Below are 57,671 nucleotides of genomic sequence, written 5' to 3'. Positions count from 1 at the left end.
ACAACATAGTAATCCCCTCCTGTTACAAATTGTAACAGGATTGTAACCGGTGTCAATCGTTTGCTTTTGTAACCGTTTACTTAAAGGCGGTATTTATGGAGATAAAAATAATCTATACTGACCATGTAGTTAAGTTAAAGGAGTGTTTCAGGATGGATAAAGGAATAAAAATTGCAACAATTGGCGGTGGATCAAGTTATACACCAGAATTGATAGAAGGATTTATTAAACGATATGCTGAATTACCGATTTCAGAATTATGGCTTGTGGATATTGAACAAGGAAGAGAGAAATTAGAAATTGTTGGGGAACTTGCTAAACGTATGGTAAAAAAAGCGGAACTTCCAATGAAAATTTATATGACTCTTGATCGTGAAGCGGCATTAAAGGGTGCGGACTTCGTTACGACCCAATTTCGTGTAGGTCTTTTGGAAGCGCGAGCGAAAGACGAGAGAATCCCTTTAACATATGACACGATTGGACAAGAAACGAATGGTCCAGGAGGGCTTTTTAAAGGATTACGCACGATTCCCGTTATCTTAGAAATAGTGAAAGACATGGAGCGTCTTTGCCCAGAAGCATGGCTGATCAACTTTACTAATCCAGCTGGCATGGTGACAGAAGCTGTCTTACGCCATAGCAATATGCGTAGAGTAGTAGGTTTGTGTAATGGACCAATTGGAATAGAACGTGGCATTGCAGAAACATTAAAAGTACCCAAAGAAGAATTATATGTTGAATTTACTGGACTAAATCATATGGTTTTTGCGAAAAAGATTTATCATAAAGGGATTGATGTGACTCAAAAAGTACTTACATTGATGACGCAAGATGCTGGTGATGCAGTTGGTCTGAAAAACATTGCTGATTTAGAATGGGAACCAGATTTTTTCCGAACACTTGGCATGATTCCCATCGGCTATTTAAGGTATTACTATCAGACAGCCACTATGTTGTCTGAGCAAAAACAATCAGCAGAAAAAGAAGGAACTCGTGCAGAAGTTGTGCAGAAAATCGAACATGAATTGTTTGAACTTTATAAAGATGAACATCTAGCAATCAAACCACCTCAATTATCAGAACGTGGGGGCGCTTATTATAGTGAAGCAGCATGTAATTTAATTAATTCCATCTATAATGACAAACGTGATATTCAAACGGTCAATACAAGAAATAATGGAGCCATCAGTGATATCGATTGTGATTCAGCGGTTGAAGTAAATTGTTTGATTACAAAACAAGGACCGATCCCTTTGACTACAGGTGAATTGCCTATTCCTATCAAAGGGCTGGTTCAACAAATTAAGTCTTTTGAACGTATAGCGGCCCAAGCAGCTGTTACGGGAGACTATAACACTGCTTTATTAGCGATGACGATCAATCCCTTAGTTCCAAGTGATAGGACAGCAAAGCAACTACTTGATGAAATGCTTTTGGCACACAAAGAATATCTGCCGAATTTTTTTAAAGGAGAATGACAATGAATATAAAATACTATGTTGAGGCAAATTACCAGGAAGTCAGTAAGATCTGTGCAAAACTCATTTTAGATGTCTTGAAAGAAAAGCCAAATGGGTTATATTGCTTTGCAGGTGGTGATACACCCGTAGGAACGCTTAACATCATTGCAGAAGCAGCAATCAATAAAGAAATAGATTTATCCCAGGCAAAGTTTATTGAACTAGATGAATGGGTTGGAATCGATCCGAAAAATGAAGGCAGTTGTCTATCCTATTTGAAAAGAAACTTATTCAATCGGGTTCCTATTGACCTAAAGCAACTTCACACATTTGATCCTTTAGCCGATGATTTAAATGAGGAATGCAAAAAAGCTGATAAATTTATCGAGGAGAATGGAGGATTAACACTGAGTTTGCTTGGGGTTGGAGTAAATGGTCACTTAGGTTTTAATGAGCCTGGTTCGTCCTTCGAAGATAAAGCTCATATAGTGAACTTAGACGAATCAACCCAAAGTGTTGGGAAAAAATATTTTTCAGACGTGAAAGTTGATCGTACGAAAGGAATTACGTTAGGGATAGGACAATTATTACAATCTGGAACAATGATCGTACAAGCTAGTGGAGCAAAAAAGAAATCTGCGATACAACAATTTCTAAGCGGTACGATTACAAAAGAGTGTCCAGTTACTTCTCTATGGTTGCACAAAGATCCTGTATTGGTGGTTGATAAGGAAGTCGTGAACTAAAAGGAGGAAAAAAGATGCAGGTCATTGAGAACAAGGTATTGCCTATATTGCTGAAAATAGGCAATAGTAAACACTTAGTTGCTATAAGAAATGGGATTTCCATGACGATTCCTTTTACTATTGTTGGAAGTATCTTCCTAATCATTGGTAACTTTCCAATACAGTCATGGATGGATTTTGTGTCAAATTGGGGGCCGCAGTTGAATGCACCAGTCAATGTTACGTTCGGAATCCTTGGACTGATATCTGCAATTGGCATAGGCTATCATTTAGGAAAAGAGTTTGGTGTTGATGCTATTTCTAATTCGATGCTCACAACTATCGGCTTTCTTCTAGCAACATTAAACGATGACTGGACGATAAATTTGGCTAATTTTGGTGCTAGTGGTATGTTTACCGCGATCATTGTTGGGGTATTTGTCACTCATGCTTTTAAATGGTTTGTCACTCATAATATTGTAATAAAAATGCCAGAAGGTGTGCCGCCCACTGTAGCAACTTCTTTTGCAACGTTAATCCCAGGAGCATTTATTCTGACCGTTATATGGATCGTCAGAACTTTATTAGGGGTTGATATCAATGAAATCATTACTATTGTTTTCCAACCTTTAGTGCAAGGGATGGGAACACTCCCAGGCATGCTGCTATACACACTTCTCGTTTGTATGCTATGGATATGTGGAATCCACGGAGACAATGTTTTGTCCGGAATTGCGACCCCTGTTTTCCTAAGTTATCTTGCTGATAATACGGCAGCTTTTCAAAGTGGTGTAGAAGTTCCTCATGTTTTTGCCGATGGATTTTGGATTGTCTTTATGTGTTTAGGCGGAACTGGAGCAACACTAGGTCTAGTGTTAAATATGCTCCATTCCAGAAGTAAGATGTATAAGTCGATTGGACGATTATCATTGCCGTCAGCTATTTTTTGTATCAATGAACCGGTTATTTTTGGTTTGCCTATTGTGATGAATCCTTTAATGCTTATTCCCTTTATAGCAACGCCTATGGTCCTATGTATCGGTACGTATATCCTAATGAATATTGGTATAGTAGGACCGATTGTTATTCAAGTTCCATGGACTATTCCTCCTATTATTGGTCCTTATTTAGCTACTAATGGTAGTATTGGAGCAGCTGTTTGGTCTGTTGTATCAATTGCTATCTCATATTTTATTTATATACCATTTTTCAAAATATTGGAAAAGCAGCAAGTAAAAAACGAAGCCGCAAAGACACAGGAAACGGAAACAACGATTCCTGTTAGTATAAGTGAGTAGATAGAAAAAGCTTATTTTCCATCATTTATTAAGATAAGTCTTTTAGGTATCAGAAAATAACTTTAAAAAAGTATATTGGAAAAATGACGATTGCTTTTAATGATTCTGATAGTTTCAATAATAAAACAACAAATAGCATCAGTATCTAAGCGAATCAGTAAATGATTCGCTTTTTTTAATGTTGTATTTTTTATCCATTTGTTTCTATCAACAAAACCTTCTCGGATACTATATTGGATGTTATGGTAATCCTTGAGATCACCTCTTCGGTCCATCGTTAAAAAAAAACGAAGTTTCAGTTGTACCGAGAAATGATGGCGATTTCATTTTGTGCAAGCTATAGTTTAGGTGGGGGTAGCAAATATGATTCATTTCAAATTGACGTATCTGTTTTCAGAACCAAATGTTGAGGCGTTTCTTGGTTTGACGAAGTGGAGGGATGAGGAATTTTTGGCTGAGATTGCCAAAATCAATCAAATCACTGAACAGCGGTTGAATCAACGAATCATGATTCATGAGGGAGAAGTTTTGATTCCTTCACTGATTCAACGAAAGTGGCCGGAAATTCTTTTCGATATCCAGAAGAATACGTTGTTTTTTTCGGAAGAAGAGCGGCGGTCCATGATTTATCTTCTGACTTTTTCAGCAGTGAAAGATTTATCCGTCTATCAGTTTCAAGAGCTTTTCTATGTCAGTAAGAATACGATTTTGAAGGATCTAAAGGGGATCAGAGAGGAACTTGCAGCTTTCAAGATTCAACTATTGTACTCTCGAAAATATGGCTTTTATCTAGAGGGAGAGGAATATCAGATTCGCGCTCTTGCCTTTCGAAAGGTCAGCACGTTATCCAATACGAAAAACGGGAACTTGCTCTTATTTGAGGGAATCTATGAGCAGGATAAAACGATCTATGTTCAAATCAGAGATCGTTTGTCCGCAACACTGACTGATTTCAATCTGGTGATCGTTCCGAGTCGCTTCGAAGAAATGCTTTATTTTCTTAATTATCTATCCTTTCGGATGGCAGAAACGGCTGTTTCTTTAGCGGAGACAGAAATACCGTTGCTCCAGTCGCTGCATGTCCATCAAGTCAGTCAGCAGTTTTTAGCAGAATTTCCTGACATCAAAGATCGGAAAACAGAAGAACTTTATGTAACGATCCTGTTGAAAACGATTCTGCAAGGAGATATCGAAGATACTTCATTAGAGTTTTTATTGGAATGTGCCAGTAAGATCATTCATGAAATGGAACGGCTGGCAGCTATCGAGTTTGTGGACTATCGCACCCTTTTGATGAACACATTCTATCATCTTGTCCCAGCGTATTTTCGAATCCGCTACGGTTTTCCACTGGAGAATGTACTGATTGAAGAAATCAAGCTGCAATACAATGAGTTGTTTGAACTGACGAGACGAGCACTGGGTTCTTTAGAAGACTTAGTCGGCACGATCCCTGATGAAGAAATCGGTTATTTTACGATTTTGTTTGGTGGAGAAATCAGTAAACAAAAGGCCAAACGTGATTACTTCCAACTGAATGCATTAGTCGTTTGTCCCAGTGGCATCAGTTCATCCTTGATTTTGGAATCAGAATTAAAGGAACTGTTTCCCCAGATCCATTTTTTGCCGGCTCGTTCGATCGAAGAGTACGAAAATGTTCGGTTTAATGAAGAGATTGATCTGATTTTTTCCAGTGCGCCGATCAAAACCAAACGACCCTGTTATGTGATCAATCCGATTATGACACCCATTGAGAAGGATGAACTGGTTAAAAACGTACAAGCGGCATTTTTCCCTTCAAAAACTGGATTGCATTCCATTGACGATGTGTTAGAAGTGATTTTGCCCTATGTTGATTTAAAAGCAGGAATCAGTAAGCAAAAGCTGAGAAAAATTTTGCAAAGAAAAATCAATCGAGAATTGAATAGAAGGGAAGACCAACGTCCGATGTTATCAGATTTATTAACAGCAGAAACCATCCAATTTACCGAGGTGCCGCTGACTTGGCAAGAAGCCATTCGAGCAGCTGCTGCGCCATTAAAAAAGACCAATAAAATTGAGGAGCAGTATATTACTGCCATGATCAATAAAGTGGTGGATCACGGTCCTTTTATCCATATTGGAAAAGGCATCGCTTTGCCTCATGCACGTCCAGAAGATGGGGTCAATGCCATCGGGATGTCGTTATTAAAAGTCAAAGAACCAGTGCTTTTGAATGATGATCCGCAACACCCCATTCACGTGTTTATATGTTTGGCGGCGGTTGACAATGAACTCCATCTAAAAGCGTTAGCGAGTTTAACTAAAATTTTGTCGAATAATGAAAAACTAACTGCGTTACTTTCCGCAACCAATGCGGATCAAATAATTGAAGTGATTAGAGAAGGAGAAGATGAAAAATGAAATTTGCAGCAGTGTGTGGGTCAGGATTAGGATCAAGTTTTATGGTGGAGATGAATATCAATTCTGTTTTAAATGAACTGGGTGTCTCAGGCGTGGAAGTGTCCCATTATGATTTAGGAAGTGCTGCACCCGATATGGCGGATGTTTTCTTCGTTGGCGGCGATTTAGCCGATAGTGCGCAGCATCTAGGTGAGATCGTAGTTTTAGACAGTATTATCGATCTCGATGAATTGAAGCAAAAGGTTCAAGCCGTTTGTCAGGAAAAAGGATTACTATAAAAAGGAGTAGACAGTCATGAACGAATTTTTAGATATTCTTGTTGATATCGCGAGTACCCCAGCGATCTTAGTTGCGCTGATCGCCGTTTTGGGGAATGTGCTGCAGAAAAAAGACATTGCCACGATCGTCAAAGGGGGGATCAAAACCTTTGTTGGGTTTCTCGTGGTCACTGCCGGGGCTGGGGTGATCGAAAGCTCTCTGGCGCCATTTGGGGAGATGTTCCAAGCAGCCTTTAACATGCAAGGGGTCGTACCAAATAACGAAGCGATCGTTGCGCTGGCTTTGACGACTTACGGCACCTATACCGCACTTATTATGTTAGCCGGAATGGCCTTCAATATTTTGATTGCCCGTATCACTCGCTTTAAATACATTTATTTGACTGGGCATGCCACGTTGTATATGGCGTGCATGATTGCGGTGATTTTGAGTGTTACTGGAATGAATACTTTTAATCTAGTTTTATTTGGGGGCTTAGCGTTAGGGATCTGTAACACGATTTTCCCAGCGATCGCACAACCGTTTACCCGAGAAATTACTAAAAATGATTCCGTCGCATTGGGGCATACGGGGAACTTCGGCTACGCATTGAGCGGGTTGATTGGGAAATACGTCGGCAATAAGGAAAAATCTACCGAAGACATCAATTTTCCGAAAGGCCTGTCTTTCTTGCGGGATTCTACTGTTAGTATCACGATTACGATGGCGGTTGTATACGTGATCGTAGCAATTTTTGCTGGGAGTGAATTTATTACGGAAAATCTTAGCAATGGCACGAACTCGATCATTTATTCGTTGCAGCAAGCAGGTTCGTTTGCCGCTGGTGTCTTTGTGATTTTAGCTGGTGTCCGTTTGATTTTGGCAGAAATCGTACCAGCTTTTAAAGGGATTTCTGAAAAGCTTGTTCCTAATGCGATTCCTGCATTGGATTGTCCAATCGTCTTTCCTTATGCGCCAAATGCTGTTCTGATTGGTTTTCTAACCAGCTTTGTCGGTGGGATCGTTAGTTTAATTATCATGGTCTTCACAGGAACAACCGTTATTATTCCAGGTGTCGTGCCCCATTTCTTCTGCGGCGCAACGGCAGGTGTTTACGGCAATGCAACGGGTGGTGTGCGAGGCGCCGTCATTGGGTCCTTTATTCATGGGATCATTATCAGCTTCATGCCGATCTTGTTGATGCCAGTCATGGGCGATCTTGGGTTCCAAGGATCAACTTTCTCTGATACCGACTATGGGGTTGCAGGGATCTTCCTAGGAAACCTAGCCAATATGGGCGGTCAAATCGCCATCTTCTCAGGGATAATTGCGGTAGTCGCGGTCTTGATCGGATTGACGATTTTCAAGAAAAACAGTCGGGCAAAATCTGTTTCTGAATAAATAGAGGATGGAGGGATAAATAGTGGCAATCAGTGAACAAAAATACCACGAGCTTGAAGAATTAGCGGCAAAGATTCGTTTAGATACCCTTTGCAGCATCAAGAAAATGGGACAAGGCCATCTGGGCGGCTCCTTTTCAATTGTTGAATTATTGGCCGTTTTGTACGGCAAACAGCTGCGAATCAATCCACAAGATCCACAGTGGGCGGATCGTGACCGACTCGTCTTGTCAAAAGGGCATGCTGGCGCCGCACTGTATAGTGCATTAGCAAATACGGGCTATTTTGATCGGTCGTGGTTATGGACGATCAATGAGGGCGGCACGAGACTGCCTTCCCATCCAGATCGCTGGAAAACGCCGGGGGTTGATGCCACCACAGGTTCACTGGGGCAGGGAACTTCCATGGCTGCTGGCATCGCGACAGGCCTGCGCTTGGCAGGCAAGGACAATTTTGTTTATTTGATCGTTGGAGATGGCGAACTAAATGAAGGACAGTGCTGGGAAGCCTTCCAATACATTGCCCACTTTAAACTGAATCACTGTATCGTCATTATTGATGACAACAAAAAACAGCTAGATGGGCCAACCAAAGACATTCTTGATCCTTTTGATATCCAGCAGAAGATGACTGCTTTTGGCTTTTATACAGAAAAAGTTCCAGGGGCAGACATGCAAGCCATTGATGAGGCAATCGAGCGCTGCAAAGCAATCGAAGACCAAGCGGTTTGCATTGTCTTGGACAGCGTGAAAGGACAAGGCGTTCCTTTCTTTGAAGAACTAGATGCCAATCACTCCGTGAAGTTTACCACGGATGAGATCAATCAAGCGGCAGAAGCGGCAATCAAAGAATTGACGATAAAAATCGAAGGAGGACGCTAAGGCATGTTTACATTAAGCAAAACCACTGCTGCTGGTAAAGAGCTGCGAACTTGTGTCGTTGACACATTGGTGGAACTCATGGATGAAAATAACCAGCTAGTTGCGTTAGATGCCGACCTTGGTTCTGCCAGCGGCTGGACCACGATTGCCAACAAACATCCCCAACGCTTTATCAACATGGGGATCGCGGAAGCCAATATGGTTGGTGTCGCGGCTGGCTTGAGTTTAACCGGTTATACACCTTTTATCCACACCTTTGGGCCATTTGCGACGCGTCGCGTATTCGATCAGCTGTTTATTTCTGGTGGCTATGGCGGCAATACGATCAATATTTACGGTTCTGATCCAGGGTTTGCAGTCGGGCACAACGGCGGCACCCATACGACATGGGAAGATGTGGCTTTGATGCGAATGATTCCCCAGTCGATCGTCTGCGATGCAGCGGATGAAGTCCAAATGGCGTGGATCATAAACACCTTTAGCCAATTATCAGGCATTCATTACGTAAGAGGCAATCGGAAAGCGGTTCCGATGATTTATGAAAAAGGCTCGACCTTTGAACTAGGAAAAGGCAATATTTTAAGACCAGGCGATGAACTGTTGTTGATTGCCAGCGGTCAATTGGTTTCTGAAACACTGCAAGTGGCAGAAGAATTAGCAGAAATAGGAATCAGCTGCGAAGTGATCGATATGTTTACCATCAAACCAATCGATAAAGAATTGATCCTCCGAGAAGTTCAGGGGAAACGGCAAGTCATCACCATCGAAAACCATTCTATTATCGGTGGATTAGGGAGTGCCGTCGCCGAAGTGCTTGCTGAAACAGGCAGTGCTGTCCCCTTAAAACGTATTGGTGTCAATGAACGGTTTGGTCAAGTCGGCACACCCGATTTCTTGCAAAAAGAATATGGCTTAGATGCTGCTTCAATCAAGCAGCAAATAGTCGAAGGGAAGGTTAAGGGATAAAAAAAGGAAGCATCAACGAATCAATAGTTGATGTTTCCTTTTCATTCCTTTCAGATCTTGTAAAAAAAGCGTCAAACAGCGCGTCAGTCCTGCTGTTTGACGCTTTTTTTTGTGTGAACTAAGACAAAAACCAGCGCCGTAAGTTTTCTGCTTCGGTTAATGGAAAGTAGAACAGCTTACTTTCGGTGAGGGTATCTTCGGTTTTGATGGTTAGCTGTGACTTGCCAAGCCCTTTTTTGTGCTGCCAATACGTGGTGGTGACAGTGAAATCTTGGATTTTATTTTTCTTCAGATAAGCGGTCACCTTCGTAAGACCGCGAATCGTTTGGCACAACAATACGTGGTTATCTAAAAATTGATACCCTTGTATTTTGCCTCGCCAGATGCTTGATAACACGAAGGAGCCAAAGAACACGAAGAAAATCAGCGCTAACCACCAGAAAAAGAAGGCGGAGATTCCTACAGCAAGCAGTCCAATCAGCAGCGGCCAACGGCAGAAGTACCAAAAGTTGGGTCGTGGATTTTTCACTAGAGCGGTTTGTTGAAACGACCATTCGGGTAAAAAGCGGGTCAATGTTTCGGTCAGCTGCGTCTCTTTCAAAATGGGGAACAGATAGACCGTATCGTCGCTTTCTGACGAACTGCCAGCAGCCAGCAGTAATTTGACGGAGCTTAGATGAAAGATTCTTCGATAAAGGTTTTGTTCGACACTCAGCCCTTGGATCCTAGCGAGGGGAATCGTTTGGTGACGTTTAGAAAACAAGCCTTGCGTGATCAGCAGCTGTTGCTGGTTCGTTTCCACCGTAAAGCCATAATAACGGAAAAGATTTTTGGCGATCGCAAGGAAGAAAAACAAAATCAGTAGCCCGAGTAGAATTGCAGCACCTAATAAAAGGCCAAGTTGCTGCAATTCCGATGCATAGGCAAAGAGATTGGGAATGTTGTCGATCACGTTGTAGCCGATGACTAGAACCAAGGTGAAAACAGAAAAATCAGTGAGAGAAAACAAGAAAATCTCCTTGAATTTCAAAGTGAATGTTTCTAGCGGCGGCTTGGCTGACTTCTCAGCTGAAAACGCAGCGTAATCGTCGGTTGGTTCTTCTCCACTAGCTGCTTGGGCATTCGGCTGTTGTGGTGTCGTAGCCGCCTTTTTTGACGCTTCGATGGAGGCAATGAGAGTCAGCGGCAATGCAGGGAAAAGAATTTCGGCTTCACCACTCGAACTTGCGGCGCTTTCCAACTTCACTTCAGCTAATTTAAACGGACGTAAATAAAAGTAATGATTCTCTTGAATGGTTTGGATGCGTTCAAATGGCAAAATCGTTTGTTTTTGAATAAAGAGTCCTTTGTTGACTAGCACACTCGTTTGATCGATTTGAAAGGTAAAGCGGGCGTAAGACAGTACCGCAAAAATCAGACAGACCAGTAAAAATAGCAGAATGCCGCCCAGAATCATCGGAAAAGAAGGGGCGTCGTTGAATAATTTGAATACAAGCAGAAATGCTAGTACCAGAAAATTTTTGCAATTTTTGAACCAATAAAGACCGATACACAGCAACGGCAGTCGTTGTTTTTCATAGATCATCTTTGACCACCTCGACTAAATTCATGATGGTTTCTCGCAAGCGTTCGGCTTGCGCCACTGGCAAGCCTTCAATGGTGTGGTTGGTGGCAGCCGTATGGATCTGTAAGGAGACTAAAGCGTATTTTCGCAAAAAGATCCCTTGGTCCGTTTCGATGTGCTGGATTCGGCGGATCGGAATATACGTGGTGCTGCGAAATAGATAGCCACGTTGAATAGCGATATCCTTTTCTTGGATCTCGTAGCGATGGAATTTGTAACGGTAGCTCATCAGCACAAAAGAAAGCAGATGACTGATCAAAGTCAGTGCCAATAGGCTTGACCAAAGGGCGAACACCCAGAAATGCAGCCAGTTTTGCATGGATAAAAACCAAAAAGAAGCAGCGAAAAGTAGACTGAAAATGATCAGTGAAGTAATTGTCCGCAACCGCCAAACACGGATGATGGTTTGCGGCATTTGTTCGTTTAATAAGGGATAATTCAAGGGAAACGTCCTCTCTACATAGAAATAACTGGTTTACCCACAAATATAGTGGAGATAGAAGAAAAAAACAAGCTTAGAAATTAAAAATAGTTAATTGTGATTTAATTGTAGATAGAAGAAGTACCAGAGGCAGTTTGCACGGTCCATAAAGGAGCCTATACTGAGTTTCCGAAAGCCTATGCTGCAGTAATCCAGTTTGCTGAAAATAACGGCTATCGAATCACAGGGCCTTTTCGTGAAAGCTATATTGATGGTATTTGGAATAAAGAAAGTGAAGAGGAATGGCTGACTGAGATCCAGCTTCCTGTTGAAAAAATCAGCAGGTGAAGGGAAATAAACATTCAGCGTTCTTGCAAAATTTCTCCCCCGTAAGGTGTGAATTTCGGCAAGACCATCGTTTAATCGAGTGTCTACAGTCAATTCCCATTGACAAATCGACTGGCGCCTTCTAAACTAAAGGCAGAAAAACAAGAGAAAAAGGTGATGTCTCCGGCCTATCTGCTGTTATTCCTTCGTTAACAGGGGTAGGACTGGAAAAGAGTAAATAAAATCAATTTCATAGGCAAAAAATTGACTGCATGCAGTTTTATTTGAAGTGCCTATCATTGATTTTATTTTACTCTTCGCTTTTTGATCTTCATCGCTTGAAGATTGACCGCAGAGTAAAATCTGCGGTCTTTTTTGTTTTTCAATTATTTTGAAAGGGGAAAAGAAGATGTACCAAGAATTGAGAAAGGCAATCGAGCGGCCACCGCTCTATAAAAAAATGGCAGAGGCGTTTTGGGACGATGCGTATATTTCCAAGCAAATGTTAAAGGCTCATTTGGATCCTGATTTTGAGGGAGCGAGTAGAAAGGCTGACTTTATCGACGAATCCGTTCGCTGGATCAGTCGCATTGTTCCACCAGAAAAACAGACGCAACTTCTTGATATCGGCTGCGGACCAGGGATCTATGCGGAAAAATTTGCAGCGCTAGGCTATCAAGTGACAGGCGTTGATTACTCCAAAAGGTCCATCGCCTATGCGAGAGATTCCGCGAGTAAGCAGCAATTAAACATTTCCTATCTATTTGATAATTATTTGGAGATGGCATTGCCTCAGCAGTTTGACTTTATTACCTTGATTTATTGCGATTATGGAGCCTTAAATCCAGAGGAACGTAACCTGCTGCTAAATAATGTGCTGGCGCATCTAAAACCGGGTGGCAAATTTTTGTTCGATGTATTTACGATTGCCCAGTTTTTAACGCTTGATGAAGAACAGACCTGGGAAAGTCATGAATCAGCAGGGTTTTGGCGGGGCGATCCTCATCTTGTGCTGAATCAACGATGGAAATATCCTGATCACGTCTTGCTGGAGCAAACAACGATTTTAGCAGATACTGAGCTCACCAATTATTATTTATGGACGACCTATTTTACAAAAGATGCATTGCTGAGGGAAGTTCAGGCTGCAGGCTTTGATATCTGTGAGGTATTTGGCGATGTCAAAGGCAGTCCTTATAGCGAAGAAGGTTCAACAATGGCGATACTACTGAAAAAACCATGCACTCATTGAAAGAGTGGTTTTTATGTAAATAGAAGCAAAAAGAAACGACGATTTTCTGTCGTTTCTTTTTGTTTGGCGCAGGTCTGGTCGATTGATTCTTAGGTACGAATGATGTGGCTCTTTTCGTACTACTCAGCGAAACGTCGAACCATCGTAATATCTGTTTCCAAATAGCCCATTTTTTTGTATAGCTGATACGCAGACTGATTATGGGCAAAAACGTGCAAGCCGATTTCAGTGATGCCTTGCTGGATCGCCCACTTTTCTAAAGCCTGTAACGCTTTGGTGCCATAGCCTTTTCCTCGCTGGTCTTCCTCGATGATAAAGTCATAGATGAAGGCTTTCTGGGCAGCTGTGTTGACCCAAATCACCCCGATCGGTTCACTAAAATCAGCTGCAAATAAAGAAAACAAGTGATTGTTTTCGGTGGCAGTCCCTTGAGGAAGCAGGGAAGCAAAGCTTTCTTTGGCTAGGGCGAGGGCCTCGTCTTTGGCCCATGTGCCTGCTTGGACTTTGTCATTGGCGTATTCGAAAACTGCATTGGTTAAGTAGGCAGCATAGTCGCTGTCTTTCATTGGGATTAAGTTCATCTATTTCTCCTTTTGTCCTTTTCAGCTCTTCTTAACCTACAGAATGATTGTAGGCAATGAGAAACAAGGGCATTTGATATGAAACGGTTTGTTTCCCCTTCAGTTGAGGCGCTCTGGCAGCGGGTCTCGTCGTTGAAACAAAAACAGGTCATCCGGTGCAAACTGGTGTCGTGCATCGCAGGTATAGCCTCGTAGCCAGTCAACCCCATCGATGCGGCGAACGTAGAATCCTTTGGGGAAATCGTCGGTTTTTTCCAAAGGCACAGAAGCGATCGTGATTGCGGCAGCTGGCGCTTTTCCTTGGGATTTCAATCCGGTACTATTTGCCAGTTGGCGATAGCTAAGACGAAAGTGTAAGGCCATTTCCAAGGTACAACAAGTCAATCCATAAGAAGGCGCAGCTGCAAAAATCTCCGTCAAAGAGCCGCCTTGGGGGAGTCCCAGTTCTTTAAGGGGAACAATCACACAAGCAGCACGCTGTTTATCGGCACTGAAGGAGAGCTGGGGATGGCGCAAGAGCTGTTTGGCATACGCGTTTAAGTGAATCTGATTTTCTTCCAACTGCTGGCAAAGGCGGTTTAGCGAAACTCCCCCATACTGTACGATCACTTCTTTCAAAATCAAACACTCCTTTCAATAGGGATCCTTTTCCTAAAAAAATCAGTTCGCGCCCTCGTTCTCGGACAAATTGGCATAAATCGCAGCAACTTCTTCTTGGTAACGATTCTTTAGTCGAGGGGGACTTAAAATGCGTAGGCTTTTTCCAAAAGAGAACAAATAGGGCACTACCCAGCTTTCCTCGGGCAAATCAACGGTAACCACAGCAGTGCCTTCCTCCGTCAAAGTAATATCCTGATGATCGAACTCATCATATACCCGATAAAGAACGTCGGCTTGAAAGAATAGACGCGCAGGATAGGTGTCAACAGTCAACTCAATGGTAGAATCAGGTGCAGTGACGGGGAAAAAATGCTGGTCAGTGACGTGGACCTGACTCATGCGGCTGATTTTAAATGTCCGAAAGGCATTCTTTTGCTGGTCGAAGGCTTGCAGATGCGTTTTTGCAGTCCCTGTTTACTGACATAGTCAAAGGTGATCACGTGGTTTGTTAAAATACTCTTTTTTAATAAATCAAACGTGTCGTTGCCGTTTTCTCGCCGATGCCAAGTGGAAAAATCCACTTCTAGCCAATCAGCATCGGGCTGCTTAAACAAGGATTGCAGTTTTGCCAGCGATTGCCCACTGATCTGTGGCGTCAGCTGGCGAATCCCTTTCAACGCCAAAAGCAGGTTTTTCCGTTCTTCCTCTGATAATAACACTTTATCCAACACAAAACTGCTTAACAAATAAACGCCGCCATTTCGACCCGTTTCGGTATAGATGGGCACGCCAATACTGCTTAGTGTATTGATATCTCTGGTGATGGTGCGAGTCGAGACTTCAAATTGTTTGGCTAGTTCAGAAGTGGTTGCTTTTTCATGATTCAACAGGTGATAGATAAGGCCGAACAGGCGTGTCGTGCTCACTTGGCTTACTCCTTTTATAAAAAAATGATAAAACACTGACACAAAGTGTCTAGGTTTCTATCGTATCATAAAGACAAAGAAGGAGGAACTCCAATGAAATTTTCGATAATGGCAACGGAAAGAACCAATAATTTTACTGATCCAGCGATTCAAGCAAAAATCACTGGCTTATGGGAGAAAAACAGCGAGGCGGTCAAGAAAGCCGCAGAAAAAGGAACGGTCATCGCTTGCGTTTACCACGAGTATGAGTCAAACTATCAAGGAGACTATGCCGTTTCGCTTTGTTTCGAAGAAACGGAGCAAGCAGACTTTGATACAGAAAAATATACTTGGAAAAAGTATCCGGTCGATCGGCGCGATGCGCAGGGCATTTTGACTACTTGGCGTCAAATCTGGTCAGAGGAAGAAAACCAGCAGTTGCAGCGCAACTATTCCTTTGATTTTGAACAGTATGCACCAGACGGCGAGATGACGATTTTTATCGCCATTGCTGAAAGCGACAAAGAGCAGCTATTTTCCTGAATAGGAGGACGAACAATGAGACAGTATGAAAGCAAAGTAGCGCTGATCCAAGAGATCACAGAACGTTACCAAAAATTTCGCCAAGAATTTGATGAAATTCCTGAAGCCTTGCGAAATCAACGGATAGCAAGTGTCGACAAGACCCCTTCAGAAAACTTGTCTTACCAAATCGGCTGGGTCAGTTTGTTATTGTCATGGGAAGCACAGGAACAGCAAGGGATGAGCGTTCACACACCTGCTGAAGGGTACAAATGGAACAACCTTGGCGGATTGTATCAATCTTTTTATCAGACATACGGCAGTTTGACCTTAGCACAGCAACAAGAGCTCTTAGACCAAAAAGTGACGGCAATTTGCCAGTGGATCGAGGGCTTATCCGATCAGGAATTGTTTGAAGCAAGGCAGCGGGATTGGGCAACCACCAAAGCACAGTGGCCAGTCTATAAATGGATCCATATCAATACAGTAGCACCCTTTACCAATTTCCGAACGAAAATCCGAAAATGGAAAAAGGAAGCACTGCATTGATCAATAAAAGAAGCAAGCTGGTTGAGCGTTTTTTAGCAACTGAGGGAACAGCTAACTTAAAGAATTGTTAAACAGTTGATCTGTGAAGATCAGCTGTTTTTTTTGTTTTGTGTCATCGCAAGAAACCACCTGGAAAGCCTATGCTAGCTTATTGTCTAGTCGGTTCAGGTTAAGAAATAAACTGTTATTTTAAGTGCTAAAGTGACGCGAAGGTGACAAAAATGAAACGCCAATTCGTAAAAGGGTATGCTATATTTTAAACAGTACTTGTTTTTTTACAGAAAAAAAGCGGGGTGTCGATGGCGTATCTTACGCAATCGACGCCAATTGGGTTTATAGAAAAAACACAAAACCATTCCCAAGTCTGATGCAAGTTTGCTGAATATTCAGCAAAATAAAAGTAAATGACTAAGAATAGAAAGGGTGAGGATCATCGAAAACAACCAAACCATTGGCTTGACGTCAGGAGAAGTCAAGGCGCGGGTGCAGAGCGGTCAAGTCAATAAGACAAAAAAGGATACGACGAATACGTACCCGAAAATCCTTTTTACCAATATCTTTACCTTTTTCAATTTGATCAACTGTGTCCTATTCTTTCTCGTCTGTTTGACGGGTTCTTATCAAAACGGCTTGTTCGTCTTTGTTGTCTTCAGCAATGTGATCATCAATCTCTTTCAAGAAGTTCGTTCCAAACGAACGCTGGATAAGCTGGCACTGCTAAAAGTTGCCAAAGCCGATGTTTATCGGGATGGCAAGCTGGAGAACTTGCCGATCCACAAGCTCGTAATGGACGATGTGTTACGACTGAAAAGCGGGGATCAAGTGCCGACGGATGCCAAAGTCATTCAAGGGGCTTTAGAAGTCAATGAATCCTTGCTGACTGGTGAAATGGATACGATCTACAAGCAGCCGACAGACGAGTTGTTTTCTGGTAGTTTTATCACTGCTGGCGAAGCGTTATGCCAAGTAATCCACGTAGGCGCTGACAACTATATCGCAAAAATCAACAAAGAAGCCAAAACCATCAAACGACAAAAATACTTGATCCAAGGCAGTTTAAACAAAATCATTCGTTGGATCAGTCTGATTTTGGTCCCGTTATGTACCCTCTTGTTCGTTAAACAGTTCTATTTCTCTCATGCAACTTTCAACACCGCCATCTTACGGACGGTGGCGGCAGCTGTGGGAATGTTCCCCGAAGGTTTGTTTTTATTGACGAGTGTCACGTTGACCATCAGTGCCGTCTATCTGGCGCGCAAAAAAGTGATGGTGCAGGAATTGAACTGCATTGATGCCTTGGCACGGGTCGATGTTCTTTGCTTAGATAAAACGGGCACGATCACCGAAGGCAAGATGACAGTGGAAAAGACGATTTCCTTTCATTCAGAAACACCGTTGGCAGAAATCACTGGTAACTTAATGGCGCAGCTACCCGATCAGAACCCAACGGCAATGGCGCTGCGAACCTTTTTCCCAGAAAAAACGACGTACCAGATGCAGCAAGTCGTCCCTTTTTCATCAGATCGTAAATTCAGTTGCGTCACGTTTGAAGGACAAGGCACTTATTTCATCGGAGCTGCGTCGATTTTACTAGGAACCAACCATGAAGCTGTCTTAAAACAGGAAAGGCAGCTGGCAGAAGAAGGCTACCGAGTGATCGTTTTGGCTCACAGTACGCAAGGCTATGAGGAGGCAGGACTGCCGACGGATATTGAACCGCTGGGCTTTTATTTACTGTCAGACACGATTCGTGAAGATGCCAAAGAGACCTTGGAGTATTTTCGTTCACAGGCAATCCAATGCAAGATCATCTCTGGCGATGATCCAGTGACAGTCAGTCAAATCGCGAAAAAAGTCAATCTACCAGGGGCAGCTGATTTTATCGATGTGTCAAAATTAACTGCGACCGAATTAAAAGAAGCTGTCAGCAACTATCAGATTTTTGGTCGAGTGACGCCGCAACAAAAGAAAGAAATGGTGCTCTACTTGAAAGAACAAGGGCATACTGTCGCGATGACTGGCGATGGCGTCAACGATGTTTTGGCGCTAAAAGAAGCCGACTGCTCGATTGCAATGGCTTCTGGTGTTGATGCTGCGCGTCAAGTGTCAAATCTGGTTCTTTTGGAAAATCAATTTGATGCTTTGCCATCGGTCATGGATGAAGGCCGCCGAGTGATCAATAACATTACCCGCTCAGGTTCATTGGTGCTAGTGCAAGTCTTATTCTCCATCATGATCACCATGGGGACGTTGTTATCAGGAACGACCTATCCTTTTGAGCCGATCCAATTAACGATTATCAATGCCTGCTTTGTCGGCATTCCGACCTTCTTTTTAAACTTTGAACCAGACTTCAATCGGATCAAAGGGGACTTTATGACGACGATTTTCAAAAATGCTTTTCCAACAGCCTTGACGATTACGGTAGGAACTTTGCTGATCATCAACTTTGGTTATTGGTTCAACAGCAGCAGTAAAGCTCTATCGATCATGAGCATTATTTTTACTGCTTGGAACTATCGCTTGATCCAGAAAAAAGTCTATCCAGCGATCAACAGCTATCGAACGATGATTTTTTTCAGCACTCAGATCTTGTACTTTGCTGCTTTGATCGTCGGTCGCGACCTCTTTAACCTAGGCAATACCAGCTATCTCAACCTCATTCTCTTGATTGCCTTGTTGAATTTTTCCGCCTACATGCAACGCTTTGCGGATAAGGGCATCGAGCTGCTGATGCGAAGGTATACGAAGAAACGTAAAAGTTTATCAAAAGAAATGATTCAGTAAATAATAGAAAAACTGATTGCTTAAGCAGCGTTTGCAGCGTGCTAGGCAGTCAGTTTTTGATTTAAAATAAATTTCTTTTCTTTTCAAGGAGTCTAAGTCTTGCTATGAAACTCGTTTCATACCGTACAATCAACCAAGAGACCTTTTCAGAAAATTGTCGAAAGTGGAACAACTAATTTTCTATGGTAGACTTAGGTCATTAGCAAAACAATCAGATAGGAATGAAAGAAATGGCAACGATTCGCGATATAGCAAAAATGACTGGTTTTTCGATCACGACGGTCTCTCGTGTGATCAATGGCCATCCTTATGTTGATGAGCAAAAGCGAGCAGCGATTTTGGCGGTGATGGAAGAACTGGATTACAAACCGAATAAAATCGCCCAAAAACTTAGCTCGGGGAAAACCTATAATATTGGAGTCATCGTACCGTTTGTCAATCACGCCTTCTTTGATGGAATTTTAAATGGCATCATGGAAGAAGCCTTTGCCCAAAAATACAAGGTGACGTTGCTTCCGACCAATTTTGATCGGAAGCTGGAGCTAGAATATCTAGAAGAATTCGCTGCAAAGGGATTTGACGGCTTGATCGTCATCACCCGCGCAAATCATATCGAGACATTTTATCCCTACATGGAAAAAGGACCGATTGTTTTTTGTGAAAATTCAACCGGTACTGCCGTTCCTTTCGTGGCGATCGACTTGGTCGGCTCTGTGACAGCCAGTATCAAGTATTTGAAAGAACAAGGCGTAAAACGCTTGGGACTGACGCTAGGGCGTAGCAAACGCCTCAGCTGCAATTCAGTCAACACGATCGCAAAAGCCAAGGAGCTGTTTCCTAATTTTTCTGAAGCAGATATTTATTGGGATTGTATCAAAGCACAAGATGGGATTCCCGCAGCTGCATTTTTTAAGGAACGAGGAATCGATGGGGTGATCACAAATGGGGACGAGATCGCAGCGATGATCTTAAATCAATACCCTCACGGGACAGCACCCATCGTTATTGGACAAGAAAACCTGCTCATCAGTCAAATGCTGCACTTTTCTTCCGTTGAGTTTCATCTGGATCAGTGCGGCAAAGAAGCCTTTCGCTTGTTTCAAGAAAGAAAACAAGAGCAGATCATTCTGCCTTACGAACTTATTATTCGTGAATAATCATTGTTATAAAAAGAACACACCTTTTTGTCGAGAGGTGTGTTTTTGCCTGCTTATTAAAGGGGAATTGTAGAGATAAAATAAAAAAATAAAGAAAAAATTTATTTTGAAAGCTTGCTTTTCACAGAGTAAAGGGCTACCATTGGTCTGTGGCTTTTTCGCCACAAAAATAGGAAACGTATCAGACAAGAGTACTTGGGGAAGATTCTCTTGGGGGAAGCCTGATACGTTTCCTTTTGTTCATTCTAACACTATTTATATATAAAGTAGAGAGATATTGAGTAGATAAATAAAAATACTACTGTAATTGATGAATAGGAAAAAGGCAATCTCACAGACGAGTTTCTCTGGAGCGATTTCCTACAACATGCTGGATGGCAAATTGCTCCATCATGTTTTGATTAATTACAAAGCATCAACTAACTAATTGTGTTGCACCCACTAGAAAATTACATAATTTCGCAACACCTGTTTCAGCTGTTTCTTTGATTAGAACAGTCGCAGTATTTTCGTAAACATGAATCACACTAACTTCTTGTAAACCGGTAAAGCCAATAACATTTGCCTGATAGTTTTGACCAGGGAACACTTGGTATTTTTCCATGTTTTTATCTCCTTCATTAATCTTATTTCAAAAGAATAATAATTAAAATTTAAGAAAAAGTAAAGTGAAACGATTTTTCATTCAAAAACTCGTCTTTTCGGCTGTTTATTCGAGTGGAAATCAACCTTTTCTGTAATTTTTCATTTGTTTTTTCAATAAATATACGATGGCTAGTTGAATATTATTCAAAGGATCATACCAATTTAGCGAGCGATCGACTACAAAGTTGAGGGAAAAAAAGCCAGAAATTCCCAGCTATATTGTTTGTTTTGTCCCGTCTTCACGCTTATAATAAAGGTAGGAAGAACGATCGGCGTCACCACTTCCTAATTCAATTGAAAAGGGCGTGCAAGTTATGGAAAACGTATACCGAAATAACTTTGTCAAAAGAACGGTTCAACTGATGTTTGCACCAAAAAAAATCAGAAAACGTCCACCCGAACAATGGATCAAAATGCCTACCGACCGAGGTATTCGGAGAAAGGACGCGTGATCCAGCATCTCGCAGCTATGCGTGAAATAGTTTTTGAAGAAACGAAACTCAGGAAGTCCCGTCAGGGGACTTCCTTTTTTATGTCATTTTTATCACATTCTTCATTGAGAAAATTATTAGTACAGGCGCTCTTTTGCAGACGCAAGGTCAAGAATACGATGGAATAAGAAATCACAAACTACAAAGAAACGAATGTCAGAACTCAATGAAGAATTGGATGAAAGACTACAATCCTTCTTTTCATTGAGGGATTTCCCTGTTTCTTTTGATCGATTTTAAATTGGATATTGCCGGGAAAAATGCGCGCCAACGAACGATCACTTTCTAATGGTACAGGAGACCAACGTTTAAGGAACGTAAAAGCAATCAAAAAAGCGCTTTTTTCGTACGAAGATTCTGTTAAAATGATGATATGGATAAAAAAATAGCAATTGCTGCAAATCAATCATTTAAAGAAGGTGAAAGCATGGACTACCAAGAAATCGCGCGTCATTTTCAGACAACATCGTTTGATCCCCAACCGTTTGTGCAAACGGCGATCGATGATCGAAAGGTAAGGGAGAAGCTAGTGGAGAATGTCGTTGATGGTCAAAATCATATCAATGAGTATTTTAATAGTTATTTGATTATTAAAGAAGTAGCCACTAAAAACCCTGAGCTGATTTATGATGAGTGGGAACGGATCTGGGCACTGCATACCCACAAAAATTCCTATCATCGGTGGATCGCCCATGATCTGATCACGCAACTTCTGGTGATCGATCATGAAGACAAGTTTGAAGCAATCAAGCGAGAATATGTACTGCTGCCCAAAGAAGAAAAAATCAGTAATTACAAGAAGATGTCTGAAAATATCCAAAAGGCTATGAAGCTCAAAGACCTCAGCAAAGAAATTTCACTGTTATGGAAAATTAAGTACATGTGATGAATGAACGGATAATCAGGTTGATGGTATTGCTTTCTATTAGCTAAATCATAGAAAAAACAGGCTATCTTTTTGTGATTCAAAAAAGAGCAGATGTATCAGTAGCAAGAAGCGATTATGAAGTTTAAAAAATTGATATCTCTGCTTTTTTTAGCCTGTAGTTGACTCATTATCTGATACTGAGCGCGCGTATTTCAACATGTCGCTGTATGAAATAACAGGGAAATCTCCCTTAAGTCCTTGTAAGAAGCCAAGTGAAACTTTATACTAGAATGTAATACTTATTCAAAAAAAGGACAAATAAAATGAGGACATGAGCTTTTATGAAGAAATATTGTAAGGAAAATGTGCTAGAAGCGGCGATGACGCGTTTGGAATATATTTTTGATACGTTTCCCCATGTGTATTTCTCTTTCAGTGGTGGAAAAGATAGCGGGGCCATGATCCAGTTGGCTGACCAAGTCGCACAGAAAAAAAGAAAACCTTTGATCTGCTGATTTTAGATATCGAGGCAAATTATGATGCTACGAGAACGTTCATGGAAAAAATCAAAGCGTTACCAAGTATCAATCAAACCTTCCACTTCTGTTTGCCCTTTTACGAGGACAACAATACCAGCGTCTTTCAGCCACAATGGCTGATGTGGGATGAACAAGAACGTGAGAAGTGGGTACAGCCGATGCCCAAAGATGCGATTTCACTTGCTGATTTGGATGAATCATTGATGGAAATCTATCAGAGTGCAAATATGAACCCTGATAAGTTCTTACGAAACTTTGCTCATTGGTACGCAAGCTATCATCAGTTTGAGCCGGTTGCTTGTGGTGTGGGGATACGGACCCAGGAAAGTCTGTATCGGTATCGATCGATCACATCGCAAAAGTATAACTTTCGGAAGCAATGCTGGATCAAACGGCAAGTAGCAGATTCAATGGTCGTTAATTTTTACCCAATCTATGATTGGAAGACCGAAGATGTGTGGGGAGCCTATGCCCATTTTGACTGGCCGATCAATGGCTTTTATGAAAAGTTGTATGATCATGGCGTTCCGATCCATCAAATGCGGATCTGTCAGCCTTACGGTATGCAGCAACGTAAAGGCTTGTACCAATATGCTTTGGTGGAACCGGAAACGTGGGAACGCGTCGTAAATCGTGTGTCAGGAGCCAATTTTGGTCGCTTGTATGCCCAGACAGGATTGCTGGCGCATTACAATACGAGAAAGCCCAGTCATATGACTTGGCAAGAGTATGCGGTCTTTTTACTGGAATCAATTGGACTTTATTCAAAGAAATTACAGGATCATTATTACCGCAAAATCACGATTTTGATTGATCATTATCGAGAAAAGCACGGGATCGAAGTGGAAGATATACCCGATGTGACCAAACGTAAGGACTGGCTGAAAAACGAAGTACTCTGGCATGACTGGAAAGGGATCGCTCGTGCGTTAGAAAAAAATGATTTTTCTTTGAGTACGCGACAATATAGTTTGACGAAAAAAGATGAGTCTGAATTGTATGAGTTGGCGGTCGATTTTGGGGCGGCTTTGGGGATCGAGCATTTACCCAAGTATCAGTTAAAAAAATTGAATGCCAAATACGAGTATTTAACGAAAAAAATCACCTAACGATGGACGAGTGCGTCCTTAGAGAGGAAGGGTTTTGTGAACGAACGATTGGTTTTATTTTTTCCACCGTATAAGAAAAGCCAATTCTATCAATTGATGGGGGCTTTTTTTGCAGAACGGGTGTATCAGCAGCAATTTCCGTACTTGGTCAATGATGAGAACTGCTACTGGTACGTGATTCTTGATGACGAAAAACGGGTGACTGCTTTTTCTTATTATGAAAAAGGCGCCAACAAAGTGGAGCTAGGGGAATTTTATGAAAAAGATCCAGCCGCTCAATTTAAAAAGTTTCTTTTACGGAAAATGCTGGTGGATATCAGCCGCAACTACCCAGAAGCAGAGATTCTCGCTTCTAGTAACCAGCCTAGTGAAATTGCCCTTTTGGAGTCAAAAGGGTTTGCGGTCTATCGCCAAACAAAAAATTATTCATTTCTAAAAAGGAGTGTAGTACCTCATGAGCGATATCGATTTTCCAGTGTTAGCGGCGAAGCTGATCCCAGTCAGCAAGATTCACGCGAATACGTATAATCCCAACACCGTGGCTGCTCCAGAAATGGATTTACTGGAACTGTCGATTCGAGAAGATGGCTTTACGCAGCCATTGGTTTGTTACCACGATAAGGAGCAAGACAAGTATATTTTGATCGATGGGTTTCATCGGTACATCGTAGCAAAAGATCGCTTGGAATTGCCAAGCGTTCCGGTCACGGTGATCGATAAGCCTTTTGAGAATCGCATCGCTTCAACGATTCGCCACAATCGAGCACGTGGTACCCATGGCATCGAGAAGATGGGAAATATCGTGCAGCAGTTGGTGGCTAACGAGTGGTCGGATGAACGAATTGCCAAGGAATTGGGGATGGACCGCGAAGAGGTCTTTCGCTTTAAGCAGCGTTCAGGTTTGAAAAGTGCCTTTTCTAACCATGAATTCAGCAAGTCTTGGATTGAGTTTGAAAAAAGATATTACAAAGGCAAAAAAGAGACCTGAGAGGTTGAAAAAACTATTTAAAAAAGCTATCTATTAGAAGATAGCGATTCGTTAATAATTCTTTTTAAATTTTGAATAGGTGTTTTTTACAACGATAACGATCAAATTGACCACCATCGACAAGCAAAGCGTCCCTAAGAGAATAGCTAGGATCACACCTAATGCGTCTCTTAGAAAGCTGAAGATCGCTTCAATGATAAACATGGTTTTTCCTCCTTTTCTCATCGTCTATTTTTTCTGACAATTGCAAAAACAGCTTCCTTGAGCAATAACTACCCAAAGACTTTGCCCTGCGGGGTACAAGCCTCAGTTTCTTGAGAACTCGTCGCTTCAAAATTGAGTATACTTTATAAATAATGAAAAAACGTTTCTATTTTTTACAATCGGAGAAAAAATCGGAAATGTTAAGAATAACGACATGTTTTCTGATTTTTCTTCGGTTTACATGAATAATCGTATCAGGTTGCATAAAAAAAGTAAAATGATAACAAAAAATCGAATCGAGAGAAAAGATACTATCTTGTAACTTTATAACCGTAAGCGAATTCAAAAACCTTGCTGCACCACGTCTTTAAAACGTAAAGAATTGGTGTAGCTCTTTTGTTTCTCGCTGTGATGAGGTTTACAAAATGACTGACATTATTTTTCCGGAAAAAGCATCATTGCATAAAAATCAATGCGGATTAAAACCGTTTTATAACAAAGATAGTAAGCGCATTTTAAGCTCGATGACAAAATTTTTTGTGATGCTGGGAGAAAGCATCAGTGGATGTTTTGACAATAAGCCGATCGACATGTGGGGATCAGGCAAAGGAAGCGAGACGATTTTTACTCGAGCATGAGTTTGCTCAATGATGGAACGAGGGATCAGACTGCAGTATCCAGTTCGTTCGATCAAGTAAGGAATCGTACTGATATTGCTGACAGACTCCCAATGGATCGAAGGAACCTGATTGTCAAGATAGCTTTCAATTTTTGTGCGAGCTGGACAGTCAGACTTGGAACGATAGAGATGGCTCCCTTCAAGGTCGGCTAGCTTATTGATGACTAATGGGTTTGAGATTGAGGTAATGCAGCAAAGCTCTTCTTGAAACAATTCCTCGTAGGCAAAATGTTTCTCGTGAGGAAGTGAGCATAAGGCGAAATCAATTCGGTTTTCATTTAGTGCATTGGCTAATTCCAGTGTTGAGCCCACGATGATCTCGAAGTTTATTTTTGGATAGTGCTGCGAAAAATCGTGAAGCAGTGCAGGCAAAACCAAAATGTCATACGGTTGAAGGATGCCCATACGCAACGAATACTCGACCGTATGGGAAGCATTGATCAACTGTTCTTTGACCCGCTCCCAGTGGGCAATCAGTTCGGGTACTTCCTGTTTCAACAATTCGCCTTCCAAGGTCAATACATTGCTTTTTCCTTCCAAAAATAACGCTACTTCTAATTCGTCTTCTAACTTTTTGATATGGTTCGTAACGGTCGACTGGGCATAGTTTAGTTTGGCGGCAGCTCTAGTAAACGTACCTTCCTCGACGATTGTTTTGAAGGATTGCAGCTCCTTGATAAAATCCACGTTTGTTCCCCTCTCTTTTTACCTATTATACAAAAAAGGAGCGGGGAGAAAATTTCTTTTTTTTCTAGTAAATAAAAAAATTAGATACAAAAGTTATTTAAAACATGCAGTCTGTTATGACCGTATGTTTCTTTGCTTTTTAAATAACGCTTCTCACAGTTGGGGCTAAGGATATCCGCTAAAATTTCATTTATTAAAAAATCCACGAAGCAGGCCAACTTTTCAGGGATTACGAACAGCACATAAAAACAAGACAGTGGCTTTCTCCGCTGCGCTTGAATGGAAAAGCGTTTATTAGGAGAGGAATCTTGCAAAAAAGGTCTGATTTTTTTCTGATGTGAAAAAAATAGACACGCTAAGAGAAAAGAAAAATGGATACTTAGGAAAGGGTCAAAATAGCAAACCGCGCAATGAAAAACTGGCGGCGCTTCCTTCAAGAAGGCCGTCAGTTTCCTTAGGTCAACGAATCGGTGTGATTCTTGGCTGAATCAGCTGTTCAATCGTTTTGTGGATGATCGTCCAGTCCGAAAGGGTGGGGACGTTTGAAATGCGTAGTTGCTGAAATTTGGTGTTGCTTTTCAGATGCAAGTCAAAATTGCTGACGATCAAATCTATTTCCCGATGGATCAATTCTTGTTCATCAGGAGCCACTTCAAAAAAGTAACTGATTTCTGTATGGTCGTTTTTAAATAATTCCGTTGATGCGGCTAAGAAAGCATCTAATCCAGCACCGCCTTGAAAAGCAAAGGCTACTTTGAGGTGTTTTTTCAGCTGGGGATTAGGCGCTAACACGCTTAACAAAGTCAATGTGACTGCGATATGTTCCAAGTGAGTAAAGGAAAAGAAGCGGCTTTGATCGTTGAAGGGTTTCAACCACTCATTCCAAGCAAGGTAATCCGTCTTGAATGTTGTTTCAACAAAGGCTTTGATCTGCGGATCAGCAAACTCATAATTGGCAGAAATCATCGTCAGCAGGCGAAGATTTACGAGATAAGCGATGATCTTGTGGGCAGCTGCAGGTGGAATAGCGACGCCAGATTTCTCTAAAAAGGCAGCCGCTTCTGCAATAATTTTTGGTCTTTCTGTATGGTGAAAAATGTAATCCGCATCGCTTTCGCCGTTGATGTCCATCGTACTATAGGAAAGACAATGGAGCGCATTGACAAAGATCCAAAGCAGTTCTTGTTGCGGCAAGTGGATGATTCGGTATTTTTTCAAGTAATGTTCGTTTAATATTTCTGAGAAAATAGCGAAGCGTTCTTTCTCCAATAGATTGCGTTCTAAAGACGGCGGCAAGGTCAAAAAGTAAGAATAGCGCCACCTACGCTTGGCGATACTTAGCCACAGAGCAAGTCGGTAATGGCTGTAATGCAAATCTTTCGTGTTGGCTTCCTTGGCTTTTTGGACCAGCAGGCGGGCATCCGCTGGACTATCCTTATCTAAAATCGTGCTATCGCCATAAGCAGAAAAAAAGACGAACAGACAAAATCGGATGTCCGCTTCGGTACCAATAAAGTCAAGATGATTCGTGGCAATAGTTACAGAATAGGTTTGCAACGACTTGTTCATGTAGCTGATCGTCCGTAAAAGATGACTGCGAGAATAACCGAATTCAATCGTTGCTCGGTGAATAGAGTATTTTTTATTATCAATAATACTCGTCATGATTTTAAACTCCAGCGTTTCCATCCCCAGGTATTGGATGGCAGAATTGATGGAAGCGTTCGGCGCATAAGCGATCGAGACGATGTTCGTTTCTGAGAGTGTGATCTTGACCAGTTCTTTTGGCAAACTGTCACTTAAAATACTCAGCTCTTTGGTAACTGTAGGCAAAGATAGCCCTAGTAATGTCGCTAATTCTTGTGGATGATACCCTGTCGGTGCAGCATTTAGCACTTGTAAGATTTTTACTTGTCGAGAAAATGCTTTGTCGCGATGCAAGTTGATAGATAAATTTTCTAACATTGAAGTCACCACCTATCCATTGAAATTACGCTCGTTTTAAGTAAATTATATAATACTCTGCGCCAATCAAGAAGTCTTATCCCTTGAAAATTGGCGGATTTCATGTTAATGGTGCGCCGCATGTTTCATCGAGTGTGAAGCAGTCATTGAAAACAGCTTTTTTAGAAAAAACAACTTTGCCAGTTGCAGACCTAAAACGCTTGGATAGATTGGTCCAAAGATAAGTGTGAATAACGTTGGGGAAAAGAAAAAGGAGAAAAAATGAAAATGAAAAAACGCGTAGTTATAAGTAAGAGCGCTTTAGTAGGGATGCTGATTTTAGGGACAACCTTTCCAAGCACATGGCCGATCGCTCAGGCAACAGAAACACAACAAACAGAGCAGCAAACACCATCAATAGACTCCACCGTTCCCTTGCTGACAGATTCAACAGGAAGCATGGACACAGGAGAAAAGACAAATTCCCAAGAAGGAAATGCTGACGTCGTATCTTCCGAAACAACCGCAAGTGAAGTGGTGACCACCACTTCAAACCCAGAAACAAATCAATCTAACGCAGCTGATACTGCAGAAAAAACTCAAATTTCAGCTACTGCCCCATCTGCTGAAACCAATGTAGAATCTACGGATAGTCAACCTTTCGCTGCAGAATCAACGAAGAGTATCGAGAGTTTCAACTACGATCTGACTGTAGAGTATGATCCGATCAAGTATAAAGCACTGGTTTTGGATTTACCAATCCCAGAAAAATACGCACACCAAACACTATACCAAGACCCGCAGTTGACAGAAGATTTTTATGTCTACAAAACGGATAAGGTATACATGCTGGTGGGGCTATGGTATACAAGTGAAGTGACTGGTACCAATCAATTAAATATATCTTGGACAAGCTTCACAGGTTTTACGATCAACTATTACGGTCTAACAGCGGTTTTAGAATATACCGACGTTAACGGAAACCTTTTGTTTACGGCGACATATAATGTTCGCTTTACGAATAGCCATTTGACGGTTAAATATGTGGATGAATCAGGGATGGAAATCTATCCTTCTCAAACCATCCATAATAGCACCAATGAATCCTATAATGTCTCTACAAGTGCGTTTATTCCAGAAATTCCAGGGTACGTTCTTGATACCAATCAACTACCGACGAATGCCAAAGGGAATTTTCCTCGAGGCGAAGCGACAGTGACCTACGTCTATCAAAAAGCACCAACGGACTTCACAGCGCTATCCGTGAAAGATACCACGGTTTATGAACGAGATACATGGAAAGCCGCGGATAATTTTGAACAAGCAGTCTCAAAAGAAGGAAAAATACTGACTTACGAGGATTTCCTCGCTGAGGGCGGCAGTGTGTCTGGGCAAGTCGATACTAGTCAAGCGGGTACTTATACAATCAGCTACCACTTAAACAATGTAAGCAAAGAGGCAACGATCCTCGTCAAACCTCGATTCACTGCGATTACTGTTCACGATTCTTCGTTGTACGTCGGCGAAAATTGGTCACCAGAAGATAACTTCGACCAAGCCGTCGATCGGGACAACCATCCAGTTGCTTTTGCCGATGTGAGCGTTGACGGAAGCGTGGATACCAAGAAAGCGGGGACCTATGAGGTAGTGTATCGTTATGATGGGATAGAAAGCAAAGCCATTATCACCGTCAAAGCGGATCAAACGACAGTTAAAGTTCACGATAGCGAGTTGTACACAGGGGAAAACTGGACTGCCAAAGACAACTTTGACAGCGCAACGAATCGGGATGGTAAACCTGTTGCTTTTGGGGATATCACTGTTACAGGCAAAGGAGATACAACAAAAGCTGGTGAATACGTGGTCACTTACAGCTATCACGGAATCGAAAGCAAAGCCATTATCACCGTCAAAGCCGATCAAACCACAGTCAAAGTCCACAATAGCGAGTTGTACACAGGGGGAAATTGGACAGCCAAGGACAACTTCGATAGTGCAACGGATCGAGATGGTAAACCTGTTGATTTTGGGGATATCACTGTCACAGGGACTGTCGATACAACGCAAGCAGGCAAGTATGAGGTCATTTACAGCTATCATGGCGTAGAAAACAAAGCCGTGATCAACGTCAAAGCGGATCAAACCACAGTCAAAGTCCACAATAGCGAGTTGTACACAGGGGAAAATTGGACAGCCAAGGACAACCTCGATAGTGCAACGGATCGAGATGGTAAACCTGTTGATTTTGGGGATATCACTGTCACAGGGACTGTCGATATAACGCAAGCAGGCAAGTATGAGGTCATTTACAGCTATCATGGCGTAGAGAACAAAGCCATTATCACCGTCAAAGCCGATCAAACGACAGTTAAAGTTCACGATAGCGAGTTGTACACAGGAGAAAACTGGACAGCCAAAGACAACTTTGACAGCGCAACGGATCGGGATGGTAAACCTGTTGATTTTGGGGATATCACTGTTACAGGCAAAGGAGATACAACAAAAGCTGGTGAATACGAGGTCATTTACAGCTATCACGGTGTAGAAAGCAAAGCCCTTGTTACCGTCAAGGCGGATCAAACGACAGTTAAAGTCCAAGATAGCGAGTTGTACACAGGAGAAAACTGGACAGCCAAAGACAACTTTGACAGCGCAACGGATCGGGATGGTAAACCTGTTGATTTTGGGGATATCATCGTTACAGGCAAAGTGGACACAACAAAAGCAGGCAAGTACGAGGTCACTTACAGCTATCACGGCGTAGAAAGTAAAGCCATTATCACCGTCAAAGCCGATCAAACCACAGTCAAAGTCCACAATAGCGAGTTGTACACAGGGGAAAATTGGACAGCCAAGGACAACTTCGATAGTGCAACGGATCGAGATGGTAAACCTGTTGAATTTGGGGATATCACTGTTACAGGCAAAGCAGATACAACCCAAGCAGGCAAGTATGAGGTCACTTACAACTATCACGGAATAGAAAGCAAAGCCACTATCACCGTCAAAGCGGATCAAACGTCCCTGAAAGTTCACGATTCAACGATCAAGCAAGGCGATGAATGGCTACCAGAAACAAACATTGATTCTGCCATCGATCGTGATGGCAAAGAAGTAGCCTTTTCAGAAGTAGAAGTCAACGGCACAGTGAACACCGATACAGTTGGGAGATACAAAGTTACTTATCATTATGGTTCTTTGACAGTTAAAGCGATTATCGTGGTTCAATCAAATTTAGATGAAAATCCAGATGAGTTGTTACCAAGTGAGAAACCAGCTTTACAACTCCCAGAAGCCTCTGGCCCAAATCCCAATAATGAAGAACCTGTAAAAAAAGATGATGATTTAGACAAAAAAGCATCAACCAAACAATCATCGCGCAATAGTAATCTAAATGATCAAAACAATTTAGTGAAACAAAAGAATAGTAAAGTTGATAAAGAGCTACCAAATACAGGAGAAGAACCTAGTTTTCCAATTGTCTTTTGTGGTCTTTTCCTAGTAGGACTCGGTTTCTCCGGTTTTTATTTCCGAAGAAAATTTTACACTAAGCATTGGTGATAATTTCATATTTGGACAATTAGTAAAGGGTAAAGAAAAGTCTAAATAGAAAAATACAATAAAGGAGTGGAATATCAGTAAATTGGCTGGTACTCTACTCCTTTTTGCTATTAAACAATTATTTATGACAAAAAAATTGCAATATTTGTTTTCCGATACGTGTTTGGCGAAACACCTACCCATTTTTTTAATTGACGACTAAAATGTGCTGTATGTGAGTAGCCCAATCTTTCCGAGATACTTTCAATTGTAATATCAGGGATAGTTAATAATCTCTTTGCTTCTTTTAGTTTAAGAGAATCTAGATAATTTTTTGGTGAAATGCCGTAAATTTTTTTAAAAGCTTCAAGACCATAGCTTGGGGAAACATTCGCCTCAGAATAAATTTTTTTTATCAAGATATCGATTTTTTCGGTATTCTTTCTTTCAAAAAAATGATGAAAGTTATGGTGGATAACTTCTGCAATACTTCTAGCAATACTCAGAGTTTGAATGTTCGCATTTTTTTTTGGATCAAGTTCAGTAAATTTAATAAGTTCGAAAATCAGTCTAGTTAAAATTTGAATGGTTAAGATTTTATCAGAAAGTGAAAAGCTAGGTGCTTTATCATAGAGATCGATCCAATCGTTGATAATGACTTGTAATGTAGTGTTTTCAGCTGTGTGTTTCTCAAATATCAAAGGAATATTCTTCATTAATACATATCGCAATATGGGTTCGTCAATATCGAAATGAGCTGTAAAGTAGCGTAATCCTTCCTCGGAGCAACAAGCATTTAGGTGGAGCATACCCGGAGGGATAATTAATATGTCACCTTCATTCACTATATATTTTTTTTGATTGATTGTAGTTTTTTGCTTTCCTGATAAAACAAGCAGAATTTCAAAAGCATTATGCGAATCTAAATAGCTAGACCAGCCATAAGGAACTTTTTGAGTATGTGCTGAGAAGAAACGGACGCTTGTATCTAAATTCGGTAGAAACTCTAAATGATTGTATAAGCTCTTTTTCATAATTTAATCTCCGTGTTTTTTGGTAAAATTAACGTTGTAAAACTCATTTCCAAATTTATTAATAAAAGTATACTTTAAATAGAACCTACATGAAAGTGGTTTCGAAAAATTTTAAGGACTGATTTTATTGATCCAAAATCCAATATTAAAAGGGTTTAACCCAGATCCATCAATTTGCAAAAGGGGGAATACTTATTATATTGCAACATCGACTTTTGAGTGGTTTCCAGGTGTACAAATTTACGAATCAAAAGATTTAAAAAACTGGCGTTTAATTGTCCAACCGTTAAATAGGATAAGTCAATTGGATATGATAGGTATTCCAGATAGTGGAGGTGTCTGGGCTCCGTGCTTAACGTACAAAGACAAAAAGTTCTGGTTGGTATATTCAATTATGCGCGAACATAGAGCTTTTAAAGATGTACGTAACTACTTGATATCTGCTGATGATATCCAAGGCCCATGGAGCGAGCCGGTATTTCTAAATGCTAGTGGATTTGATCCCTCACTTTTTCATGATAATAACGGTAAAAAGTATTTATTGAATATGGTTTATGATTTTAGAAATTATCATCCTTGGAATTACGGAATAGCTATTCAGGAATATGATGAACGGAAAGAACAAATGATAGGGAAACCTAAAATTATTTTTAAAGGAACAAATTTAGAGAAAACAGAAGGTCCACATATTTATTTTATAAATGATTATTATTATTTATTTACAGCTGAGGGCGGCTCTCAGTGGGGACATTCGGTAACTGTTGCTCGTTCAAAATCATTGTTTGGACCGTATCAGGTACATCCTGATAATCCTATTATGACCGCTTGGTATTCTCCAGAAAATTATTTGCAGAAAACAGGTCATGCGTCATTAATCAAAACGGATAGTGAGGAATGGTATATCACTTATTTAGCAAGCCGGCCCATTAAATGAAAGGGAAAAGGATTATTTGAAGAAAGAGGATTTTGTACTTTGGGGCGTGAATCTGCGATAGCAAAAATTGAATGGACAGCGGATGATTGGCCAGTATTGACTGATGGGAAAGTTGCCCCAAAATACGTGCCGATGCCAAATTTACCAGAGCACCCTTGGCCTAATAAGTCTCAGAGAACTAACTTCTCTGCTGGTATTCCTTTAGAATTTCAAACATTAAGAATTCCGTTTAATAAAAAAATGGGTAAGATAACAAAACAAGGATTGACTTTGTATGGACAGGAATCCCTGTATTCCGTCTTTGAACAATCTTTACTAGCTCGTAGATTTGAATCTATAGATTTTTTAGCTGAAACTGTGGTAGATTTTTCCCCTACTTATTACCAACAAAGTGCTGGTCTGGTATGTTACTACAATAGCAAGAATTGGACTTCACTACAGGTAACTTATGACGAGCAATTGGGTAAAATTTTAACAATTTTAAAATGTGAAGGGGCGAAACTTAGTTGGCCATTGAGAGATCCTGTCGCCTTACCTGATAGAGGTAGTGTGTATTTACGAGTTAAAGTTAATTCTCTTTTCTATCAATTTTTCTATTCATTGGATGGCGAAAACTGGGAAGAGCTTGCTGTAACATTTGATACTTACAAACTTTCAGATGATTACATTGCAAAACCATTCTTAGGACCTACAGGAAGTGCTTTTACTGGAGCTTTTATTGGTGTTCATTGTAACGATTTAACAGGGATGAGGAAAAAAGCTGTCTTTGAATATTTTATTTATCAAGATTCAATGTGATAAACAAATAACTATAAATTTTATATAAAGGAGAAAAAGATGAAAAATGCAAATTTAGTATCAAGTGCTGGAGTTCGAGTAAAACTTCAGAAAATGGGGTCATTTTTAAGTGGAATGATTATGCCGAATATACTAGCCTTTATAGCTTGGGGACTGTTAGCGGCACTATTTATTCCTACAGGTTGGCTTCCAAATGAAAATTTAATGAAATCGTGCCACCTACACTGAACTATCTGCTACCGATACTGGTAGCTTATACAGGAGGAAAGCAGGTTTATGGTACACGTGGTGCGGTAGTAGCTTCAATGGTAACTATGGGGTTGATCGTCGGAGCTGATGTTACGATGTTCCTAGATGCAATGATAGTAGGTCCAATTAGTGCCTGGGGGATGAAAAAGATAGATTACCTTTATGAAGATAAGGTAAAAACTGGTTTCGAAATGCTTGTCAAAAATTTTAGTGGAGGCATATATGCGGCTATTTTGACAGTCATTGGGTATGTGATAGTAGGTCCAATATTTAATACGTTGAATTATATGATGACTGATGCGGTAAATTTACTCGTTGAACATCATCTTTTACCCTTAGTAAGTATTTTTATGGAACCAGCAAAAGTTTTATTTTTAAATAATGCAATTAATTTTGGTGTTTTTGCACCAATAGGATTAGAGCAAGTAGCTGAAAATGGTCGCTCAATGATGTTTGCAATTGACAATCCGGGAGTCGGGTTAGGTATTTTGTTATCTTATGTGGTTTTTGGAAAAGGAACTGCTAAGAAAACTGCTCCTGGAGCAATTGTTATTCATTTTTTTGGAGGAATTGCAGAAATTTTCTTTCCGTATGTATTGATGAACCCATTGCTGCTGATTCCAGCTATATTAGGAGGAATGAGTGGTGTCGCAACATTGATGATTACTGGAGCGGGGATGATTTCACCAGCTTCCCCCGGATCTATCTTTGCCTTCATGGCTGTGACTCCCCGAGGTAGCCACTTTGGTATTTTGCTTGCGATCGTTGTTGCAACTGTGGTCACCTTTGTCGGAGCTGCAGTAATTCACAAATTAACTAATCGAGCATTGGATAATAACAATGACGAATTTATCCTTGCAGAAGAAAAGACAAAAAAAATGAAGCAAAAAGGAAAACTGATAAAAGACTTTTCAATAAAGAGAATTATCTTTGCTTGTGATGCAGGTATGGGTTCTTCAGCAATGGGGGCAGCAATTGTTCGAAAAAAAATCCAAGAGTTAGGTTACGATATTGAGGTAACAAACGTTGCGATTCGTGACTTATCCGCAGATGAAACGTCATTAGTTATCACCCAGAAAGAGCTTCAAGAAAGTGCGAGAAAGGCAGCACCAAATGCTCATTTTCAATCAGTGGATGAATTTTTAGATAGTGATCGTTATGATGAAATACTAGATGCCCTGCGATAATAATTATTGTTTGTTCAGTTATTATTCGAAAATAATAGATAGCTATAGATGATTGTATAGAATGGCAATGATATTTGAAATAGGGTAAATAACTATTATTAATCGAAAAACACAGGAAGAGAGTGGTGTTCTAGCTCTCCCTGTGTTTTTATTAGTCAATACATATGTTTTATACTTTTGAGTGCTCGAACTAGAAAAACTAGATGAATCTACTGTTTCAAAAAATGACCTCATCCTTCTCCAGACTAAGATAGCGATAAAAAGTCGAGCGCTTTAAGCCTGTTTGGGCACAGATATCCACAACGGCTTTTCCTTCCTTTTGATAAAGGTGCAATGCGTGTTGGATCAGTGCGGGATCGATTCGTGGACGACCGCCAATATTTCCTCTAGCACGTGCGGATTCTAAGCCTTCTTTGGTCCGTTCAACGATGATGTCTCGTTCGAATTGGCTGAAGGCTTGGAAAACAGTCATCATTAATTTTCCTTGAGGGGTTTGTGTATCAAAATTTTCTTTGATACTGATGACTTTTACACCTTTCTTTTCAAAAAAGTAGACGAGATCAATCAGGTCTTTGGTACTTCTTCCTAGCCGCGAGAAACTTTCAATAATGATTTTATCGTTTTCTTTCACTCGTTTTTTTAGTTTATTTAATTCAGGACGATTTGCGCGTACACCACTGATCTTTTCAGTATAAATTTTGTTGCATTCATACCGGTCAAGTAAATCCAATTGACGAGAGAGATCCTGTTGTCTTGTGGATACACGGGCGTATCCATAAACCATATTTGTCATACAAATTCCTCCAGTTGCACAAAAAGAGTCTACATAGAGAATACCCTGTTTGTTCACTTAAGTACATATTCTAACACCAACTTAAGTAAATTTGGGAAATAGGAAGGTTTTTTTATAGACGCAAATATTGTACTATAGAAAAGAAACCAGTCGGTGAAGGAGAAACACGGAGGGCAAAATGAGAGAATTGCAGTTAAATTTTATGCTAAACAAAACGACCGTTCGATGGCTTCAAATGTTAAATACCTTTGAGCGAGAACGGACTTGTTCCATCGCAAGTTTAGCCAACAAACTTGATGTGACCCAACGGACGATCAGCTCTGACATCAAGGAATTGAAAACCTATCTGCAGGAGGCAGCGGAATTTACTCTTGAAGCCAATGGCTATCATTTTAGGGAAACTGATCCGAAAAGATACTTGTCTCAAAAAAAGGAGCTTGTTGCAGAAGAAGGCATGTATCAAATCGTGGAAGCCATTTTCCACGGGGAATTCTGTTCGGTTGAAGAGTGGGCGCAGCGCTTGTATGTATCAGAAAGTACGATGCGTCGTTATTTGAATACCGCTTCTGCGACGTTACGAAAGTATCATTTGGAGTGGATCTTGCAACCGGTCAATTTGAGTGGATCAGAAGCCAATATTCGCAAGTTTTTTAAAGATTTTTATTATGAATCAGATGTCACCCCGCATACGCTCTTGCCCCCCAAAGAACTGATCGCGTTAGTCAGTGATGCCTTCTCAAAAATTCCCACAGCGCTGGTGAATACAGGCGTTTCTCCGAGTGATTTTTATTATAGTTTGTATATTGCGATCAAGCGCTATCAACTGGGAAAGACTGTTCAGATTCCTCGATCGTTGGCAGCAATCGTCGAAACGCATGAGGCGTTTGCCGTAATGAAGAACTTAGCGCCTAAAATCGAATCGCTATACCGAGTAAGACTACCGCAACAAGAAATGATGTGGCTTTATTTAGTGACCGTGATGAAACGGACTTTGACCGAGCCTGAAAAAGAGCAGCAATTCGTTGCAGCGTTTGGGCTGTATCCTGAACTCGAAGAACTGAGTCAGCGCTTCGTGCAAGAATGGGGCATTCCCTTTCAAGAGCCTCACCAGGTCCAGACGATGATCCACGCCTTTTTTCTGTCAAAGAAAATCAATGAGCAGCTGGCGCCCGTTTTAAATCACTTGCTAACAGAAGTAAAAAATGAAGCGCAAAAGCATGGTTCTGCTGCTTATCAAAAAAATCTGGCATTTATGAAGCAGCACCAAGCGATTCTAGGAATCAAACAGGAGTATCTTTCAGATATTTGTGCCGCACTGACCCTTTACAGTGAAGCAATCAGGGAGCTTTATGCACAAAAAGTCAAACGGATCGCGTTGATAATAGAAGGTGATCTCTATGCCTGTCACACGATTCGTGCGCGCTTCTTGCGTTATGTCGGCAACGACCATCGGGTATTCTTTCCAAAAATCAATGAATTGACGAGCGATTATTTGAAGGAAAACGCCATTGATCTTGTGGTCACGAATTATAGTGAATATTTATCAGAGTTCATCTTATCGACTGATTCTCTTTTACTCAAAGCAATCCCCGATCATCAAGATTGGCTAAGAGTGATTGAAAAAATCGATCCTCAGTTAGGGCAAGCGTTAAACGTTCCCACAACCTGATACACGTGTTGCAACACAACATGACGAAGACATGGGTGGATAAAGCAAAGAGAAAAGCCGCAACCGTCACGATCGACGGGTGCGGCTTTTATTCGTTTATTTAATAAAAAAGGGAGTTATCTGAAAATATGCCCACTGTTCCTGAATACCAAAAGATTGGGTTGTTTTGGTGAAAGAACAGCCTACGCGAAAATAATTAGTTGGCATTTACTAGTTTATCAAAAATCGCTTCAAAGGTTTTGAACGTATCACTATCTAACTGACAAAGCCATAAAAGGTAGCTTTTTTCTTTAAATGTCCATTCGATTGAAGGGTAAGAGGCAATCAAGGCATGGTATTTCTCTCGTTGTTCACTGGTAGCTAATAACCACCGCTTCTCAAAAATCTTTTTCTCTTCCATTTTTTATCTATCCCCCATAAAGAAACGTTGCCTGAAACTTCACTAACGGGCAACGTAAATCTAATGATACGCAGATCTATATTTAGTATACCAAAGAAAAATGAATTTTTTTAGAAGATGTGTAAAATTACAAGGAATTTCTTTTATTTTGCTTTTTTTCGGACATTTTTTATAGGAAAGAAGCATTTTGTTGAAGGGAACTGTTGTTAACAATGCATCTGTCAATGCTAAGAATAAGTAGGAAGAAACCTTGTATCCTTCTTATTGAGTCAAGTGGTTACAGGTAATAACAAAAATGGACGATCCTTTTTAAATCATAAGGAATCGTCTTTTTTTTATAACGCTTTTTTTTGCACAAACTTTCAAAATGCCTTATTTGAAAAGAAAATGAAAATCAATTTATTCACACAGGTTTGCAAATCTTGATTTATTGCTCGATGAGCAACCGTGTTAAATTTATCCACGTCAAAAGCAATAAACTTTCTTCAAAAAAACATCATATTTTAGTTCTTATTTAGGTATTTAGTGAGTTTGTTTTGAATAGGTTGTTCCAATAAAGACTAAGATTGATATTTTTCGAGGGAGTAAGAAAGGGTGAGTGGTGAAACTTGAAATGAATTTTTAAAGTACAGGAGAAAGAATAGAGAAAAAGGAGTTACTTATGAATAACAAATTTAGTAAAAAAGTCACAGGTTTATTGTTGATTAGTCATTTAACATTATCCACTCTACCTATAACCGCTTTTGCGTCAGATGAGAGCGCTGTTTCACCGGAGACGCAAATCGAAAACACAAGCGAGTCATCTATAGGGCAAAGTGGTCTGCCAGTTCTAGATCCAGAAAGTAATACTGATACAACGAAAGAAGATGTCTCTGAGCAAGATGAAGAGAATGCTGCAGAAACTATTCCAACAGAAGAAACCGCAGAACAAGAAGCAGCTGTTGAATCAGAAGAAAATGACAGTACATCTAGCAGTACTGAGGAAGAAACCACTGAATCAATTGAAGCGAGAAACATTCAAGATGCCCATGTACGGACTACAGAAGAGTTCATATCTGCTTTACAGAATTCTTTGATTCGAAATATTTATTTAGAAAATGATATTAGTTTGTCTAGAACATTTAATATTACTACTAACAAAAATATCTACGGAAATGGATATACCCTTGATTTGAATTTTTTCACAGTTGGTTTAGCGGCTACGGGAATCGTAGCCAATATTGAAAATATCAACCTTATCAACCAACAAATTTACTCATTCTTTTGGTCAGAATTTCAAAATGTCACAGTTAATTATCGTGACGTAACATCCTCTGGTCACCAGTTCATTTATCTTGCGCATGGAACAGCCAATTTGTATGGAACGATCGATGCTACAGCGGATCGGGAAGAGAGTTTCCAAGGTGGAGAATTGATCATTAAAGAAAACGCAAATGTAGACTTCAAAAACACATCGTCAATTAATGCAATTAGTTCAAAAACTGGCGTGACTGTAGAAGAAAGTGCGGTTCTAAATGTACAATCAAGAGGAATTGGCATGAATGTCACTCAAGTACCTGCTATCAATATTTGGGGAGAGGCGAACTTCGATTCTTCACAAAATATAGCTATTTACGCACCCGTAGCAAATGGTTATATGACTATTCACGAGAATGCCAAATTACGTGCGACTTCTAAAGTCACAAATCATGAAGCGATTATGCTGCTAAGCGGCTCCTTGACAGTTAAAGATGGTGCTACTCTAGAAGCAAGCTCTGAAGGAACGGAATCAACGATTCAGACTGGAAATTTAATGAGTTTCGAAAAAGGATCGAATTTCCTAGTGACAAATACGAAAGGACCAGCTTTAGGCGCATATGCGAAACCAACTGATGTGGCTATTGAGTCATTGAATGGTTTGAATACATGGGCTGTTGGAAATACGCAAACAGATAATCCAACAAACAGTTATTCTGGTCATTTGACAGCAGTCTTTTCGTTAAATACGTTTACTACAGGACAAGTAACGTCTAACTTAATTTCGAACAACCCTGACTTTCAAGCAAACTTCAGCTCGGGACGAGTGGGGAAAATTGCAGGAGGTAGTTTTGTTAAAAGAAAGGAGATTGCTCAAACCACAGTCAATGAAGTAACCAATGAAGACGAAACGGTTACTGGGAAAGCAGAACCGAATGCTGCGATTGATGTTTTTGTAAATAATGAAGTAATTGCTTCTGGAACGGCAGATGCTACTGGTAATTATGAGATAAAAATTGCTAAACAGACGACTGGCACTGTTATTCGTGTCAACGCATCAATTGATGGGTTAGAATCAACTGCCCAAACAACGGTTATTCGAGCAACTCTAACAGAAACAACAATTTCTGAAATTACTACATCAACAACACAAGTTAAAGGTACGGGTGAACCAAATGCATCCATTGCAATAACGGTTGAAGGTTTAGTTATCGCCAATGGACGTATCGGTAGTGATGGAAAATATAGCTTGACCATTCCTTTACAAAAAGAAGGCACTGTTGTTCAAGCGCAGGCGACTTTAGATGAACTGACATCTAATATTGCGTCAACGGTAGTTACTGCTGTACCAACGATTACCGAAGGCACGATCACACCAGATACCTACAATGTTTCTTCTGGCGAACAATTCCTGAGAGGGACGTATACCGGTGATGTTGCATCTGCCCGTGTGTATGTAAATGGATCATCCGTTCGTGGTGGGAATTTTGCTGAGGGTTCGTTTGAATTCTTTATCGGCAATCGCATCCAATCTGTAGATGATGTCGTAGAAATTGAAGCCTTGGATCAAACTGGCAAGGTACTTGATCGGACAACCGTTGAATTGACTAGAGATTTGGCTGGTACGATCACACCAGATCAATACCGTGTTGGCGAAACAATGATTACAGGAACCTTTACGGGTGATGTCAACTTTGCCCGTTTAGTGATCGATGGCACGCCTTCTAATGCATGGGGTGGTACTTTCAATGCCGATGGCACCTTCTCGTTTTATGTAGCGAATCTTGGAATCAAAGCGGGGGATAAAGTTGAGATCCAAGCGTTGAACCGCCAAATCAATGGCAACACGGAAGCAATCGTTGTGTTAGAAACCAAAGAAGTAACGGTTATTGACCAGCTTCAAGGGACGATCACACCAGATAAATACAGTTACACTGATACCACGATTACGGGAACCTTTACGGGCGATATCAATTTTGCCAACTTGGTGATTGATGGACAGTCTGTAGGGAACTGGGGTGGCACATTTAATAAAGAGACTGGCCGCTTTGACTTCTTTGTTCACGCACAATTTAGAGAACAGATCAGAACAGCAGCAAAAGTTGAGTTGCAAACCTACCATCGTGAAACAGTTGATGGACAAACGATTGATCATAAGCTAGTGTTGCAGCCAGTTGAAATCGCCAAAGCAGCTGGCTCGATTCAACCAGCAGCCTTCAAAGTGACAGATAGTGAAATTACGGGAACCTTTACGGGTAATGTGAATTTCGCCAACTTGATCGTTGATGGGCGTTCGATTTCATGGGGTGGTACCTTTAACGCGGCAAACCAAACCTTTACTTACTTTGTCAATCAAACGACCCGCGACTTGATTCGTGATGCAAAAACAGTCGAATTGGTTGCTTACCATCGCGAGATGATTAATGGCCTTCCGATAGACAACGAATTGGACCGCAGTGTCGTCACTATCGATAAAGAATTTATTGGCACGATTACACCAAACCCATACAAGCTGGGGGATCGAATCGTTACGGGGACCTATACAGGCGAGGACATCAACTTTGGTCGACTAGAAATTGATGGCATGATCCTCTGGGTGAGCGGTTTTGCGGATGGGACCTTTACCGCCTACTTGAACCAAGAACAAGCCAACAGCGTGACGAAAGACAGCCAGATGACGATCTATGCATTGCATCGCTTTGCTGACTTAAGTACCCAAGAGATCGCACAAGCAACCGTTTCGATCACAGAATAAGAAACAGAATCTACGAGAGACCCTTGTGCCTTGCCTGTTGCAAGGGTCTCTTCATTGATAGAAAGAGAGAAAGCAAATGAACATGAAGAAAAAAATCGTTACCCTCTTTAGTCTTGCCCTCATGGGGAGTTTTCTAGCGGCCTGCTCGACGGATGACCCAGCAAAGACGGATACTACCCAAGGCAGCGAACCAATTGAACAAATCACGGACCAAAGCAATGCCGAGCCGCAATCGATCATTGGTGGATTAAAGATCATCATCGACAAACAAGAAATCAATCAAAAGAAAACAGAAGATGGGGAACAAGTTTTACATACATTTACCATCACAGCAGAAAACATGGGCTCAGTTGCCGCAGGATTAGGTTCGATTGATTTTCTTTTAGAAACTGAAGAGGGAGAACTTCTTGAACTTGACCATACCATGGCGATGTTTGGCAATGAGATCGCTGTAGGTGAAACCATCACAGGACAAGTTTCCTTTGCTTTAGAAGAGGGACAAGTGCGAAAAAACTGATTTATAAACCTGGTGAAGAAAAATTAGCAGAATGGGATGTTAAGAGCGAATGAAAATAAACGTTATTGGATTGGGGTATATCGGGCTGCCCACAGCACTTACTTTTGCAAACCATGGGATTGAAGTCGTTGGGGTAGATGTGTCAGAAACAGTTGTTCAATCACTTCAAGCAGGTCAGGCACCTATCGAAGAACCCGACATTGATCGTTATCTAACACAAGCTTTAGCGAAAAAGACCTTCCACGCACAGTTGGTACCAGAAAAAGCGGATGCCTTTATCATTGCCGTACCAACGCCAAATATCGCCGATCAATTTGGTAGTTGCGACTTGTCCTACGTGAAAGCGGCGATGGCTGCCATCTTACCTTATCTTGAAAAAGGCAACACAGTCATTGTCGAATCGACCATTCAACCCCGCACGATGGAAGACATCGTTGGACCATTTTTTGAAAAAGCAGGCTATACCATTGGAGAAGATCTCTATTTGTTGCATTGCCCAGAGCGTGTTTTGCCAGGAAAAATCTTTGAAGAGCTGGTGATGAACAACCGAATCATTGGTGGCATGACGAGCGCTTGTACCCAACAAGGCAAACGCATTTATCAGACCTTTGTCAAAGGAAACGTGCTGGAAACTTCTGCAAGTATCGCTGAGCTATCGAAATTGATGGAAAACACCTATCGGGACTTGAACATTGCACTAGCCAATGAATTGGTCCAAATTGGGGATCGCCTAAACATTGATGCACTCCAAGTGATTGCGTTAGCCAATCAGCATCCACGGGTCAATATCCATCAACCAGGACCTGGTGTCGGCGGCCATTGCTTAGCGGTTGATCCATATTTTGTGGTGGCGGCAGCACCTGAAGACGCGAAGCTGATCCAGTTGGGGCGGATGATCAATACAGTGTTTCCCTTGCGGTTCTTAAAAAGTGGGTCAATGTTTCAGCAGCTGAGATTCCCGATCAAATCGATTATCAAGTCAAAAGAACCACTACTACGGCAGCAGACAGTTGGCAGCAGTCAGACCGTTTGACCCTTGAAAAAGCCAATGATTTTCAAGCATCATTTACAAAGGTACCCGTTGCTGGTCAAATGGCAGATTTACCAAAATACAACAATCAAGGGGAAGACTTCGTGTATTGGGTTGAGGAAGTCAATGTCCCCGACGGCTTCGAAAGCAGTGTGACGACTGAGGGAGATACCCTTGTAATCACCAATACAAAAAAAGAAACCGAACCAAGCACGACGGAACCAAGTACCACAGAACCAAGCACGACGGAACCAAGTACAACGGAGCCAAGCACGACGGAACCAAGTACGACGGAACCAAGCACGACGGAGCCGAGTACCACAGAACCAAGTACCACAGAACCAAGCACGACGGAGCCAAGTACCACAGAACCAAGCACCACAGAACCAAGTACCACGGAACCAAGTACCACGGAACCAAGTACCACGGAACCAAGTACCACGGAGCCAAGTACCACAGAACCAAGCACGACGGAACCAAGTACCACGGAGCCAAGTACAACGGAGCCAAGTACAACGGAACCAAGTACGTCGGAATCAATTACCACAGAATCAAGCACGACGGAACCAAGCACCACAGAACCAAGCACCACAGAACCAAGCACGATGGAACCAAGTACGACGGAGTCAAGTACGTCGGAATCAAGTACAACAGAACCAAGTACAACAGAACCAAGTACGACGGAGCCAAGTACCACAGAACCAAGTACGACGGAATCAAGCATGATAGAGTCAAACACAAAAGAATCAAGTACAATGACGCAAAATAATACTAAACCAAATTCTACCGAGAACAGTACGTTACCGTCGAAAGAAAAACAACTACCCAAAACGAATGAACAAACCGCCGACTGGTTAGTCGGTTTGGGAGTGATGATTGTTGCAACAACGATTGGCGTATTCGTTAGAAAGAGAAAGTAACAGCGTTTTATCAATACTAGTTCTTTATCGGCAATCAGATGACTTCTTAATCGGTTTATGATATACAGGTATGGATCATCGTTTGATGATTAGAAAATAAAACTCTTCCTACAAAATTTATCCAAGTTCAGAAAAAAGACAACGATAATTCTTTTAAAGAATCACGTTGTCTTTTTTCATCAAGCTGTTGCAAACTGGCTGTTATATAGTTGGGCGTAAAGGGAATCTTGTGCCAATAATTCTATATGGGAGTCTTTTTCGACGACGGAGCCGTCTTTCATCACTAAGATCAAGTCAGCGTTTTTGATGGTAGAAAGACGATGGGCGATGATAAAGCTGGTTCGTCCTTGGGTCAAACGATCCATCGCCGTTTGGATCATTTGTTCCGTCCGCGTGTCGACACTGGAGGTGGCTTCATCGAGGATCAGAATCGTTGGGTCTGCTAAAATCGCCCGAGCGATCGTCAATAATTGTTGTTGTCCTTGTGACAGTTCGCTTTCGGAACCAATGACGGTATCGTAACCGTTGGGCAGTGTCCGCACGAAGTGGTCGCATTGGGCGGCTTTGGCGGCAGCCAAGATGTCTTCTCGAGTGGCATCGGGATTGCCATAAGCGATATTTTCAGCGATGGTTCCTTGGAATAGCCACGTATCTTGCAGCACCATACCGAATTTTTTTCGTACTGCTGGTGCCGAAAAGGACATCATGTCTTGATCGTCCAGCAAGATCTTCCCACCATTCAATGGATAAAAGCGCATCAAAAGATTGATCATGGTGGTTTTTCCGGCACCTGTTGGTCCAACGATCGCGACCGTTTGTTTTGGTTTGACGGAAAATTCGACGTTTTCCATCAAGAGTTTTTCCTTGCTGTAGCCAAAGGAGACGTGTTGAAAATCGATTTTTCCTTTGATGGTTTGTGGAACTGGCAGTTGTTGGGTCGCAGTTTCTTCTTCAGGATAATCAAGGATCTCAAAAATTCGTTCGAGAGATGCTAAGGCACTTTGCAAGGTGTTCATAATATAAGAGGCTTGCGTGATCGGTTCAGACACTTGGTTGATGTATTGCAGATAGGCTTGTACGAGACCAATGGATAATTGCCCTTGCAACACCATTAGACCACCAACGACGGCGCTTAAGATAAAGCCGATTTGATTGATAAAGCGCACGAATGGATTGATAGCTGCACTGACGAACTGTGCTTTCCGAAAGGCTTTAAATTGGGCTTCACTCAATTCCGCCATTTCCGCTTCAACGGCAACTTGTTGGTTGTAGGATTTGATCAGCGGATTTGCGGTATAAAACTCTTCCGCACGACTGCTGACTGCACCTAATGTTTCTTGGTTTTTGGTAAAGTAGCTCAAGTTTTTTCGTGCGAGAACGGTAGTCACAAAAGCACTCAAAAGCAAAATCAGGACCACGCCGATCGTCAGTAATGGGCTGAGATAAAGCATGGCGATCAAGCCGAAGGTAATGCTGATGGTTGCGGTGATCAGCTGCATCAAACCGACTTGTAAGACCTCGGATACTTTATCTAAATCGAGAATCACTCGGCTTAAAATATCGCCAGTATGATGTTTGTCGTAAAAACTGATAGGCAGGCGATTGAATTTGTCACTGATTTGTTTGCGTAAAGTCAAGGTCAGGGTTTCACTGACACTGGCCATTGTATACTCTTGCAGCAAGGAAAAGAGACTGATCAAAAGCCAAGTTCCCGCTAAAAGGACGACTGGACCTAAAATACTTTGCCAAAAATCATTGATCTGCCAGCCTTCTTGTTGAAACAAGGCAATCAGATTATCCAGTCCACGCCCCAAGATCAAAGGGGCGATGGACATTAGTAAGGAAAAGAACAAGGCGGAAGCGATAATCAGTAGAAAGCGGGCTTTTTGTTCCATCAGCAAACGCAGCAAGCGTCGGCTTGTATTTTTCATGTTTTTTGGTGTATCCATTGTTTGTTTACTCATCCTTCATTCCTCCCATTCCTTGAGATGAGGCAAACTCTTGATAAGTTTGGCAATTGCGTAATAATTCTTCGTGGGTTCCTTTACCGACCATTTTGCCGTTATCCAAGACAATGATTTGATCGGCATTTTTGACGGTCGATACCCGCTGAGCCACGATAATGACGGCGGCATCTTTCGTGTATTCTTTCAATGCACGCCGCAAATTGGCGTCTGTTTGATAATCCAAAGCAGAAAAACTGTCGTCAAAGAAGTAGATTTCTGCTGGCTTTGTCAGCGCTCGGGCAATACTCAGTCGTTGCTTTTGACCGCCAGAGAAATTGCTGCCTTTTTGTGCAACCGGACTTTCATAACCTTCAGGCAAGCCTTCAATAAATGACTTGGCTTGAGCAACTTCAGCGGCTTTTGCCATCGCCTCATGGGTTGCTGGACGATTGCCGAAACGCAAGGTTTCTTGAATCGTGCCGCTAAGCAAGAGCGCTTTTTGCGGGACATAACTAATTTGGTCCCGTAATTCGGCTTGTGAGATCTCTTTGATGTTGCGGCCAAAAAGCGTGATCGAACCAGCAGTCACATCTTTGAAACGCAACAGCGCTTTGGCGATGGTGCTTTTTCCAGAGCCAGTTCCGCCAACGATCGCTGTCGTTTTGCCTCGGTGGATCTCAAAGCTGATATCTTCTAAGACAGGTTCTTCGGCGCCTTCATACGTAAACTGCACGTGATTGAAAGCTGCGATCGTTTCTGACACGGCAGTCTTGTTTAAGGTTTGGTCACCGTCGATCAAATCAATTGGTTCTTCCAAAACTTCTGTGATCCGTTGCAAGGAAGTCAAGCCTTTAGGCACCATCACGATCACCATCGCTGCCATAGTCAAAAACCAGAGACTCAGGATCGTGTATTCGATGATGGCAGTAATACTACCAATAGCAAGGTGGCCCTGCAGACTTTGATAGCCGCCGTAGACAAGGATAGTCGAAATCGAAAGTCCCATTACTAAATTGACGGTCGGATTCAAGACAGCAAAGAGGCGATTGACTTGGATCATGGTTTTCGCATATTCCGTCAGTGTTTGATCTGTCCGTTCTTTTTCGTAAGCAGCTTTGTCGAATGCTCGAATCACCCGAGCGCCAGTAAAGGTTTCTCGTAAGATCCGCATCATTTTATCGACTAGTTTTTGCGTGATTTGTGATAATGGGATCGCTTTGCGAATCACTCCATAAGCGATCATTGAAAAACATAGGATCGCTACGATTGGGACACAAATCATCCGTAAAGAGACGGTGCCGGTTAGAAAAATTGAAGCAGCGACGATCATTGGGGCTGGCAAAATCATTTGCAGCGCCATCATCAAAATTTGTTGGATGTTGTTGATGTCGCTGGTGGTACGTGCCAGCAAAGTGGCGTACCATAGCCATCAACAGCGGATACAGAGAGTTCTTGTGTTTTTTTGAAAAGGCGCATCCGCAAAAAATGCCCGAATTTTCCTGAAAGGTGGGCAGATAAATAACTACCGCCTACAGAGACGATCACGGTGCCGATGGCAATGGCAAACATCCACCAGCCATTGTGCCAAATGGCTGTCGTGTCGACTTTCAAGATCCCTTCGTCAATGATTTTTGCCAAAAAATACGGCAACAGGAGTGTGCCGAAGGATTGGACCAGCATCAAAAGAAATAAACTGAAAAAGAAGCGTCGTTCTTCTTTATAAAATAACTGTAATTGTTTCATGATTTCCCTCCAAAAATGTCGTTCTATGGTAGAATAAACTGTAACGTTACGTTACAGTCAAGCAAGGAGTGAAATTTTTTTGAAAAAACAATTGACCATCAGTGAGATGTCCGCTTATGCTGGCGTGAGTCGGCGCACATTGATTTATTACGATCAGATCGATTTATTCAAACCGCATTCGATTGGTGAAAACGGCTATCGCTACTACGGCTTTGAACAATGCCTTGAGTTAGACGTGATTTTGCTCTTGCGTTCTTTAGACATGCCCTTGCAAGACATTCGACAATTTTTGAAAAACCGCAACCCTGAATACACGCAAAAGGAACTTGTGGAACGGCGAGGAGAAGTTCGTACCAAAACCGCTGCGCTGCAAGAATTGGAACGAACCTTCGATCGCTACATCCAGCGCTATGAAAAAGTACAGAAAGCCGATTTTGAGACCTTTACGATAGCGCACCACGAAGCAGAGGCGTTTATCGTTTCCGAAGAGATCGCTGGCGATGATCCGGAATCTGCTTATCAAGTGTACGCCCGTTTTTATCCGCTAGTGGATTATAAAGATGCCTTCAGTGGCTACCCCATCGGCTTTTTAAGTGCTGGAACGACATTGGAGGATCAGACCTTTCACGCATCGCCTTATCGGGCACTGATCTTGATTCCCCAAGATCGGCTGCATCTCTATCCTGAAAAGCTGATCATCACGCGTCCTACTGGCACGTATGTGTCTGGCTTTGTCAGTGAGGGAGAGGAACAAATCGCTGCTTTTACCCATCGCATCCAAGCCTTTCTAAAAGAGAATCAGTTGAAGATCGATGGTGATGTTTGGGAATTGTTATGGCAAGATGAAGTCTTTACCGCCCAAAAAGAATTGCAGATATTTGAAGTGATGGTTCCAGTGAAGCCCGAGTAATGGACGAGGCACGCGTATCTGTAGGAACCGAAAATCAAGATACGCAATCGCAATGGTTGTTGCGGGCTTTTCAATGGAAGCAAAATAGAAGCAAAGGAGATGGACGAAGCCAGATCGTATCCCTACAAAGAGCCCAGTGAAGCGTTGAAATTCCCATTTTCCTTTTTTCTCGTTATACTTGAAAGAACAGATGAGAAAAAAGGGGAAATTTTAATGAAAAAAGAAACAGGATTACGCTCGCTTTATGCGTTGATTGGTGTCGCCATTTTAGGATTCGGGGCGGCATTGCTGCGGGTCGGCGGAGTAGGGCTAGACCCATACACAGCAGCCAATATCGGTGTCGGTGAGCTGCTAGGGTTATCCCTTGGGGTCTATCAATTGATGATCAATATCGCTGTCCTAGTATTGATTTTTATCTTTGGCCGTCGCCATATCGGTATCGGGACGGTCATCAATATGGTGCTGACAGGATTTTTCATCGACTTTTATACCAACGTTTTTGATTGGTTATCCGTCGGTCCAAATAACTGGTGGCAGCAAGGCTTGTTCTTGTTGATCGGGATTATCTTCTTTACCTTCGGTGCTTCGTTTTATATGTCAGCGAATTTGGGCAGCGCCCCCTATGACGCGATCGCCCCAACCATCGTCGATCAGACGAAAGCCAACTATCGAGTGGTGCGGGTGATTCAAGACGTTGCCTTTGCCTTGATTGGCCTCTTCACAGGCGGGCCTATTGGGATCGGAACCTTCATCAGTGCCTTTTTAGTGGGCCCACTGATCAAATTCTGGGACAACCGTGTCTCTCAGCCATTCATCGAAAGCAGTGTCAAAAAAGCGATTTTTAAATAAAAAGGTCTGCAGCAAAGAGAAGTCGAAGCGATTTAGTCGCCCACTTCACTCAGCTGCAGTTTTTTTGCCATTTGATCAAGGAATTCTTGCATAATTGCTTCTCAGTCGCTAGAATAAAAAAGCCGAGGAGGGGTAAGTATGCAATTACCAACACCATTTATTGAAAAATACCAACGGTTGTTAGGAGAAGAAGCACCAGCTTTTTTTACCGCTTTGACCGATAATCAGCCAGTCAAAGGCTTTCGCTTGAATGTTGCTAAGCCGCACGCACAAGCGATGCTGGCAAAATATGGACCAGCCGCTGTACCTGCCCCCTATGCAGAAGCTGCTTATATTGGCGAAGTCAAAGGCCGTTCGCTGCTCCATCAAGCTGGCTATGTCTACAGCCAAGAACCTAGTGCGATGATCGTAGCAACGATCGCAGCCGCTCAACCAGGGGAGCGGATCTTAGATTTATGTGCGGCGCCAGGGGGCAAAACAACGCAGCTGGCAAGCCAATTACAAGGAAAAGGGCTGCTTGTAGCAAATGAGATTTTCCCGAAGCGTGCCAAAATCCTATCAGAAAATGTGGAGCGTTGGGGCTTTCCGAATGTAGTCGTCACCAATCAGGCTCCACAAGAATTGAGCCGCCATTTTCCTCAGTTTTTTGACAAGATCGTAGTGGACGCCCCATGTTCTGGTGAAGGAATGTTTCGTAAAGATCCCGTCGCATTAGAAGAATGGCAAGCAGATACACCTGATCAGTGTGCGATCAGGCAAAAAGACATTTTGGCACAAGCCGTTGCGATGCTAAAACCGGGGGGCCAGCTGATCTATTCCACCTGTACCTTTGCCCCAGAAGAAAACGAAGCGATAATGGCTTGGTTAATGGAGGAGTATCCCTTCACGATCGAAGCGATCGACTTGGACAATGTATCTCATGGGCGCAGCGAGTGGGGAGCTGCACCTGGGATTGAGAAAACCATCCGCTTATGGCCGCATTTAAACCAAGGAGAAGGTCATTTCGCTGCGAAATTGACCTCGCTAGCAGAAGCAGCGCCAGTGAAAAAGAAGAAAAAAGGCAAAGGAGCGACAGCCAAGAGTCCATTGGATGCAGCGACTCAAAAGTTGTGGCAAGCCTTTCGCAAGGAGTTTCCGTTTTTACAGGCACTGAATGCGACGCCACAGCTGCTAGGAGAAAACCTCTGGCTCGTTCCTGAAGAAATGCCTTCTTTAAAAGGGATCAAGTTTATGCGCCCAGGTTTGCACGTCGGCGTCGTTAAGAAGAATCGGATCGAGCCAAGTTATGCGTTGGCATTGGCGATCCATGCAGAAGAAGGGGCACCGACAGTGCCGATCACTTTGCCGCAATGGCAGCAGTATGTGGCAGGTGAAACCTTGAGCGTGCCAGGAAATGCTGGATGGGTGATTTTGACAGTCGATGAGATCCCAGTCGGTTTTGGAAAACAAGTCCAAGGAACCGTAAAAAACTTCTTTCCTAAAGGATTAAGATTCAAAGCGATTTAAACGAAATAGTGTTTTTATTTCAGTCCTCGTGCTATGATGGAAGTAGCAAAATAAGGGAGCTGATCGATATGAAAACATCATCAAAAGTAACGATTGGATTAAGCATTGCAGCGATCGCTGGGATCACTACTGCCGTCGTTGTATCAGACAAAGTATTCAATAAAGTACGCTTCGCTTGCAACCGACACAAAGTAAAGAAATTTGTCGATGACAAATTCAACGGCAATGAAAAATTGCTGGATGTCGTAGACGGCTTGTCTGACAATGAATTGGATTCGTTGTTAGGTGTGATGAAAAAAGTCAATGAAGGCCGCAACAAAATCTCTGTTTACGGAGACAATATCAAAGATTCGACAGAACATGTCAAAGACAAGTTGACGAGCTTTGTTGATTCCGTCTTTTAAGTCAATCATTCCATTTGAAACTCGCAGGGACATCGGTCTTTGCGAGTTTTTCTCGTCTTTCTAAGCGTTTTTCGTTATACTAACAAGGAAATGCACGAAATGGTGCGAGGTAGAGGAGTGAAAGTGAAGTCGTGGAAAAAACAAGTACCTTGACTGCCGAGGAAAAAGCCTTCTTTATGGAAGAAGCAATCAAAGAAGCCCGAAAAGCAGAAGGGTTGGCAGAAGTACCGATCGGTGCTGTCGTCGTCTTGGATGGTAAAATCATTGGTCGTGGACACAATCTACGAGAAACGCAGCAGCAAGCCGCAGCGCATGCGGAGATGTTTGCGATCGAAGAAGCCTGTCGCACTGTCGGAAGTTGGCGCTTAGAACAAGCGCAGCTGTTTGTGACCTTGGAACCATGCCCGATGTGTAGTGGGGCGATGTTATTGGCACGGGTGGAAGAAGTGTATTTTGGTGCCTACGATCCCAAAGGCGGCACTGCTGGTACATTGATGAATTTATTGGAAGATGAGCGCTTCAACCATTGGTCCTATGTGGAAGGCGGCATTTTAGAAGAAGCATGCGGCCAGCTGCTAACAGATTTTTTCCGAGCATTACGAGAAAAGAAAAAACAAAAAAAGGCTGGCAATCTCTAACGAAATACGTTATACTAAGTTTTGCCGAAAGGCTAGGACAATGGAGGTCTTGTGAAGCGTGTCAGATCCGGAAGGAAGCAGCACTAAGCAGGATTCTCCATGTGTCTGATTGATAAACTGCCTGCTATTGAAGAAAGCAGTAGTACTAATTGAATCGATGATCATTCAAACCTGAGACAGACTGTCTTAGGTTTTTTTATTTTTGAAATTCTTTGTGACACCAAGGACTGTTCTAATTGTATTCTGCTTTAAATCTAGGCAATCGATAGCAGCTCTCATAGGGTTAAGTTGCATTTTTGATACAAAGGCTTTATTCCTGTTTAGAACCTTACTCTGATAACTTTTGCGTTGGCGATTTTTATACTCTCAAAAATTAGTAATGGTACGTATCATAGTGGTGAATGATGATAGAGAATATCTGTTTTGGTGTTCTCAAAGAATCATTAGTTCTGACGAACTGAAACATGGATACCTGCTCTCGATATTCGATAGAATCGTCGTTTCAAGAACTCTTTGTTTTCGCTTCAACGAATTGCCGCCGTGTTATCGATAGAACTTCCCCAAAATAACCAGAAAAAAATCACTTTCCTTTTTACAGTCAGAAAAGTGATTTTTTCTTTTGGACAACTGTCACTGCAGCTGGTTCTTTTTTACAAAAAGTCACCATTCTTTTCCAAGCATTCCAATGGTTTCCCAGAGATTTTATGCTATGCTTATTTTGTAGAGACTTCCGTCGTCTTTCTACTGGCAACCCTTGATGCCAATAGAAATGGATAGTGATTTCAGGCGACGTATTTGAAAAGAGGCGCACAATGGAAAAAATTACGATTATCCATACCAACGATCTGCATTCCCACCTAGAACATTGGCCGAAGATGCGGCGTTATTTGGATCAAAGAAAACGAGAAGCGGATACGACCGAAGAGACAGTGATCGCAGTCGACTTAGGCGACTTTGTCGATCGCTGGCATCCTTTGACAGAAGCAACTGACGGCAAGGCGAATGTCGATTTGATGAATCAAGGACATTACGATGCGGTGACGATTGGGAACAATGAAGGGGTCGGCAATCCCAAAGAGGTCTTGCAGCATTTATATGACCAAGCAGAATTTCCTGTCATTTTAGGCAATTTATTTGATAAACAGGATTTACGTCCGCCGAAGTGGGCACAAGAATACAAAATCATGGAAAGCAATCAAGGCGCCAAAATCGGCCTGATCGCTTTTACAGCACCGTTTCCGCTGACATATGCCCCAAACGGCTGGGACATTCGCGAACCTTTGGAGATTTTGCCTTCATTGGTTCAGCATTTGCGCCCCGAAGTCGATCTGCTGGTCTTGATGAGCCATCTAGGTATCAATGCTGATCGCCAGATTGCGAGGGACTTTCCAGAACTAGATGTTATATTAGGTTCCCACACGCACCATTTGTTTGAAAAGGGCGAAGTCATCAATGGGGTTCAAATTGGTGCAGCTGGCAAGTTTGGTTTTAACATTGGCGAAGTCGAAGTGGTCTTAGATGATCACCACCGCCCGATCAAGCATCGCGCCCGTGTGATTCCGACGGATTCGTTGGTGGCTTTTCCGCAAGATGAGGAAGAGATCGCCGAATATCTATCGATCGGCCATCGCTTGCTGCGGGCAAATCAGGTGGCAGAAATTCCAGCAGCGTTTACGAGGGATTGGCAAAGTGAACATTCTTTGGTTCGGGAGGCGCTTTTGGCATTATGTGCCAAAGGACAGACGGATGCCGCCATCTTAAATACGGGGCTATTCTTAGATGATTTGCCACAAGGGCGGGTCGATCAAGATCAGCTGCACACGATTTTACCCCATCCGATGCATTTGATACGGGTGACGCTGCAAGGCGCGGATGTCATTCGATTGGTCTTAGAGATGGAAAAAAATCGCAACTTTTTGCGCAATTTCCCAATTATGGGAATGGGTTTTCGAGGGAAGATTTTTGGCGAACTGGTTTATGAAGGCATCCGCTTTGATGAAAAAAACCACCAAGTATTGTGGAAACAAGAGCCCGTCGATCCTGCTCAAAGCTACACGGTGACCCTTGTGGATCACTACTTGTTTATTCCGTTTTTCCCGACGATCGAGATTGCTGGAACCGTTGAGTTTCTTTTTCCAGACTTTATTCGCACAGTGGTCGGTGATTACCTGAGTCAGAAATACCCCATCCAGTAGTTCGTCACTCCTCCAGCTGGATTTTGCGAGAAAACCTCGACTATCATTGGGGAATAAAACAAGGTATAATAAACAACAGGTGGTGAAAAAATGACCGAAAAACAAACGATCACAGATGAAATGACATCTGTACTAGAAGAAATTATTGAAGAACCAGCGAAACAACCGCAAAAAGGCGAGTTGGTGACTTTGTTAAATGATGAAGAATTAATGATTGGCAATCGACAATACAAATTGGTCATGGATTATCGTGAAGGCTTCAATCCAGAAAAGCTTGGCGAGCGTTACAGTGAAGTGTTGGCACGTTATGATTATATCGTAGGCGATTGGGGTTATGAGCAGCTGCGTTTGAAGGGCTTTTTTGAAAAAGATAACCGCAAAGCATTACCCGATCAGCGTATCGACATGCTGGAAGACTATTTGTATGAGTATTGCAACTTCGGTTGTGCCTATTTCGTGATCCAACGAGTTGGCGGCAAAAAAGAAAAAAGTACCTCCCGCCGACGCAAGAAAAAGCCAACCCAAAACAATCAAAATCAAAACACACAACAAAACGCCCATATAGAAGAAAAGCGTGACACCGTACCGCAGAAAAAAAGCAAACCAACGATCAAAAATCGTAAACCAAAAGAAAAGAACGTCAAAAAAACCGAAACAACCACGGTGAAAAAAGGCAAAAAAGAGTTTACGATTCGACAAAGGGAAGAATAAGATGAAATATAAAGGCTATTTGATTGATTTAGACGGCACGATTTATTTAGGAAAAGCGCCGATCCCTGCTGGGAAACGCTTCGTAGAATCCTTACAAGAAAAAGGACTGCCCTATTTATTTGTGACCAATAATACGACCCGCAGTCCTGAAGTCGTGGCGCAGCGATTAGCGGATGAATTTTCAATCCATGTGGCACCAGAAACGATCTATACCGCAAGCTTGGCGACAATCGATTTTATGAAAGACCATGGCAAAGGCCGCAAAGTATTTGTGATCGGCGAAGCGGGGTTGATCGATTTGATTTTAGCTGCTGGGTTTGAGTGGGAGGAAACCAACCCAGATTATGTCGTGGTTGGCTTAGACAACCACGTGACGTATGAAAAATTTGTTTTAGCAACGTTAGCGATCCAAAAAGGAGCAACCTTTATCGGGACCAATCCAGACAAAAATATCCCGACGGAAAGAGGTTTATTACCTGGTGCAGGTTCACTGATCGCAATGGTGGAGACTGCCACCCAAACGCAACCGATTTTTATTGGCAAACCAGAAGCCATCATTATGGAAAAAGCGGTGGCACACATCGGCTTATCAAAAGAAGAGGTCTTGATGGTGGGAGACAATTACGAAACCGATATTCGCTCGGGGATCCAAAACGGGATCGATTCTTTGCTCGTATTATCTGGCTTTACCCCGAAAGCGGCAGTTCCGACATTACCAGTAGCACCAACCTATGTGGTGGATTCTTTAGATGAGTGGGATTTTGAACAATGAAAAAACAAGTGTGGCTTGAACGCTTAGGATTTGTCTGCTTGTTTTTGTTTTTGGTCAGTCTAGCGATCACCCTAACGATCAATTTTCGACCGTTATATTGGTTTGATGTCGATCACTTGAATCTGCTGGATTATACCTCGCTAACAAGAGAAGAGTTGTTGAAGAACTATGGCTTATTGCTAGATTTTCTAAATAATCCCTTTGCAAGTACGCTCGCCTTGCCAGATTTTCCAATGTCTGAAGCTGGCGCTGGGCATTTTTACGATGTGAAACAGTTGTTTCTATTAAATTATGCCGTCATGATCGTCACTTTGCTGCCCAGTATCTGGTTCGTCAATCGGTTACGGCAAAAACAACAGCAATGGCGCTTGATTCGTCCCTTTCAATGGGGGATGATTTTGCCGCTGATTTTCGGGTTTTTGATGGCTGTCGGCTTTGACCGCTTTTTCGTTACGTTCCATGAGATTTTCTTCAGTAACGACGATTGGCTGTTTAATCCAGCCACCGATCCGATCATCAACGTGCTGCCAGAAACGTTTTTCATGCATTGCTTTATTCTCTTTTTCGTCTTGATTGAAGTCTTCTTTTTTGCCTTCTATTGGTGGGGCAAACGAGGCTTGAAAAAAACAGCGCAATGAAAAAAAGACCAACGATCCCCTTCCTTT

The 57,671-nt window shown here is 41.9% G+C and carries 49 protein-coding genes, 1 other RNA gene and 4 pseudogenes (1 of these 54 running past the window's edge); 38 read left to right on the top strand and 16 right to left on the bottom strand.

Annotated elements, in window-relative coordinates:
* A protein-coding gene (locus ECA1_RS13565; protein WP_005227526.1) for a MurR/RpiR family transcriptional regulator crosses the window boundary here: on the bottom strand, positions 1-7 show its start. Its footprint begins 746 nt before the window's first position; the window shows 7 of its 753 coding nt (coding positions 1-7); the start codon lies at positions 5-7; its stop codon lies beyond the left edge, outside the window.
* 145 nt (positions 8-152) lie between these two features.
* Here ECA1_RS13565 and ECA1_RS13560 point away from each other — a divergent pair, with 145 nt between their 5' ends.
* The 8 genes from ECA1_RS13560 to ECA1_RS13525 all read left to right on the top strand — a co-directional run bounded on the left by ECA1_RS13560 (position 153) and on the right by ECA1_RS13525 (position 9,391).
* On the top strand, positions 153-1,478 hold the full coding sequence (locus tag ECA1_RS13560; RefSeq protein ID WP_060792763.1) for a 6-phospho-beta-glucosidase: 1,326 nt from the start codon (positions 153-155) through the stop codon (positions 1,476-1,478).
* Between the two features lie 2 nt (positions 1,479-1,480).
* Entirely contained in the window at positions 1,481-2,206 is a 726-nt protein-coding gene (locus tag ECA1_RS13555; RefSeq protein ID WP_060792762.1) for a glucosamine-6-phosphate deaminase, read from the top strand.
* 14 nt (positions 2,207-2,220) lie between these two features.
* Entirely contained in the window at positions 2,221-3,483 is a 1,263-nt protein-coding gene (locus ECA1_RS13550) for a PTS sugar transporter subunit IIC (RefSeq protein ID WP_060792761.1), read from the top strand.
* 363 nt (positions 3,484-3,846) lie between these two features.
* Complete coding sequence (locus ECA1_RS13545) at positions 3,847-5,886, top strand: BglG family transcription antiterminator (RefSeq protein WP_060792760.1); 2,040 nt, start codon at positions 3,847-3,849, stop codon at positions 5,884-5,886.
* A complete protein-coding gene (locus ECA1_RS13540) occupies positions 5,883-6,164 on the top strand; it encodes a PTS sugar transporter subunit IIB (protein ID WP_005227537.1) in 282 nt (93 codons plus the stop codon). Before ECA1_RS13545 ends, ECA1_RS13540 begins: the two co-directional genes overlap by 4 nt.
* A 16-nt stretch (positions 6,165-6,180) precedes the next feature.
* Positions 6,181-7,545, top strand: coding sequence for a PTS ascorbate transporter subunit IIC (gene ulaA / locus ECA1_RS13535; RefSeq protein ID WP_005232062.1), 1,365 nt, complete (start codon positions 6,181-6,183; stop codon positions 7,543-7,545).
* Between the two features lie 22 nt (positions 7,546-7,567).
* Positions 7,568-8,425: a transketolase gene (locus tag ECA1_RS13530; RefSeq protein ID WP_005231438.1), complete on the top strand. Its 858-nt coding sequence runs from the start codon at positions 7,568-7,570 to the stop codon at positions 8,423-8,425.
* A gap of 3 nt (positions 8,426-8,428) precedes the next feature.
* Positions 8,429-9,391 (top strand): transketolase family protein, encoded by a 963-nt coding sequence (locus tag ECA1_RS13525; protein ID WP_060792759.1) that lies wholly within the window; start codon positions 8,429-8,431, stop codon positions 9,389-9,391.
* 118 nt (positions 9,392-9,509) lie between these two features.
* On the opposite strand, the gene ECA1_RS13520 is transcribed toward ECA1_RS13525, so the two are convergent.
* Both ECA1_RS13520 and ECA1_RS13515 read right to left on the bottom strand, forming a co-directional pair.
* Entirely contained in the window at positions 9,510-10,976 is a 1,467-nt protein-coding gene (locus ECA1_RS13520) for a PH domain-containing protein (RefSeq protein ID WP_060792758.1), read from the bottom strand.
* On the bottom strand, positions 10,966-11,457 hold the full coding sequence (locus tag ECA1_RS13515; protein ID WP_005227545.1) for a PH domain-containing protein: 492 nt from the start codon (positions 11,455-11,457) through the stop codon (positions 10,966-10,968). The genes ECA1_RS13520 and ECA1_RS13515 overlap by 11 nt, the downstream gene beginning before the upstream one ends.
* A gap of 111 nt (positions 11,458-11,568) precedes the next feature.
* On the opposite strand from ECA1_RS13515, the gene ECA1_RS17265 reads away from it, so the two are divergent.
* A complete protein-coding gene (locus ECA1_RS17265) occupies positions 11,569-11,784 on the top strand; it encodes a GyrI-like domain-containing protein (protein ID WP_081091755.1) in 216 nt (71 codons plus the stop codon).
* A gap of 388 nt (positions 11,785-12,172) precedes the next feature.
* The gene (locus ECA1_RS13510) at positions 12,173-13,015 is read left to right on the top strand and encodes a class I SAM-dependent methyltransferase (RefSeq protein ID WP_060792757.1); all 843 of its coding nucleotides are present in this window, start codon (positions 12,173-12,175) and stop codon (positions 13,013-13,015) included.
* Between the two features lie 119 nt (positions 13,016-13,134).
* Here the strand turns inward: ECA1_RS13510 and ECA1_RS13505 are convergent, their stop codons facing one another.
* The 4 genes from ECA1_RS13505 to ECA1_RS18105 all read right to left on the bottom strand — a co-directional run bounded on the left by ECA1_RS13505 (position 13,135) and on the right by ECA1_RS18105 (position 15,122).
* Positions 13,135-13,596 carry a GNAT family N-acetyltransferase gene (locus ECA1_RS13505; RefSeq protein WP_060792756.1) on the bottom strand — a complete coding sequence of 154 codons (462 nt, stop codon included), beginning with the start codon at positions 13,594-13,596 and terminating at the stop codon, positions 13,135-13,137.
* 99 nt (positions 13,597-13,695) lie between these two features.
* Positions 13,696-14,205, bottom strand: coding sequence for a helicase (locus ECA1_RS13500; RefSeq protein WP_236596120.1), 510 nt, complete (start codon positions 14,203-14,205; stop codon positions 13,696-13,698).
* Between the two features lie 51 nt (positions 14,206-14,256).
* Entirely contained in the window at positions 14,257-14,595 is a 339-nt protein-coding gene (locus tag ECA1_RS18110) for a helix-turn-helix transcriptional regulator (protein WP_236596093.1), read from the bottom strand.
* A complete protein-coding gene (locus ECA1_RS18105) occupies positions 14,592-15,122 on the bottom strand; it encodes a helix-turn-helix transcriptional regulator (protein WP_236596092.1) in 531 nt (176 codons plus the stop codon). Before ECA1_RS18105 ends, ECA1_RS18110 begins: the two co-directional genes overlap by 4 nt.
* Positions 15,123-15,215: 93 nt before the next feature.
* Between ECA1_RS18105 and ECA1_RS13490 the strand changes: the two genes are divergently transcribed.
* The 4 genes from ECA1_RS13490 to ECA1_RS13475 all read left to right on the top strand — a co-directional run bounded on the left by ECA1_RS13490 (position 15,216) and on the right by ECA1_RS13475 (position 20,116).
* Complete coding sequence (locus ECA1_RS13490; RefSeq protein ID WP_060792754.1) at positions 15,216-15,644, top strand: effector binding domain-containing protein; 429 nt, start codon at positions 15,216-15,218, stop codon at positions 15,642-15,644.
* A 15-nt stretch (positions 15,645-15,659) separates the two neighbouring features.
* Positions 15,660-16,172 carry a ClbS/DfsB family four-helix bundle protein gene (locus tag ECA1_RS13485; protein ID WP_060792753.1) on the top strand — a complete coding sequence of 171 codons (513 nt, stop codon included), beginning with the start codon at positions 15,660-15,662 and terminating at the stop codon, positions 16,170-16,172.
* Positions 16,173-16,595: 423 nt separating this feature from the next.
* Positions 16,596-18,959 carry an HAD-IC family P-type ATPase gene (locus ECA1_RS13480; protein WP_060792752.1) on the top strand — a complete coding sequence of 788 codons (2,364 nt, stop codon included), beginning with the start codon at positions 16,596-16,598 and terminating at the stop codon, positions 18,957-18,959.
* Positions 18,960-19,189: 230 nt separating this feature from the next.
* Positions 19,190-20,116 carry a LacI family DNA-binding transcriptional regulator gene (locus ECA1_RS13475; protein ID WP_060792751.1) on the top strand — a complete coding sequence of 309 codons (927 nt, stop codon included), beginning with the start codon at positions 19,190-19,192 and terminating at the stop codon, positions 20,114-20,116.
* 415 nt (positions 20,117-20,531) lie between these two features.
* On the opposite strand, the gene ECA1_RS13470 is transcribed toward ECA1_RS13475, so the two are convergent.
* Positions 20,532-20,720: a hypothetical protein gene (locus ECA1_RS13470; protein ID WP_005227564.1), complete on the bottom strand. Its 189-nt coding sequence runs from the start codon at positions 20,718-20,720 to the stop codon at positions 20,532-20,534.
* A 959-nt stretch (positions 20,721-21,679) separates the two neighbouring features.
* Between ECA1_RS13470 and ECA1_RS13465 the strand changes: the two genes are divergently transcribed.
* The 4 genes and pseudogenes from ECA1_RS13465 (at position 21,680) to ECA1_RS13450 (ending at position 24,756) form a co-directional block, all read left to right on the top strand.
* Complete coding sequence (locus ECA1_RS13465) at positions 21,680-22,138, top strand: hypothetical protein (protein ID WP_015508979.1); 459 nt, start codon at positions 21,680-21,682, stop codon at positions 22,136-22,138.
* 323 nt (positions 22,139-22,461) lie between these two features.
* A pseudogene (locus tag ECA1_RS13460) lies at positions 22,462-23,768 on the top strand (DUF3440 domain-containing protein).
* A 36-nt stretch (positions 23,769-23,804) separates the two neighbouring features.
* Positions 23,805-24,296 (top strand): hypothetical protein, encoded by a 492-nt coding sequence (locus tag ECA1_RS13455; RefSeq protein WP_005227570.1) that lies wholly within the window; start codon positions 23,805-23,807, stop codon positions 24,294-24,296.
* A complete protein-coding gene (locus ECA1_RS13450; RefSeq protein WP_005227576.1) occupies positions 24,223-24,756 on the top strand; it encodes an IbrB-like domain-containing protein in 534 nt (177 codons plus the stop codon). Before ECA1_RS13455 ends, ECA1_RS13450 begins: the two co-directional genes overlap by 74 nt.
* Before the next feature lie 51 nt (positions 24,757-24,807).
* On the opposite strand, the gene ECA1_RS17570 is transcribed toward ECA1_RS13450, so the two are convergent.
* From ECA1_RS17570 to ECA1_RS13440, 3 genes are all read right to left on the bottom strand, one after another.
* Complete coding sequence (locus ECA1_RS17570) at positions 24,808-24,960, bottom strand: hypothetical protein (protein ID WP_010748814.1); 153 nt, start codon at positions 24,958-24,960, stop codon at positions 24,808-24,810.
* A 490-nt stretch (positions 24,961-25,450) separates the two neighbouring features.
* Complete coding sequence (locus ECA1_RS13445) at positions 25,451-26,326, bottom strand: LysR family transcriptional regulator (protein WP_060792750.1); 876 nt, start codon at positions 26,324-26,326, stop codon at positions 25,451-25,453.
* 459 nt (positions 26,327-26,785) lie between these two features.
* On the bottom strand, positions 26,786-28,291 hold the full coding sequence (locus tag ECA1_RS13440) for an AcpB/EbpR/MafR family transcriptional regulator (protein ID WP_060792749.1): 1,506 nt from the start codon (positions 28,289-28,291) through the stop codon (positions 26,786-26,788).
* Between the two features lie 267 nt (positions 28,292-28,558).
* Here ECA1_RS13440 and ECA1_RS13435 point away from each other — a divergent pair, with 267 nt between their 5' ends.
* Positions 28,559-31,831, top strand: coding sequence for a bacterial Ig-like domain-containing protein (locus ECA1_RS13435; RefSeq protein WP_236596089.1), 3,273 nt, complete (start codon positions 28,559-28,561; stop codon positions 31,829-31,831).
* 122 nt (positions 31,832-31,953) lie between these two features.
* Here ECA1_RS13435 and ECA1_RS13430 read toward each other — a convergent pair whose 3' ends face one another.
* The gene (locus tag ECA1_RS13430; RefSeq protein WP_060792748.1) at positions 31,954-32,844 is read right to left on the bottom strand and encodes an AraC family transcriptional regulator; all 891 of its coding nucleotides are present in this window, start codon (positions 32,842-32,844) and stop codon (positions 31,954-31,956) included.
* A gap of 127 nt (positions 32,845-32,971) precedes the next feature.
* Between ECA1_RS13430 and ECA1_RS17915 the strand changes: the two genes are divergently transcribed.
* Genes ECA1_RS17915 through ECA1_RS13420 form a run of 4 tightly spaced genes read left to right on the top strand, consistent with a single transcriptional unit; the run spans position 32,972 to position 36,012 of the window.
* Positions 32,972-33,778, top strand: a complete 807-nt coding sequence (locus ECA1_RS17915; protein ID WP_236596088.1) for a glycoside hydrolase family 43 protein — start codon at positions 32,972-32,974, stop codon at positions 33,776-33,778.
* A gap of 39 nt (positions 33,779-33,817) precedes the next feature.
* Positions 33,818-34,576, top strand: a complete 759-nt coding sequence (locus tag ECA1_RS17910) for a beta-xylosidase family glycoside hydrolase (protein ID WP_236596087.1) — start codon at positions 33,818-33,820, stop codon at positions 34,574-34,576.
* Between the two features lie 39 nt (positions 34,577-34,615).
* Complete coding sequence (locus ECA1_RS17905; protein ID WP_236596086.1) at positions 34,616-34,804, top strand: hypothetical protein; 189 nt, start codon at positions 34,616-34,618, stop codon at positions 34,802-34,804.
* Positions 34,789-36,012: a PTS transporter subunit EIIC gene (locus ECA1_RS13420; protein WP_236596085.1), complete on the top strand. Its 1,224-nt coding sequence runs from the start codon at positions 34,789-34,791 to the stop codon at positions 36,010-36,012. The genes ECA1_RS17905 and ECA1_RS13420 overlap by 16 nt, the downstream gene beginning before the upstream one ends.
* A gap of 217 nt (positions 36,013-36,229) precedes the next feature.
* On the opposite strand, the gene ECA1_RS13415 is transcribed toward ECA1_RS13420, so the two are convergent.
* A complete protein-coding gene (locus ECA1_RS13415; RefSeq protein ID WP_060792747.1) occupies positions 36,230-36,805 on the bottom strand; it encodes a recombinase family protein in 576 nt (191 codons plus the stop codon).
* Between the two features lie 178 nt (positions 36,806-36,983).
* On the opposite strand from ECA1_RS13415, the gene ECA1_RS13410 reads away from it, so the two are divergent.
* Positions 36,984-38,474 (top strand): AcpB/EbpR/MafR family transcriptional regulator, encoded by a 1,491-nt coding sequence (locus ECA1_RS13410; protein WP_060792746.1) that lies wholly within the window; start codon positions 36,984-36,986, stop codon positions 38,472-38,474.
* A gap of 196 nt (positions 38,475-38,670) precedes the next feature.
* Here ECA1_RS13410 and ECA1_RS13405 read toward each other — a convergent pair whose 3' ends face one another.
* A complete protein-coding gene (locus ECA1_RS13405; RefSeq protein WP_005232004.1) occupies positions 38,671-38,874 on the bottom strand; it encodes a hypothetical protein in 204 nt (67 codons plus the stop codon).
* Positions 38,875-39,535: 661 nt separating this feature from the next.
* On the opposite strand from ECA1_RS13405, the gene ECA1_RS13400 reads away from it, so the two are divergent.
* From ECA1_RS13400 to ECA1_RS13385, 4 genes and pseudogenes are all read left to right on the top strand, one after another.
* Positions 39,536-42,865, top strand: coding sequence for an immunoglobulin-like domain-containing protein (locus ECA1_RS13400; RefSeq protein WP_060792745.1), 3,330 nt, complete (start codon positions 39,536-39,538; stop codon positions 42,863-42,865).
* Between the two features lie 76 nt (positions 42,866-42,941).
* Positions 42,942-43,382 carry a hypothetical protein gene (locus tag ECA1_RS13395; protein ID WP_236596084.1) on the top strand — a complete coding sequence of 147 codons (441 nt, stop codon included), beginning with the start codon at positions 42,942-42,944 and terminating at the stop codon, positions 43,380-43,382.
* 49 nt (positions 43,383-43,431) lie between these two features.
* Positions 43,432-44,238 (top strand): annotated as a pseudogene (locus ECA1_RS13390) (nucleotide sugar dehydrogenase); the annotation flags it as partial.
* A gap of 44 nt (positions 44,239-44,282) precedes the next feature.
* Positions 44,283-45,332 (top strand): annotated as a pseudogene (locus ECA1_RS13385) (LPXTG cell wall anchor domain-containing protein); the annotation flags it as partial.
* Between the two features lie 179 nt (positions 45,333-45,511).
* On the opposite strand, the gene ECA1_RS13380 reads toward ECA1_RS13385, so the two are convergent.
* Positions 45,512-47,296 (bottom strand): ABC transporter ATP-binding protein, encoded by a 1,785-nt coding sequence (locus ECA1_RS13380; RefSeq protein ID WP_060792744.1) that lies wholly within the window; start codon positions 47,294-47,296, stop codon positions 45,512-45,514.
* Positions 47,289-49,021, bottom strand: a pseudogene (locus ECA1_RS13375) (ABC transporter ATP-binding protein). Before ECA1_RS13375 ends, ECA1_RS13380 begins: the two are co-directional and overlap by 8 nt.
* 106 nt (positions 49,022-49,127) lie before the next feature.
* Here ECA1_RS13375 and ECA1_RS13370 point away from each other — a divergent pair.
* The 10 genes from ECA1_RS13370 (at position 49,128) to ECA1_RS13325 (ending at position 57,644) form a co-directional block, all read left to right on the top strand.
* Positions 49,128-49,931 (top strand): MerR family transcriptional regulator, encoded by an 804-nt coding sequence (locus tag ECA1_RS13370; RefSeq protein ID WP_081091754.1) that lies wholly within the window; start codon positions 49,128-49,130, stop codon positions 49,929-49,931.
* Positions 49,932-50,144: 213 nt separating this feature from the next.
* On the top strand, positions 50,145-50,780 hold the full coding sequence (locus tag ECA1_RS13365; RefSeq protein ID WP_010748831.1) for a YczE/YyaS/YitT family protein: 636 nt from the start codon (positions 50,145-50,147) through the stop codon (positions 50,778-50,780).
* 138 nt (positions 50,781-50,918) lie between these two features.
* Positions 50,919-52,286 carry an RsmB/NOP family class I SAM-dependent RNA methyltransferase gene (locus tag ECA1_RS13360; protein WP_060792742.1) on the top strand — a complete coding sequence of 456 codons (1,368 nt, stop codon included), beginning with the start codon at positions 50,919-50,921 and terminating at the stop codon, positions 52,284-52,286.
* Between the two features lie 68 nt (positions 52,287-52,354).
* Positions 52,355-52,690, top strand: a complete 336-nt coding sequence (locus ECA1_RS13355; protein WP_005227636.1) for a hypothetical protein — start codon at positions 52,355-52,357, stop codon at positions 52,688-52,690.
* 131 nt (positions 52,691-52,821) lie between these two features.
* Positions 52,822-53,328 (top strand): tRNA adenosine(34) deaminase TadA, encoded by a 507-nt coding sequence (gene tadA / locus ECA1_RS13350; RefSeq protein WP_015509027.1) that lies wholly within the window; start codon positions 52,822-52,824, stop codon positions 53,326-53,328.
* A 29-nt stretch (positions 53,329-53,357) separates the two neighbouring features.
* An RNA gene (gene ffs / locus ECA1_RS13345) (signal recognition particle sRNA small type) lies at positions 53,358-53,444 on the top strand.
* A 696-nt stretch (positions 53,445-54,140) separates the two neighbouring features.
* The gene (locus ECA1_RS13340) at positions 54,141-55,523 is read left to right on the top strand and encodes a bifunctional metallophosphatase/5'-nucleotidase (RefSeq protein WP_060792741.1); all 1,383 of its coding nucleotides are present in this window, start codon (positions 54,141-54,143) and stop codon (positions 55,521-55,523) included.
* 90 nt (positions 55,524-55,613) lie between these two features.
* Positions 55,614-56,234 carry a YutD family protein gene (locus tag ECA1_RS13335; protein WP_015509029.1) on the top strand — a complete coding sequence of 207 codons (621 nt, stop codon included), beginning with the start codon at positions 55,614-55,616 and terminating at the stop codon, positions 56,232-56,234.
* A gap of 1 nt (position 56,235) precedes the next feature.
* Positions 56,236-57,006 carry a TIGR01457 family HAD-type hydrolase gene (locus ECA1_RS13330; RefSeq protein ID WP_010748835.1) on the top strand — a complete coding sequence of 257 codons (771 nt, stop codon included), beginning with the start codon at positions 56,236-56,238 and terminating at the stop codon, positions 57,004-57,006.
* Positions 57,003-57,644, top strand: a complete 642-nt coding sequence (locus ECA1_RS13325; RefSeq protein ID WP_060792740.1) for a TIGR01906 family membrane protein — start codon at positions 57,003-57,005, stop codon at positions 57,642-57,644. Before ECA1_RS13330 ends, ECA1_RS13325 begins: the two co-directional genes overlap by 4 nt.
* Positions 57,645-57,671 lie beyond the last annotated feature (27 nt).

This window comes from Enterococcus casseliflavus NBRC 100478, from assembly GCF_001544095.1.
In the GTDB taxonomy this organism is placed as follows: Bacteria; Bacillota; Bacilli; order Lactobacillales; family Enterococcaceae; genus Enterococcus_D; species Enterococcus_D casseliflavus.
The sequence above is the reverse complement of the archived record's forward strand: the minus strand, read 5'-3'. Positions and strand labels throughout refer to the sequence as shown.

Excerpts from the sequence above, each read along its gene's own strand:
- ECA1_RS13560 (WP_060792763.1), top strand. The coding sequence starts at position 153 with ATGGATAAAGGAATAAAAATTGCAACAATTGGCGGTGGATCAAGTTAT.
- ECA1_RS13555 (WP_060792762.1), top strand. The coding sequence starts at position 1,481 with ATGAATATAAAATACTATGTTGAGGCAAATTACCAGGAAGTCAGTAAG.
- ECA1_RS13550 (WP_060792761.1), top strand. The coding sequence starts at position 2,221 with ATGCAGGTCATTGAGAACAAGGTATTGCCTATATTGCTGAAAATAGGC.
- ECA1_RS13545 (WP_060792760.1), top strand. The coding sequence starts at position 3,847 with ATGATTCATTTCAAATTGACGTATCTGTTTTCAGAACCAAATGTTGAG.
- ECA1_RS13540 (WP_005227537.1), top strand. The coding sequence starts at position 5,883 with ATGAAATTTGCAGCAGTGTGTGGGTCAGGATTAGGATCAAGTTTTATG.
- ulaA (WP_005232062.1), top strand. The coding sequence starts at position 6,181 with ATGAACGAATTTTTAGATATTCTTGTTGATATCGCGAGTACCCCAGCG.
- ECA1_RS13525 (WP_060792759.1), top strand. The coding sequence starts at position 8,429 with ATGTTTACATTAAGCAAAACCACTGCTGCTGGTAAAGAGCTGCGAACT.
- ECA1_RS13520 (WP_060792758.1), bottom strand. The coding sequence starts at position 10,976 with ATGATCTATGAAAAACAACGACTGCCGTTGCTGTGTATCGGTCTTTAT.
- ECA1_RS13510 (WP_060792757.1), top strand. The coding sequence starts at position 12,173 with ATGTACCAAGAATTGAGAAAGGCAATCGAGCGGCCACCGCTCTATAAA.
- ECA1_RS13505 (WP_060792756.1), bottom strand. The coding sequence starts at position 13,596 with ATGAACTTAATCCCAATGAAAGACAGCGACTATGCTGCCTACTTAACC.
- ECA1_RS18110 (WP_236596093.1), bottom strand. The coding sequence starts at position 14,595 with ATGAGTCAGGTCCACGTCACTGACCAGCATTTTTTCCCCGTCACTGCA.
- ECA1_RS13490 (WP_060792754.1), top strand. The coding sequence starts at position 15,216 with ATGAAATTTTCGATAATGGCAACGGAAAGAACCAATAATTTTACTGAT.
- ECA1_RS13485 (WP_060792753.1), top strand. The coding sequence starts at position 15,660 with ATGAGACAGTATGAAAGCAAAGTAGCGCTGATCCAAGAGATCACAGAA.
- ECA1_RS13475 (WP_060792751.1), top strand. The coding sequence starts at position 19,190 with ATGGCAACGATTCGCGATATAGCAAAAATGACTGGTTTTTCGATCACG.
- ECA1_RS13470 (WP_005227564.1), bottom strand. The coding sequence starts at position 20,720 with ATGGAAAAATACCAAGTGTTCCCTGGTCAAAACTATCAGGCAAATGTT.
- ECA1_RS13465 (WP_015508979.1), top strand. The coding sequence starts at position 21,680 with ATGGACTACCAAGAAATCGCGCGTCATTTTCAGACAACATCGTTTGAT.
- ECA1_RS13450 (WP_005227576.1), top strand. The coding sequence starts at position 24,223 with ATGAGCGATATCGATTTTCCAGTGTTAGCGGCGAAGCTGATCCCAGTC.
- ECA1_RS17570 (WP_010748814.1), bottom strand. The coding sequence starts at position 24,960 with ATGTTTATCATTGAAGCGATCTTCAGCTTTCTAAGAGACGCATTAGGT.
- ECA1_RS13440 (WP_060792749.1), bottom strand. The coding sequence starts at position 28,291 with ATGTTAGAAAATTTATCTATCAACTTGCATCGCGACAAAGCATTTTCT.
- ECA1_RS13435 (WP_236596089.1), top strand. The coding sequence starts at position 28,559 with ATGAAAAAACGCGTAGTTATAAGTAAGAGCGCTTTAGTAGGGATGCTG.
- ECA1_RS13430 (WP_060792748.1), bottom strand. The coding sequence starts at position 32,844 with ATGAAAAAGAGCTTATACAATCATTTAGAGTTTCTACCGAATTTAGAT.
- ECA1_RS17905 (WP_236596086.1), top strand. The coding sequence starts at position 34,616 with ATGAAAAATGCAAATTTAGTATCAAGTGCTGGAGTTCGAGTAAAACTT.
- ECA1_RS13415 (WP_060792747.1), bottom strand. The coding sequence starts at position 36,805 with ATGACAAATATGGTTTATGGATACGCCCGTGTATCCACAAGACAACAG.
- ECA1_RS13410 (WP_060792746.1), top strand. The coding sequence starts at position 36,984 with ATGAGAGAATTGCAGTTAAATTTTATGCTAAACAAAACGACCGTTCGA.
- ECA1_RS13405 (WP_005232004.1), bottom strand. The coding sequence starts at position 38,874 with ATGGAAGAGAAAAAGATTTTTGAGAAGCGGTGGTTATTAGCTACCAGT.
- ECA1_RS13400 (WP_060792745.1), top strand. The coding sequence starts at position 39,536 with ATGAATAACAAATTTAGTAAAAAAGTCACAGGTTTATTGTTGATTAGT.
- ECA1_RS13395 (WP_236596084.1), top strand. The coding sequence starts at position 42,942 with ATGAACATGAAGAAAAAAATCGTTACCCTCTTTAGTCTTGCCCTCATG.
- ECA1_RS13380 (WP_060792744.1), bottom strand. The coding sequence starts at position 47,296 with ATGAGTAAACAAACAATGGATACACCAAAAAACATGAAAAATACAAGC.
- ECA1_RS13370 (WP_081091754.1), top strand. The coding sequence starts at position 49,128 with ATGTCCGCTTATGCTGGCGTGAGTCGGCGCACATTGATTTATTACGAT.
- ECA1_RS13365 (WP_010748831.1), top strand. The coding sequence starts at position 50,145 with ATGAAAAAAGAAACAGGATTACGCTCGCTTTATGCGTTGATTGGTGTC.
- ECA1_RS13360 (WP_060792742.1), top strand. The coding sequence starts at position 50,919 with ATGCAATTACCAACACCATTTATTGAAAAATACCAACGGTTGTTAGGA.
- ECA1_RS13355 (WP_005227636.1), top strand. The coding sequence starts at position 52,355 with ATGAAAACATCATCAAAAGTAACGATTGGATTAAGCATTGCAGCGATC.
- ECA1_RS13340 (WP_060792741.1), top strand. The coding sequence starts at position 54,141 with ATGGAAAAAATTACGATTATCCATACCAACGATCTGCATTCCCACCTA.
- ECA1_RS13335 (WP_015509029.1), top strand. The coding sequence starts at position 55,614 with ATGACCGAAAAACAAACGATCACAGATGAAATGACATCTGTACTAGAA.
- ECA1_RS13330 (WP_010748835.1), top strand. The coding sequence starts at position 56,236 with ATGAAATATAAAGGCTATTTGATTGATTTAGACGGCACGATTTATTTA.
- ECA1_RS13325 (WP_060792740.1), top strand. The coding sequence starts at position 57,003 with ATGAAAAAACAAGTGTGGCTTGAACGCTTAGGATTTGTCTGCTTGTTT.